Source organism: Campylobacter concisus, from assembly GCF_002165815.1.
Taxonomy (GTDB): Bacteria; Campylobacterota; Campylobacteria; order Campylobacterales; family Campylobacteraceae; genus Campylobacter_A; species Campylobacter_A concisus_BH.
In genome coordinates this window covers 1-56,615 of sequence record NZ_NDYN01000011.1, presented here as the reverse complement: position 1 = coordinate 56,615, position 56,615 = coordinate 1, and the positions used below count along the sequence as shown (strand labels likewise).

Here is a 56,615-nt window from a genome sequence, read left to right as displayed (position 1 = left end):
CTATAGGCTGGGCTTTGTTTGTCTTGTGATTTAGTAGATCAAAGAAAGATAGTAGGCCTGTTTTTAGTTTGAGGATGATTTTTAGGAGGTAAGACGACATTAGAAGTGAAACTATCACAGAGATAATGATCGCTGCTAAGATAACGCCGATAGCTGAGTAAAATAGCGTATGCAAATCTTTTAAAAGCACATCCTCGTCCATCTCGCCAAATAGGTACCAATCAAGGCTTGGGATATATTTTGAGCCAATTATCAAATTTCTCGTGCCGTTAAAGTGACGGATGACGCCGCCATTTTTATTCATTAAAACATCAAATTTCTCTTTGCCAAGGACATCTTTTACATTTACTTTGCCGACCCTGTCGCTCTTTTCTATCTTTACAATGCCACTTGAATCAACCATTAAAAATTTACTGCCCTCGCCCATGGTTTTTGAAGTGACTAAATTTACGATGTCATCAAGGTTCATGCCTATCGCGCTGACGCCATAAAATTTGCCGTCTTTTTCAACCTTGCTATTTACATAAAGTGTTAGCGAGCCAGTAGCTTCTGAGACTTGGATGTTTAGAGAATTTACCTCTTTGCCATTTTTAACGTCAAAGTACCAGCTATCGCGTGGATTATCCTTGCTAAGTTGCTTTAAAATTTTGTCGTTTGTGTAATAGTTTAGAGTTTTATCAGAGACAAACATCGCCGTTGAGAGGTTAAACGCCTTCATAAGGTCGGTGTTGTAGTTAAAAAGCGTTGCTAATCCGTCCTTTGGCTCCCCCTCGTCGATCCATTTGAGAAGATAGTCGTTTTTGGTCATCTGATAAGAGGTGTTGATGATCTTGTCTATGGCATAGCCGATCTCACCTGCAACGTTAGAGACAGCTAGTGGTAGCTCATCTTTCACAACTTTTTCTGTATATAGATTGCGAGCTATGTTGTAACTAATGAGGCTAACGCCGATTAGTAGCAGCACGATCACAGCTGTCAAAATAACAGAAATTTTAATCCTTAAAGACTTCATAAATCACTCCTTGATCAATATTTGCGTAATTATTCAACTTTTTATATAAAAGTAAAATTAATTTAAATAAATCTGAAATTTTGTTTTAACTATGTCACTTTGATGGGTTATAATGACACAAATTTAAATCACTCCTTGTCATAAAGTGCTAAAAATTTCTAAGCAATTTTTCAAACTGCACACCATATCTTGTGCGATTATCATCTTTTAGTGTGATCTTGATGCTCTCAAGCACAAAATTTGCTGCCTTTTTGATAGTATTTTGTATGCTTTCGCCATTTATGAGCGAGCCAAAAAGCACTGAAGCGAAGATATCTCCAGTGCCACTTGCATGAAATGGCAAATATTCGTGAAAGTACTCCACTTTTTCTTTCGTCTTTGCGTCATATGCTATGATGCCACACTCATTTTGCTTGTATCTAATGCCCTTTAAAACGATCTTTCGTGCACCAAAACTAGCCAAGCCATCAAGCAGCTCCAAAATGTAATCCTCGCCGTATCCCTTGCTTAAAAATGGCTTGCCGCACATAAAACTTGCCTCAGTTATGTTTGGCGTGATGACGTGAGCCTTTTTGCAAAGTTCCCTCATCTTTGCCACAAATTTCCCATCAAAGCCGTGATAAAGCTTACCATTATCACCCATGCAAGGATCCACAAGCCTTAGCAAAGAGCCGCTATCAAATTCAGCAAAGACCTTTTCTATAAGCTCAAGCTGCCTAAAACTACCTAAAAATCCAGTGTAAATTCCATCAAAACTGATGCCCTCTTTGTGCCAAACCTGCGTTATAGCGTCAAATTCATCAGTTAGATCACGAAAAGTGAAATTTTTAAAGCCAGTGTGAGTTGAGAGCAGTGCCGTTGGCAAGATGCACGCCTCGATGCCTTGGGCACTAATTATGGGAAGTGCGACAGTGAGCGAGCATTTACCCACGCACGAGATGTCTTGTATAGTTAAAATTCGCTTCATCTATCATCTTAATTTATAAAATTTAACGCCAGCAACGTCAGTTTGATAAACCGCGCCATCTTGTAAGAGCTTGTTTAAAATTTGCTTTGAGTGCTCTGAGAAATTTTCTTCTACATTTGCCGTAGTTTGCGGACGGCGCTCTAGCATGGCTAAAATTTCACTCTTGCTAAATTCATACTTTTGCTCTATCTTGTGAGCCCTAGCTATGGTAACTGGCACGCCGTTTATCTTGCTTGCTAGCTCTTCAAGCCTGCTAGCATCAACGCCTTTTACGTTGTAAGCTGGCGGGCGATCTATCGTGCCCACATCCACTCGGTGCGGAGCTATCTCGTTTATAGCCTTATTAAGCGCTATAAATTCCTCTTCTTTGTCGTTAAATCCAGCTACGACCAAAATTTCAAGCACAAGCTCACCCTTAAATTCCTTGCGAAATTTAGCCATTGCTTTTATAAGTTCATTTACTTCTATGCCACTTTTGTTGCGGTCTATCTTTTTAAATGTGCTTTGCACGGCGCTATCAAGGCTAAATTTCACTATATCAAGCCCTTGCAAGGCTTCACAAATTTTTTGATCACTCACACCTGAGCCATTGCTTAAGATAAGAGTTTTTGCCTCGCCCTTTAGCTCATTTACTTTTACTATCAGCTCTTTTAAGTGCGGATAAAGAGTTGGCTCGCCATTTGCTGTAAGCGTGATGACATCGATGTTTTGATGAACTTTTAAGGCTTCTTTTAAAGCGCTTATGATTTCATTAACACTTGGTGGATTTTCTATCTCTTCAACCGGCTTCGCGCCCTTTAACTCGCAATAAACGCAGTCAAAATTGCATGATTTTTGCTTTGGGCTTAGATCGATGCCAAGGCTCATGCCAAAACGGCGAGAATTTATCGGCCCAAAGACAACAGTGCTATCTTGCACTTTTTCTTTGAACCTCTTTTATGAAATATTTTGCGTTTTCAACTGGCACATCAGGCAAGATCCCATGACCAAGGTTAAAGATATGCGGTGCGCCTTTCATCGTGCTTAAAATTTTATCCACGCCCTCATCGATCGCCTTTTTGCTATATAGCCTTGTTGGCTCCATGTTGCCCTGAAGGACGTATCTTGGGCTAAGTTTTTCTTTTACTAGCTCGATCGGCGTGCTCCAATCAACTCCAAAAACGTCAAAATTTCCTGAAATTTTATCTAAATATCCGCTTATACCTTTTGGGAAAACTATGACTGGGATCTCTGGAAATTCGGCCTTTACGCTATCAACTATCTTATTTATATAGCTAAATCCAAACTCAAAATATGCCTGCTCCTCAAGCGCAGCCGCCCAGCTGTCAAAAATTTGCACCGCATTTACGCCAGCTTTTATCTGCTCTTTGACGTAAAGGATAAGCGCTTGCGTCACTTTTTCTAAAATTTGATGTAAAAATTCTGGATTTTCATAGAGCATCTTTTTGCAGATCGCATAGTTTTTGCTGCCACCACCCTCTATCATATATGTAGCTATCGTCCATGGCGCACCACAAAAGCCAATGAGCGCCTTATCTTTGGCTAAATTTTCTCTTGTAAGCTTGATCGTATCATAGACGTATGCTAAGCCTTTAACCGATCTTTCGATGCTAAGTGCATCAAGTGCGGCCTCATCACGCAAAGGCTTTGTAAAAACTGGCCCCTCGCCCTTTTCAAAGCGCAGATCCATGCCCATTTCAAGAGGTACGACAAGGATATCGCTAAACAAAATCGCCGCATCAACACCTAGGATTTCAACTGGCTGAAGCGTGACCTCGCTAGCCTTTTTATAGTCTTTGCAAAGTGACAAAAAATCCCCTGCTTTAGCTCTTACAGCCATATATTCTGGCAGATATCTACCAGCTTGGCGCATCATCCAAACAGGCGTATATGGGGTCGGTTTTTTAAGGCAAGCGTCTATGAAAATCATCAAATTTCCTTTAAATTTTTAAATGGATATTATCTAAAAATAGCTAAAGAAAAGATGTAGGAGAAATTTTAAGCGTAAAAACGCTTAAAATTTTAGTGATCTCCCTTGTGAAGGAAGTAAAGTCCAAGGCAAAGCGCTAGGATAGAAGCTGCAAGATAGGCCATCTCAAGCGGTGTTGTGAAGTTTGCATGAAGCACTCTTTGGAAGAAATTTACGATTAAGACCATGACGATCACTTTGCCAAGCTTGTCTTTTAACTCATCAAGCGAATGCACTTCAAGCACCTTGCTCTGCTTTGACTGCTTTAGCTGTGTGATCTCTGAGATGAAAAGCTCGTAAATTCCGAAGCTAAATATATAAAGAACAAGCGCCATCAAGTAAAGATCGATCGCTCCAACTATCTCGCCAACGACCTCTGAGTGGAAATTTTCAACGTGAAAATCTGCAGCGAAGAAATATTTATAAACCTCTAAAAGCACCTTGCCGACATCATAACTTGCGATGATGAAAAGCACGATCGCACCTAAAAGTCCAAAGACTACTGGAAAAAGCGTGAAACTGTTGCTTGCAAGCAAAATTCTCTCGAATATTTTACGCAATAAAAACCCTTTTTGTGAAATTTAAAAAGGGGGTATTTTATAGTTTTTTCCTTAAAATTTAGGTGCAAAATCGCAATTAATTTTAATGCAAACTACTCCTGCATCGTGATCCATTTTTGTGCGATCCTGACGGCATTTGTCGCAGCTCCCACGCGGATCTGATCGGCACTGCACCTTAATTACGGCTTATTTAAATTTTAGTAGCTAGCATGTAGAAATTTAGCGGCGAGATTTCATTGTGATTTTTGTTTATTTGGCTTTAAATTTAAGCTTGTCACAAGCAGGCATTTAAGTCTTTTGGGCTAGAAATTTAACCCAAAAGATAAATATCAACTAGCTAAAATGGATAAATTTAGCAGGCTAGAGCTCTAGCCTGCAATGGTTACTAAAACAAGCTATTTACGCTTTCGTTGTGATAAACACGGCGTATCACTTCGCCAAATAGTGAGGCTGTGCTTAGCACTTTTATACAAGGGAGTTCTTCTTTTAATGGGATCGTATCAGTCACCACTAGCTCGTCTAAAAAGCCAAGTTTTAGCCTATCATAGGCTGGTCCGCTAAGCACTGGGTGCGTACAAAACGCCATTACGCTCGTTGCGCCACGCTCTTTGAAAATTTCAGCCGCTTTTACGATTGTGCCAGCAGTGTCGATCATATCATCGACCAAGATCACATCTTTGCCTTTCACATCGCCGATCACGTTCATCACTTCGCTCTCGTTTGCTTTCTCGCGGCGTTTATCAACGATGACCATATCTAGCAAATTTAGATTTTTCGCCAAGGCTCTAGCACGAGCTACGCCGCCTACATCTGGGCTTGCGACGACTGGGTTTGGTAAATTTTTAGCTTTTACGTAGTCGTTAAAGACAATGCTACCATAAAGGTTATCTACCGGGATGTCAAAAAATCCTTGAATTTGTCCTGCGTGAAGGTCCATAGTAACGACTCTGTCGATGCCTGCCGTTTGCATCATATTTGCCACTAGTTTTGCAGTGATAGGCACTCTAGGAGCCGCTTTTCTATCTTGTCTAGCGTAGCCAAAATACGGTACGATCGCTGTTATAGAGCTTGCGCTACTGCGTTTTAAAGCGTCAGTTAAGATAAGAAGCTCCATTAAATTTATATTTGCTGGGGCGCATGTTGGCTGGATGACAAAAACATCTTTTCCACGCACGCTTTCGCCGATTTGCACGCTGATCTCACCATCGCTAAATCTTTTTATGCTAGCTTCACTGAGCGGAAGCGACAAATATTGCGAAATTTTCTTCGAAAGCTCGATGTTTGCGGTGCCTGAGAAAATTTTATAGCCTCTCATAATAGTAACCTTTTTTAGTGATTTTTATGTTGGGATTTTATCAAAATGAGCTTTAAATTTAAATTTATTTACCAACTAATTTTAGCCAAATTTTATACTCCAAAAGGCAAAATTTACACCAAATTTTTAAACCATTTTATATTTATAAATTTATGAGGACTAAGATAACAAACATGTTTAAGATATGTAGAATTTACGACTTTATTAAAAGCGACGACGAGAGTTTTAAAGGTGTCTTTATCGATAGACTATATCCTAGAGGCGTGAAAAAAGAGATCTTTTCTAGCTTCATCTGGCTAAAATCAGTCACTCCATCAAACGAGCTAAGGTCATGGTTTCATGAGGATAAGGAGGCTAGGTTTGATGAGTTTTGCAAAAGATTTAGGCAAGAGCTAAATGGCAAAGAGGAGCAAGAGGGGCTAAAAGAGCTTAAGAAGCTAGAAAAAGAGTATAAAAACGTGGCGCTTCTAACTGCTGTCAAAGAGCCAGAATTTAGCCACGTTAAGGTGATAAAAGAGGCGCTTAGTTCTTTATAAAGCCACTTGCGATGACACGATCACCATCATACATCACGCAAAGCTGACCTTGCGCTACGCCAAGTGCATTTTGATTTAGCGTTAGCTTTGCGGTTTTGCTAGCTTTATCAACCTCTACAAAAGCCTCAAGTTTAGGGCTTCTATACCTTATCTTGGTTTCGCACTCAAATTTATCTTTATCTATAAATAAATTTACGTTTTCAAGCTCTACCACCTTTTGAGCAAGGTCGTCCTTCGTGCCGACAACGATCTCGTTTTTATCAGCGTTTATCTTGATAACAAAGTGTGGCTCATGAGCGCCAAAAACCTCAAAGCCACGGCGTTTGCCGATAGTGTAGTGCATGTAGCCTTGATGGCGGCCGATGATATTGCCATCTTTATCGACCACGTTGCCTGGCAAATTTGTATTGTAGTGCTTGTTTAAAACCTCGATGTAGGTATTTTCAACAAAGCAAATTTCACTACTTTCTGCCTGAGTAGCGAACTCTTCAAGCACTTTTACGCCTCTTGCTAGCTCTTTGATATCTTTTTTAAATTTATCCCCAAGCGGGAAAATGACATCTTTTAGCACCTCTTTTGGCACCTGAGCTAAAAAGTAGCTTTGATCCTTGCTAGGATCTTTGGCGCAGGTTATAAAACCATTAACCACCTGCACGTAGTGCCCAGTAGCAAGCTTCTCGCAGCCATTTGCCTTTGCAAAGTCAAGTAGCGCACCAAGCTTTATAAATTTATTACACAAGGCGCAAGGATTGGGCGTTTTGCCCTCTTTATAAAGCCTGACAAATGGATCATAGACATATTCGTTAAATTTATCCTGCAGGTCAAGGATATGCACCTTGATGCCAAGATATTCGCCCACTTTTTTGACTTTTCTGATGTTTTCTTCGTGATATCCTGGCTTTTGATGAAGCATCATGTAGCAGCCTTGCACCTCATGTCCAGCCTCTTGCAGAAATTTAGCCGTCATCGTGCTATCTACGCCACCGCTCATTGCAACCATTATTTTCATATTTTTACCTTTTTTAAATTTAAAGGCGATATTTTATATCTTATTTTTAAATAGCCAAAATTTCACTTACGATAAGCTCTATATCATCGGTGATTTTATATAAATTTAGATCTTCTTCGTTTATCGTTTTTTGAGGGATCAGCGTCTTTCGTATAAACTCATCAAGCCCTTGCCAAAACTCGCATCCATAAAGAAAAATTTTCACTTTTTTGCTGCCAACATGAGCAAGTACCAAAATTTCAAATAGCTCATCAAGCGTGCCAAATCCACCAGGAAAGACGACAAATGCGATAGAGCTATCAGTTAGGGCAAATTTTCTTGGGCTTAAATTTGAAAAGAGATATTTTGCGGTGACATATGGATTTGTTTGCTGCTCAAATGGAAGCCTCACGTTTAGTGCAACACTAGGGGACTTTGCGCTGTCAAATGCACCCTTATTTGCTGCTCTCATTATGCCATCTCCCCCGCCAGTTAAGATAGCAAAACCTAGCTCATTTAGCTTGTAAGCTAGCTCGTATGCCTTTTTGCAGTAGAAATTTTCTTCATCAAATCTAGCCGAGCCAAAGAAGGTTACATTTTTGTTTTTATACTTTAAAACGCTTGGAAATTTTAAGAGGTCATTTACTAATTCATTCATTATTTTAACTGCTGAAGCCTCTCGCGTTTTGAGCCTATCTGAGTGATCTGGATGCCAAAGTTACCGTCTATGATGACAACTTCGCCAAGGGCTATCACCTTATCTCCTATCAAAATTTCAAGCGGGTCGTTTGCGAGTTGATTTAGCTCGATGACTGAGCCTATATCCATAGTGAGCACATCTTTTAAGAGCATCCTTTTTGAGCCGATACGAACGCGCATTGGTAGCCTTACGTCCATGATAAGGCCGATATTTCTCATCTCTTCTGCACTAAATTCGCCCTTTAATGCATGAGGAGCGGCTGCAGCTTTTGCAGCATCTGCTGGCTCACTTTTAGCTGGCTCAAAAAATCTCATAAGCGTGTGATCGCAGACAAAAGCCACGTGCTCATTTAGATCCTCGATCTTTATGTTAAACAAAAAAAGCTTTTCAAAAACACTAAAATCAAGCGATGAGTTTTCATCTAAGAAATTTACATTTATTACCTCAAAGCTGATCTTTGGCATGCCTTTTTGTGCTCCAAGAGAGGTGCTAAAAGCGCTAAAAAGGTTTGAAAATATCTCTTTTGCAGCGTCAAGCTCGTCGCTGCCTAGGTTTTCATTCTTTGAAATTTCTTCTTCGCCCATCATCCACTCACTAACTGCGCTTATGAGCACTGGCGTGCATGCGATCTCAGCTTTTGCATTGATGTCGCCACTTAATGTCACGCTAGCCATGACAACTGGCGGTTTTATGCCATTTTGCGCTGGCGCGTCAAATTCGTTTCTCTCGCCGATCTCTGGCGCTCTGCCAGTTAGCCCTTCAATGGTCGCTTTTAACTCATTTGAAAAGATGTTAAAAAATTCATTCGTCATTATCTTCGCTCTCTTCTTCGTTGTTGTGTTCGTTGGCCTCGTCGTATGCCATTAGTTTTGCTTTTCGCTCTTCTTCGTATTTTTCTAGGATGTGTTTGATCTCGTCTTTGTCAGAGCGGATTAGCTGCTCGATCTTGATAGACTTTCTAAATCTATGAAGTCCAACTTCAGCCAAAAATACCTCTTTTTTATCGATGCAAACGATCGCCTTATCATCAGCGCCTCTATCAAGCCTTAAGATATCGCCCTCTTTTAAATTTAAAAACTCATTTACGCTAACGATTGATTTACCAAGGATCGCCTCATAAAGCACCTCAGCACGGCCTATTAGAGTTTTTAGCTCTTTGTTTCTACTCTTTTTAGCGCTAGTTTCGCCAAGCATGATGTCCCTGTTTGCAAGGCGCGATAGGATCGGCTCTAGGTAGATGACTGGATAGCATAAATTTATCATGCCGCTTGAGCCACCAACGATGATCTCCATGACAACCATGATGACGATCTCGTTTTGAGAGACGATCTGCACGACGTTTGGACTACTCTCTTTTGCCTCGACATTTGGATACATATCAGTTATCATCGACCAGCTCTCTTTTAGGCGCTGCATGATCATCCTAAGCACCGCATCGAGTAAATTTACCTCGATGTCAGTTAACTCCCTGTTTGCCTCGAAATTTTCACCAGTTCCGCCAAGTAAGCGGTCTATCATAGGAAATGCTATGCTTGGATTTATCTCTAGGATGCAGTTTCCATCAAGTGGCTTAATAGAAAAGACGTTAAAGCTAGTTGGGCTTGGCAAGCTCATCAAAAACTCGCCATATGTCATCTGATCGACGCTGTGAAGCCTAAGTTCGACGATACTTCTCATGACACTTGAAATTTGACTAGCTAAATTTCTAGCAAGCTTGTCGTGGATGCCTTTTATCGCACGGAGCTGCTCTTTACTGACGCGGTTTGGGCGTTTGAAGTCATAGATAATGATCTGCTTTTGCTCGCCTTGTGGGCTCTCTTCTATCTCGATATTGCTCGTATCGCCGTCTTCATCGACGACTTCAAGTAGCGCATCTATCTCTTCTTGACTTAAAATATCAGCCATTAAACCCCCAAGCTGCGTCTGATGCGATCAAGCAAACGTTTATGAATTTGTGAAATTCTACTCTCGCTGATGTTCATTATCTCGCTGATCTCTTTTAAATTTAGCTCTTCGTAGTAGTAAAGCTGAACGATCATCTGATCACGCTCATCAAAGTCTTTTAGCGCACTTTCGATCTTTAAGATAAGATCCTCTTTTTCTACGCTTTTTTCAACATCGCTTTGACCGATTAGCTCCATTTGCTCGTCTATTGGCAAAATGGTGATGATGCCACTAACACCCCTTGCCTCTCTTATCTTTTCGATATCTTCATTTAGCTTTTCAGCCAGATACTCGTCGCTTGGCTCTTCTTCGTGTGTGTTAAAGTAGTTATCTATCTCGATATTTATGCTCTTTACTAGCTTTCTGTCGCTTCTACTAACGACATCAAGCGCTCTAAGGTAGTCAAGCATCGAGCCATAAATTCTCTTTTTACCATATCCCCAGAATGAGTCGTTTTGCTCTTTGTCATACTTCCTGCTAAGCTTTATCATCTCCTCAACGCCAACGCTTATAAGATCATTTACGTCGATGCTTGAAGGCAAGCGCTCCTTTAGTCTAAACGCCATTGCACGCAGAGCTGGCATGTATTTTAAGACGATCTCGTCTTGCTCTTTTTTAATGGTGCTTTTATAAGCGTTAAGCTGCTTTTGCTTTAGTTCGTACATTTTGCTTACCAGAGTCTAAATTTTCGGTGGTTACTTTTAGCATGATATTTTCCATCCGTTTTTCCCTAACGTTTAGCTCAGAGATGAGGTAGTCCGCGATCTCCTCATGTCTTTGCTTGTCAAAAAATTTCTTCAAAGTCCTTTTTACATCGACGTAGTTCATTATCACGATGTGAATTATAAGGTAAAAAAATAAAGTAATAACTAGCGTATAAACGAGCATTTCGATAGGCTCGCTCACCTTTAGCAAGGTAAAAACTATGCCTATGAAAAATCCACAAACCGTAAAAAATGCTATAAAATTTTCTGCACGCAAAGCTCAATCTCCATTAAAATTGTTCTATCAAACGCTTAAAGAAGCCCCCGAAGCTCCTGCTTTGCTCATCCTTAAGCACTTTTCGTTCCAACCTATAAAGCAAATTCGAAGCTATCTGCTTGATCTGCACGCTAGCAGAGCCGTAAGCTTCGTCATCTGTAAAGAGTGTCCTTTGCTTTATGCTCCTTGCCACGCTCTTATCAGAAGCCACGTAGCCAATTAGCTCTAAATTTAAGCTTGGTCCGATATTTGCATTTGCCACTCGCTTTACATTTTCATAAATTCTAGTAGCCTCAGCCTCGTTTTTTACCATATTTAAAAGTAAAAGCTCGTTATTTTTAAATCTTGAAACGATCTTTATGACCGCGTATGCATCGGTTATCGCCGCAGGGTCAGGCACAGTCACCACGACAACCTCATCAGCCGCCTCTAAAAAGAGCTGCGTACTGCCGCCTATGCCAGCACCAGTGTCGATGATCAAAAAGTCAAGCTGATCAAGCTCGCTCGCCTCATCTAAAAATCTCTCAAATAAAAATTGATTGTTAAATTTCAAAATTTCATCGCCGCTCTCGCCAGGGATGAGGATGAGATTTTTATTTATAGGTATCAAGATATCTTTTAGGCTGCACTCGCCTTTTAGCACGTGAAGCAGGTTTTTGCCCATTTTGACGTTTAAGATCACATCAAGATTTGCAAGGCCGATATCAGCGTCAAAAAGCCCTACTTTATAGCCATTTTGCGACAAGACATTTGCCAAATTTGCACTTATCGTGCTCTTGCCAACGCCGCCTTTGCCGCTTGTAATCGCTATAAAATGCGTATTTTTAGCCTTATTTTGAGACTGGACTAAATTTTGTAGTTTTTGCGCTTGGTTATTCATCGCTAGCCTTTTGCTTTGTAAAGCCGTCAAACACGCACTCTACTAAAAATTAGCTCTTTGCCTCCACAAGATCATCAGGCACCTCTTGACCCACGCTAAAGTAGCTAACTGGCGTGTTTGTCTCATATATCAGCGAAAAGACGTTGCCAAAAATTTTGGTCTCGTCAAATTTGGTGATTATAAGCGTGTCGATCTCCAAAAATGAAAATCCATTATAAATTTCTATTAGATCCTCAACCTTTGAGCCAGCTGAGAGGACTAAATTTACATCGATCTTTGCGCCGCTATGCTTTAAAAATTTATCAAGTCTTTCAAGCTTTTCTTTGTCATACTGCGAATTTCCAGTGGTGTCGATTAGTATCACGTCGCAGTAGCTAAGCTGCTTTATGGCATTTTGAAAGTCCTCGACCTCTATGACGTCAAGGATCGGTAGCTTCATCATCTTAGCGTACTGAAATAGCTGTTCGACCGCTCCGATACGGTACGTATCAAGCGTGATGATGCCCGTTTTATAGCGCTTTTCGTTGCCGTATGCAAAACGAGCCGCGAGCTTTGCAAGAGTCGTCGTCTTGCCAACTCCAGTTGGGCCAACTAGCATCATTATGCGCTGTTTTTTGTCACCGAGCTCTTTTCTGCATGGTAGCATATTTCTCAAAAGCGAGTAGAAGTATCTTTTTACCGCGGTTGGGTTGCTTTTCATAGAAACAGGCAAATTTTCAAGCGTCGTTTGCATGATCGCCTCTAGATGCTCCTCCTTCATGCCGCTTTGTTTTGCGAGCTTGTAGATAGTAGCAAACTCTGGCGGGATCGAAAGATTATTGCGATTTGGGGCTTTTTCGTCCCAGATCATGTCAGTTATCAGCCCTATTTTCTCGCTTAGCACGCTTACTTGCTTTGCTACGTCGTCTATTTTTTTATTCATGCCATTTGTATTTGGCTCTTTGATCTCGTTCATATCGACATTTGCGATCGCGCTTATCTCTTTTGCGACGTCTGAGATGTTTAAAAGCACGCTCTCATTTGGATCGTAAGGCTCAGGCGACGTCGTCTTTGCCTCAAATTTAGCAGGCTCCTCTTTTATCTCAAATTTTGGCTTTGGCGGCTCGTAGTTTTTGCTAAATTTAGAGTAGGCATTTTCATAATTTATTGCTTTTACATTTGGCTTTGGTGGCTGTTTTACCTCGTCCTCTTCGACGCTTACCAAAATTTCATAAAGCGGCTTTTTGTTTATCGTTTTGGCTTGAATTTGCTTTGTGGTAACGAGTATGGCCTTCTCGCCGCACGTTTCTTGAGCCTTTTTCAAAGCTTCGATAGTGCTCTCGCCTGTAAAAGTATGAAATTTTGTAGCCATTTATATCCTTTAACCTCTCATAAGCCCTAGTGGCACGATCACGCTAAGCCTCTTACTAGCCCCTGGGTGCGGGACGATAAGGCGTGGCGTCTTATAGACTTTTTTACTAAAATACAAAATATCCAGATCAAGCGTGCGTGGCGCATTTTTAAACGTCCTTACGCGCTTAAATTTACTCTCATAATGCCCCAAAATTTTTAGCAAATTTCTAGGGCTCACAGATGTTTGTAAATTTATAACAGCGTTACTAAAATCATCCTGCGCTTCGTAGCCAAACGCCGCATTTATAAGGATCGGCGAGACTTCAACCACGTGAAAACGCCTATCTTCACTAATCGCTCTTATAAATTTATCAAACCTCTTTGCGCTATCGCCGATGTTGCCACCCATACCAACTAGCGCCTCATACTTAAACTCATCTCTTTTTTGAAAAAAACTAGGGCAAAAACGGCTTTTTACGATCTTTCTTGCTCCAGCTAGCCTCATAAAATCTCACACCCACCTTCTCTTGCGACCACCACATCCTCGATGCGCACGCCAAATTCATTTTCTAGATAAATTCCAGGCTCTATACTAAAAACCATGCCCTCTTTTATGAGCGTTTCACTCCTTGCTGAGATGACTGGAAGCTCGTGTATATCGACTCCCACGCCATGTCCTGTCGAGTGAAAAAAGGCCTTTTCATATCCAGCCTTTGCTATCACGCTTCTTGCTGCAAGGTCTATCTCGCACGCCCTGACGCCAGCTCTTGCGACCTTTATCGCAGCAGCCTGAGCCTCTTTTACGATCTCGTAAATTTCTTGCATCTTAGCGTTTTTAAATTTTTGCTCCTTTGAGAAGTTAAAATTTTCATCAAAGCAAGCAGTTCTGGTGCGGTCAGAGCAGTAACGCTTAAATTTAACCCCAGCATCAAGTAGCAGCAAGTCACCCTTTTTTAAAATTTTATCCCCAGGCAGCGCATGCGCCTTTGCGGCATTTTCGTTTATCGCTACGATCGGATCAAAGCTAAGACCTAGCTCGTTTTTTTGTCTAAAGATGAGCGAGGCGTTAAAATGAAGCTCTTTTTCACTCATCCCCTCGCCATTTTCACGCACAAATTTGACAAATTCATCAAAGCATTTTGCTCCAAATTCGCTAGCCTTTTTTAAAATTTTTATCTCATCTTCGCTCTTGCAAATTCTCTTTAGCCTAGAGAAATTTGCCTTTGGCTTGAAATTTATTCTAAAGCCCTTGCTAAGCGCATTAAATTCGCTTAAGCTTAGCTCATCAGGGTTAAAAACAAGGCTATTTGGCTTCATCTTTCTTAAAAATGCCCTAACCTCGTTTATTAAATTTCTCTGCGCTAAAAGAACGATCACGCCTGCATTTACGCAGCTTTTTGCCTCAAAATAATACCTCGCATCCGTAAAAAAGTATTTCACGCCATCAACGCATAGCAAAAACTCATTGTCGCAGCTGTAACCGCACTCGTAAAATACGGCGTTTTCGTCCTTTAAGATGAAATTCATTGTGCTTTTTGATTTGCTCTTACTGCTTTGATTTGCTCAAAAATTTGAAGCATGCCTATCATCGCCAAATGATAACCAACTGGTCCAAAGCCCATGATCTGACCTGCTGCAACTGGTGCGATGAGGCTTTTGTGACGGAACTCTTCTCTTCTATAAACGTTGCTGATATGCACCTCGATAACTGGCAACGCAACCGCACTTAGCGCGTCACGGATAGCGATAGAGGTGTGAGTGTAAGCGGCTGGGTTTATGATGATGCCGTCAGCATCGCCCAAGCACTCTTGGATCTTATCGACTAGCTCGCCCTCAAGGTTGCTTTGAAAAAACTCGATCTCAACGTCATTTTGATCGGCAACGATCTTCATTTGAGAGTGGATATCCTCCATCTTCATAACGCCGTAAATTCCTGGCTCTCTAGCGCCAAGCATGTTGATATTTGGGCCTTGGATAACCATTATTTTTAGCTTCTTATCCATGTCACTCCTTTTTGATTAAATAGCCCAAATTATACATTTTCGTTCCTAAATTTTCGCTACAATAACAAAAATTTAAGGCTAGAAATGGAAATTTTAAAAGCAAAAAAGATCATCACTGGCGGAGAAAATCCAAAAATTTTAAGAAATTCTTGTCTAGTCATCGATGATGATAAAATTTTAGAAATTACAAGCGAAAAAGAGGCGCAAAAGAAATTTAAAGATGCGAAAATTTGCGACTTTGGTGAGAGCGTGATAGCCCCAGCGTTCGTAAATACACACGTTCATTTGGAATTTAGCTCAAACGTTAGCACACTAAAATATGGCGACTTTATAAAATGGCTTGGCTCTATCGTCGATAAAGGCGGCGAGCTAGCTAAAATGGACGCTAAAAAAGCGATGAATGAAGCCATAAATTCGTTGTTAAAAAGCGGAGTTTGTGCCATTGGCGAGATATCTAGCTTTGGCTCGGAGCTTGAAATTTTAGCCGCTAGCCCACTAAAAGTCGTGCTTTTTAGTGAAATTTTAGGATCAAATGAGCAGATGATCCACCAAAATTTACAAAATTTCTTAGCCAAATTTGAAAAAACAAAGGGCTATAAAAGCCAAAATTTCACCCCAGCCATCTCGCTGCACTCGCCCTACTCTGTGCATCCAAAGCTCGCCAAAGCCGCCATTGAGATAGCCAAAAAAGATGACTTGCTAGTTAGCACGCACTTTTTAGAGAGCAAGGCTGAAAAGCAGTGGCTAGAGCACGGCAGCGGTGGCTTTAAAAAGCATCTTTTAAGATTTAGTCAAGACCCAAGACCGATGTATGACGCGCAGGGCTATTTTGCGATGTTTCGTGAGATAAATACCCTCTTTACACACTGCGTTTATGTGAGCGATTTTACTAAATTTAAGCCTCATCACAGCGTGACGCACTGCGCCGTTTCAAATAGGCTACTTGGCAAAAAGGCGCTAAATTTAAAAGAAATTTTCAAAAATAACGTCAGTCTAAACATCGGCACAGACGGCCTTAGCTCAAATATCAGCCTAAATTTCTGGCATGAACTAAGAGCCACCCTATTTACCCACGCTAGCCTTGATCTAAACGAGCTTGCCACTAGGCTTTTTGTCGCTGCAACGCACGGGGGTGCAAAGGCGCTTAGGACAAATAACGGCGAGATAAAGGCAGGACGCGCGGCTGATATCGCAGTCTATAGCGACCTAGAGTGCGATGATAGCGAGCTAATACTTCAGCTCATACTTCATACAAATGAGGCTGAAAAACTATATATCGGAGGCAAAATTTGCAAATTTTAAGGCTTATTTTTAGAGGATTTTTGGGAATTTTTAAATTTATCAATAACTACTTTAAGGCGCTCATATTTTTACTCATCTTATTTTTTATATTCGCGCCAGATGGCAAGATGAAAGAGCCAAATTTAGCTCGCATAGACATCACCGGCACGATAATGGACACAAGTGAAATTTTAGATGCACTCGAAAAAGCAAGGCTTAATAACAACATCAAAGGCGTGCTGCTCTACATCGACAGCCCAGGCGGCGCGCTAAGTCCTAGCGTGGAGCTAGCCATGGCGGTCAAGAGGCTAAAAGAGAGCAAAAAAGTGCTCGCATACGCAGCTGGCAATATGGCGAGTGGTAGCTACTACGCTGGCGTAAATGCTGATACTATCGTCGCAAACCCAGGCGCTTTCATCGGCTCCATTGGCGTGATCATGCAAGGGGCAAATATCGAAAATTTAGCCAAAAATTTAGGCGTGAGCGAGCAGGTAGTGAAGGCTGGCGAGTTTAAAGAGGCTGGCACCTTTATGAGGAGCTGGAGCAAGCAAGAGCGTGAGAGCTTGCAAGGGCTCGTAAATGACGCTTACATGCTCTTTGTAAGCGACGTGGCGGCGGCTAGAAATTTAGACATCAACAAAAAAGACGAGTGGGCAAATGCAAGGGTCTTTTTGGCGCACAATGCCCTAAAAATGGGGCTAATAGACAGCCTTGGCAGCTACATAGACGCTCAAAACGAGCTAGCAAAAATGAGCCTCGTAGATGAGCCCGTCTGGCAAGAAAAACCACAGCTAGAAAAGATAATGGAGAAATTTACAAAGCAAGGCATAAACTCGCTTTTTAACGCATTTTTCGAGACAAAGCTTAGATAAAAAACCAGCCAAGTTAAATTTAACTGGCTGGCAAAGCTTTTTGTAGTTAGCTTATCTGAAATTCCCTTCGCTATCCACAAAGAGTTCTCGCTCTGCTATTTTTATCAAAAAAGTAGTTTCATTTATCCTTTGAAGCACCTCAAATTTACCATAAATGCTATTTTTGATAATGACATTAAAGTTTTCATCCAAAAGCCCAAATTTATCACCTAGCCGTGATAAATAGAAAGTATTATTTGACCTGTCTATAGCCTTATCAAACACCTCTATCTCATTTTTTGCTTTCGTCAAAAATAACAGAACATCCTTTGGTGTTTATATAATCCCATTTACCGTCTTTTTTAACTCTAGCAAAACCTTCGTTAAAATCATAAGCGTCATCAAATTTACACTCTACGATCTGCTCACCTTTGGTATTTATATATCCGCACTTGCCATCTTTTTGAACAGCAGCAAGACCTTCGTTAAAACTCCAAGCAAAATCAAATTTACACTCTATGATCTGTTCGCCTTTGGTGTTTATATAACCCCATTTGCCATCTTTTTCAACCCAAGCAAAACCTTCACTAAAACAATAAGCATCATCAAATTTACACTCTATGATCTGTTCGCCTTTGGTGTTTATATATCCCCATTTGCCGTCTTTTTTAACTCTAGCAAAACCTTCGTTAAAATAATAAGCGTCATCAAATTTACACTCTACGATCTGCTCACCTTTGGTGTTTATATATCCCCATTTGCCATCTTTTTGAACAGCAGCAAAGCCTTCGTTAAATTCACAAACACAATCAAATTCCCAAAACATATCCCTCTCCTTTGTTTATATGAGTTGTCTTATTTTAGTTTATATTATTTTAAAAGTGAGTAAAAATTAAGAGAATTTTAAAGTAAGGTGGTGGAAGCGAGGGGGATCGAACCCCTGTCCAAAAGCAAAATCCATACAGCCTCTACACGCTTAGCAAAAGTGAAAATTTCATCTAAAAAGGCTCACTTTCCAAAACCAAAATTTAGACTAAGACTTAAATTTCAGCTAGCAAACAGTCACTTTGCTGGCCTACTCTAGCTAAATTACTCGCTTACATCCTAGCTAGAATGAGACAAAGCGAGGCTCAACTGAACTTACGCAGCTTTAGCGTAAGCAGGAGCGAAATTAACGTTGTTTGCGTTTAAATTTAATTTGAGCTTTTTACGCTTTGCTCAAAGCGACGTGCCACCGTACACACTCTGCTCCTGTCGAAGCCAAGTCGCTCCCATAAAAAATGAAATGGTTTAGTTGGATTGTTTAGTCAAGCTTTGCAGGTACGTCAATGATCTTTGGCTCAAGGACGCTAAAATACTCTAAGTCTTTCTCGACGTCGCCTTTGTATTTATGAAACTGATCGCTAATAAGCAGCAACCAATCTATAAATTTATCATTTGCTGGACCTTTTAAGCTTCTAGCCTCTTGAGTGACCTCTTCAGCCAAAGTCGTTAGTTTCAAGATCGGGTCAAGATGCATAAAACCTGCTGCTGATTTGATATTGTGAAAGATCCTAGAAAGCTCTAAAATGCTCTCCTTATACTTGTCAGCTCTTCCTAAATTTATTATCAAAGGCTCTAGTAAATCGCACATCAAAGTGTAGTGGGAGAGAAACTCCTCAACTATATCATAAGAATAATCGACTTCAAGCCTTTTTAATATACCCATTTTCATGTCCTTAAGAAATTGGCGTAATTGTAGCAAAATTTTGATAAAATTGTTAGCATTATCAGAAAATTTACCGGACTTAGCCATGAAAGATGAAAAAATCGCAAAGAAAAAACTCACCATAAATGATATAAAAAATAAAAAAGGCGCCGAGCCTATCGTGATGATAACCGCCTACGATGCGCTTTTTGCGAAGATTTTTGATGATTATGCTGATGTGATCCTTGTTGGCGATAGCTTAAATATGAGCTTTAATATGAAAGAGAGCACGCTAAGTGCTGATATGAGCACCATGCTTTATCACACAAAGGCTGTTTGCGCCGGGGCTACAAAGACTTTTATCCTAGCTGATATGCCATTTGGCAGCTACACAAATGAAAAACAAGCGATCAAAAATGCTATGAAATTTTTCAAGCAAACAAATGCCGATGCGGTGAAGCTTGAAGTTGGCATGCATCAGGTAAATTTAGTAAAACGCCTCTGCGAAGAGGGCATAAACGTGATGGCTCACATCGGACTAAAGCCGCAGTTTTTTAAATTTGAGGGCGGATATAAGATAAAAGGTAGAAGCGAGCTTGAGGCAAAAAGGCTGGTTGAGGAGGCTTTGGCGTTTGAGCAAGCTGGCGCGTTTAGCATACTGCTTGAGGGCACACTTAGCAACGTAGCAAGCGAGATAACAAGGCAGGTTCGTGTGCCAGTTGTGGGCATAGGTTCTGGAGCAGATGTAGATGGTCAGGTGCTTGTCTGGTCTGATATGCTGGGATTTTTCGAGGACTTTAAGCCTAAATTTGTCAAGCGCTATCTTGATGGAGCCACTCTTGTGCGAAAAGGCGTGCAAAGCTACGCTAACGAAGTAAAAAACAAAATTTTCCCAAGCGAAGAGTTTTCATATAAGGGTTAAATTTATACTCCAAATTTATAAAGTAGCCACATAAAAACTCTGCAAAAAACACTAAGCAACACTAAAGCGCTAGAGCATACTTTTTTATTTTAAAAAAGCTCTTCTGATTCAAGATAATTTTGCGAGATGTTTCGCTCTTTTTCATCCGTATTTACGTGAAGGACATAGTAGCCTATCTGCGTGTTGCTAGCATCAAGTAACGGCACAACGCAAAAATAGTGCGTCTTATATACGTAAAATTCATACTTTTTAAGGTCGATATCACGCAAAATTCCAACTATATTTAAATTTGCACTGCTTAAATTTTCGATGTAATAATCACTTAAAATTTGATCACTTGGCGCGCTTTTATGTGCTGGCATCTTATCTTTTGACAAGAGCACAAAGAGGTCGATGCCTTGCGTTTTATAGAAATTTCCAAGTGAGTCGTAGTTTAGTAAAACCTCGATGCTACCGATGTTTTTACCCTCATGCATCACATTTGAAACAGCTCTTATATGCACTCCAGCATACCACGCCTCGATGCCAACCATGGGCCTATCTTGACGCCTTGACTCTTGAACTAAAAACCTACCACTAGCGATCATATCACCATATCTGTTTAGATCCCAGCTTCTTACGTAGCTTTTTAGATCTTTGTCGTAAAGATGAAGTTTGATGTTGTTATACATCGACGCTGCGCCAAGGGTTTTTGTCAAATTTTCGATATTTTTTACGCATTCGTCGCGGTTTTGACCTAGCAAGCACATCTGTATAGACTCATTTTGGGCAAGCAGGATCGAGATCGCCATTGATGAAAATTTCTCATCATCGATGCTTTTGTTTAGCTGCTTTACATGGTAGTCAAAAAAGATACGCATATTATTTTGCTTTTTTTCAGCCATGTATGAGCTATAAAGAAAGTAAAAAAGGCTACCAAGCACCGCAAAAACGACTAAAACGATATAGATATTAAAATATTTTTTGTATTTACTCAAAACTAAGCCTTAGTTTTTCTTCTAAAAATTTAGCAAATTCGTCAAATTTCGGCAGCTCAAGCTCACTTTTTCTCTTTGGCTTAGCCCAAACGCTATCTGGGAAAAATGCATCGTTTTCAAATCTCGCAATAACGTGAATATGCACGTGTGGTACGTAGTTTCCAAAGCTTGCGATGTTTATCTTAGTTGGTTTATAAAACTCAAGCATCGCCTTTTCAGCCACCAGCATAGCCTCAAAAAGTCTAGCCCTACTCGCCTCATCGCAGTCACTTAGCTCACGGTAGGGCTTAGCAGTAAAAATTTTCACCCACGGAAGCTCGTTCTTTTCGCGCTCAACTCTTATAAATTTATCTTCATATATCATATTTTGCCCCTATTTTATACGAAATTTCTCTCTCGCAAAAGCGTGTAAAGTTTGATGGTTGAGATAAAGAATGTCACGATCGCAGGGCCAAGTATGACGCCCCAGAAGCCAAATGTCGTGATGCCAGCGATCATCGCAAAAAAGATAAGTAGCTCGTTTATCTTTGTTGGTATCTTGACTAGTTTTGAGTTTATAAATTTAATGACAAGTGGCTTTAGCAAGGTATCAGCACCAAATGAGATCACGATGATGGTGTAAAGTGCGATCGTGATAGCGGCTGCTGTGTTACCATTTGCAAACTCATAAATACTAATAGGCGCCCACGCCAAAAAGCCGCCAACGACTGGGATGAGTGAAGCAAAACTAAAAAAGATGCCAGTTAGCACGCCGTCATAGCCGTAAAAACTGGTGATAATGGCAAACAAAAAGCCCTGAATGATCATATTTGCTATGGTCGAGTAAAAAACGACGCCCATCACGTTGCCAACCTCGCTAAGTATCGACTCAGTGTCCTCTTTTTTAAGCGGAAGCGCCTCTTTTAGGTAGTTTATAAGCTCGTTGCCGTAGAGGTTGCAAAAGAAGAAAAAGACTAGGATGATGATCATATCAACGCCAAATTTAAGGCTTAGCTTGCCTAAATTTGCAAGATTAGCAGCGACTTGCGAAAATAGCATCTTGATATCAAGCCCGCCTATAAATTCCTTAATCTTTGGCTCTAAGAAATTTATCGACTCTGGCAGGCTAAAGTCGTAGTTTTTGATAAATTCAATGGTCTTTGTGACGTTGTTTATATCAAAGCCAGCTGCGTATTTCGCGATCTCTACGACTGCGTAAAGAAGTGGCGCGATAAATAAACAAAGAAGCGCAAATGTCGTAAGACCTGACGAGAGCGTTTTGCGGTTTTTAGTAAGCGTTAAAAATGCGATCTGCACGTTTGCAACAGCCACCGCGAGCAGCGCTGCGATAAAAATGTCAAGTAAAAATGGTTTAAAAAGATAGACCACCAAAGCCAAAGCACAAAACGCAAAAATTCCAAAAAACAGCCTATTATTCATCTCGCTCCCTTAAAATGGGGTAATTATAGCAGATTTTATTTTACCTACTCGCTCAGTGAAAATTTAAAAATTTAGTATAGCACTACATCTCTAATTCAAATGTTTTCATATTCATATATACTTTATAACTATCTTTTTTTATATCTATATTATCTCTCAAGAGCTTCCCAGCATAAAAATACTCTTTATTATCGATAGTTGCACTTATAAATGCTTCATAAACAACACCTATCAATTTATTATCTTTACGATTTTGATATTTTGTATACCCACAGAAAAATTTACACTTACTGCTATCTTCAAATACATCATAAATTTTGTTTAAAATAAAAAAATTTTCAATCTTTTTTACAAGATTGTCATAATTATCTTTATGTTTCCGTATTGTTGCTTCTGAACGATTATTATTAATGGCCTTTTCATATTTTTCAAAATATTCATTCAGTTTTTTACTTTCTTGCTCGAGTACTTCAATCTCCTTTAAAAGCATATCTTTTAACTTTTGTCTTATGATTTTTGACTTGTTGTTAAAACAATCAACAATACCATCGGCATTAGAATATTTTAGTACTTTATCATCAAACCCACCTAAATAGATATTACATTTACTTTCTAAAATATCGCCAAAATTGCTATGTAAAAATATACGAAAATCATCTATAAATTTGTCTATATTTTCACCTTGATTTATTATTATACGCATTAAAACCCTTTTTTGTTTAAATTCTATAAATTTTCTCTTACGTGCACTGAAAATTTGCTCCAACAACCTCACACTCGTCACAAATTTGTATATAAATAGTGCCCTCGGCATCCGCCAAAGCACCAAAAGGAATTTGCGCTAGATATTTCATCGTTTTACCGCATTTTGGGCATGCTAGATGCTCGCTGTCTTGCAGCCACTGCGGATATCCGCCAAGTAAAATTTCACTATCTATCATATGTGAGTAGTGAGCGCAAACCTCGCTGGCTAGCTCGAAATTTTGCCCATCGAGCGTTGCCACAGCCTCTCTTACATAGTCTTCACTCTCGCCCTCTCCTACTACCTCAGTTTGCACGCTTTTTCCGTCATTTTGGCAAAAGTACTGCACAAAGCCAATGCATGTCGGACAAAATTTAAGCACAGCATCGTTTTTAAGCTCTAGCCCAAGTCGCTTTAGGCTCTCTTTTTTGATGATGAGTTCCAGCATCTCGCCGTTACAAAATTTACATTTTTCATCATTTGCGGCTTTAAATTTAACGCTTGCGTCCTCGTTTTTACTTGGCTGACAAGTAAAGCACCTATCAAAAACTAGGCTTCTTCTCTTGCCACTGCTATCAAAGCTCCAGCCAGCAACCTGCGCGTATCCATCCATATCAACGTGAAGCTTCGCCCTCCAAGGCTTTGGCGCTTTATAGAGCTTAAAAAATAGCTCCCTCACCACCTCATCGCCCTGCCACGCAAGCGCGCAAAGGATGTGATTTATTTTTACAGTGTTTTGGGCGCCATTTAGACTACTTATGAGCTCGTCTCTCACGTCACTTGGGGCGTTTTTGTAAATTTCAAATGGATAATACTCGCCCTGCTTGGTCACTTCTCTTATTATCTGCTCGTCGCAAATGCCGCGTAGGTAGAAAATGTAGACAAGATCGCTGTAAATTTCACCGTATTTGCCTATCTCATCTATGTGCGCTAGGACATTTTTTAGCTTTTGTTTGATCTCGTCTTCGCTTAAATTTTCATAAAACTCCAGCTTCTCTTTTTGTCTGCACCAGTAGCAGATCCCGTCAAAGTAAATCGTCCTTTGCTTGCACTTAGGACAAAGATGTGGCTCGCTCATTTTTGCTCCAAATTTAAATTTCGCTACTCAAAAAGCCCTTTTTCGATGTCGATCTTGACGTTAAAGGTTTCAAAACACTTCGCGCTAGCGATCCTGCCCTTTGCTGTGCGCTCGATAAAGCCATTTGCAAGTAGATATGGCTCGATGACGTCCTCAACCGTGCCCTCGTCCTCGCTAAGAGCTGCTGCGATCGTGCTAAGCCCCATAGGACGGCGCCTTGCTTGCATCAAAATTTCTAAATACCTAATATCCATTTCATCAAATCCAAGCGAATTTACACCAAGTGCGTTAAGCCCCTCTTTTGCGCGCTCGTGGCTGATGATTTGCTCGTCATTTACCTCAGCAAAGTCGCGAATTCGCTTTAATAGTCTAAGAGCGATCCTTGGCGTGGCACGTGAGCGTTTGGCGATCTCAAGTGAGGCGTTTTTGTCGCACTCTTTGCCAAGCTTGGCAGAGGCGATCTGCACGATACGGCTTAGCTCGCTGCTTGTATAAAACTGCAGCCTAAAGTCCATCCCAAAGCGGTCCCTTAAAGGCGCCGAGATCATGCCAGCACGCGTAGTTGCGCCAATAAGTGTAAATTTTGGCAGATCTATCTTGATGGTCTGGGCAGCTGGCCCTGAGCCTATGATGATATCTAGCCTAAAATCCTCCATCGCAGGATAAAGCACCTCCTCGATAGCTGGGCTTAGGCGGTGTATCTCGTCGATAAAAAGCATGTCGCCCTCTTGTAAATTTGTAAGGATCGCCGCAAGATCGCCACTCTTTTCTATCATCGGCGCTGCGGTCATTTTGATACTTACGCCCATTTCGTTTGCGATGATGTGAGCAAGGGTAGTTTTACCAAGTCCTGGAGGGCCGTAAAATAGCACGTGATCTAGGCACTCATTTCGCTTTTTGGCTGCTTTTATAAAGACGTCTAAATTTTGTTTTATCTTTTCTTGGCCGATGTAGTCTTCAAATTTTGTCGGTCTAAGTGAGACTTCAAAGTCATTTTCAAAGCTTACTTTTTCGATTTCAACGATTCTATCCAAAGTTTTTCCTTCTAAATTTAAGGCTTCATTTTACGCTTTTATGCTTAATCTAAGCTCGTTTAAATTTATAGTAAAAAGTGCTGCCCTCATTATAAACGCTATCAACGCCGTATAAAATGTCATGCTTTTGGCAAATTTCGCTGACGATATTTAGCCCAAGGCCAAAGCCGCCTTGGATTTCATCCTCTCTGACGTAGCGCTTCCAGACCCTTTTTACGTCCTTTATCCCCTTACCAAAGTCCTGCACGCTAAGATTTATGCGCTCATCTTCAAGCTCTAAATTTACTATTATCTCGCTCTCTTTTGGGCTGTATTTTATGGCGTTTGTGATGGTGTTATCGATGATGCGCTGAGCTTCGACCTTGCTTAGCATAGTAAATGCCTCACTTGCTAAATTTGTCTTTACTACGATTTGCTTGACATCAGCCACGCTTGAGAGAAATTTCACTCGCTCTTTAACGTATTCGCCTAAATTTAGCCTCTCAAGTGGAAATTTGATGTAGCCTCGTTTTATGAAGTATTCGACATCTTCGTAGGTTATTTGCATCTGTTTTAGGGCATTTTTGATGCGTGTTATATACTTGTTTTCAAGTCCAAGCATCTCAAGGTTCATACCAGCTACGCCAAGCGGCGTCTTTAGCTCGTGCATGGCGTCGTTAAAGAAGTTGTTCATATACTTTTGAAACTCTTTATAAGGCTTTACGCTGCTTAGATATAAAAAATAGACGATAAAAAGCACTGCCACAAGGATGACAAGCAGCATAAGAGCTGTTAAAAAGATGTTCTTTTTGTTATCAAGCTCCTTTTCTACGACGATGTAGTAAGGGGTCTTATCTTTTATAAAAAAGCTCTTGTAAAAGAGATATCCGCCCTCTTCTAGAGTTACAAATTTAAAGCTACTTGGCTCTTTGCTAAGGGTTGAGATGACTGGTTTAAAATTTACGTCGTAAATCGCAAATTTATACTTTAATGAGCTAGCTATATTTTCGTTTTTGAGAAATGAATTTTTGATGATGGTTTCATGCTTCATAGCGCCAAAGAGAGCCTTTGAGCTGCTATTTTTCTGACTTAAATTTAAGATCACAAAGCTTTGAAAGCAAAAGAGCGACATTATGACAAATGTCGCTATGATCTGGATCTTAAAGCTCTTGTGCATCTATCTTGTAGCCTATGCGCCTCTTTGAGATGATGAAGTTATTGTTTGTCTTGTTTCTTATCTTTAAAACGTGCATCCTTATATCAGCGCCCTCGATCTCTTTGTCGTTCCAGACAAGATCTCTAAGCTCCTCCATGCTGACGTAAGAATTTAGATGCGAGACCAAACACTCGACCAAAGCGACCTCTTTTGCGCTAAGATCAACCATCTTGCCATCTTTAAGTAGCACACGTTTATTTAGGTTAAAGCTAAACTCGTCATTTATCTTTACTATGTTTTTATCGTCAGTGCCATAGTATTTTCGCATAAGCTCAGCAACTCTAAATTTAAGCTCAGCTAGCTCAAATGGCTTTTTTAGATACTCATTACAGCCAAGTTCGTAGCCAATCGCCATATCGTCTATATCGACTAGAGATGTCGTTATCATGATAGGAGCGTTTGGATTTAGACTTCTTATATACTTGATGACTTCGTGACCATTTACTCCAGGCACTTTTATGTCAAGTATAAAAAGGTGATAGAAATTTTTCTCTATCAGATCGCAAGCCTCTTGACCGTCGCTCACCGCTGTAACTTCATAACCAAGCGTCTGCAAAAACTCACAGACGCTCTCTTGAAACCCCAAATCATCTTCTAAAAGCAAAATCTTCAAAATGCTCTCCTAAAAAACAAACTTTAATAAGAATTGTATCTATTGTAATACTTAATAGGTAAATTTCAAATTAAAATTCTTTTTTAAGTATTAAATAAAAATTTGTCCTGCATAGACTATGTAATATCTTAGCAAAAAGACACCACAAATGACTAAAATAGCGTTTAACACGGCAAATTCGCGTTTGAAATCATGCACCTTTAAAACGCTTAAGTCTAAAATGATAGGCACAGCCATACCAAGACCTATGACGCCGATATAAAACATCAGCCCAAGAGAATTTGCGCTAAGTGCGTTTGCTACGCTCTGCGCACCACTTGCACTTGCACCTTTTACGACCATAAAAAGAGCAACTATTAGCAAAAACTCGACTATTATCGCTAAAAAGTCAAATTTTAATAAAAAGTGTGCAGTTTGGTTTTGTGCTCTCTTTTCATCTTTTAGCACGCCAAGAAGCAATGTAAAAGCACCAGCACAGCTTAAGCCAGAAACTAAGAATAATAGTGGCAAAACTGGTGTGTTCCAAAGTGCGATCTTGTGAGCTGCGCTTAGTAAAAAGCCCGTATATGCGCCAACGCCGATGCCAAGGATGAAAAGTAAAACTCCAAGCAAACCTGAAAGCTTTCTAGCTAAATTTGCAAGCGCGTCAAAAAGTGAAATTTTAAGCATTGCTATCTCGTTTTTAAACGCACCAAGCGCGTATATAACGCTAAGAGGCGTATAAACTAGAAGAAGGGCAACGCCTATTGACATAACTGAGTCAAAGTTGTAAAGCAAGAGTATCCAGTAAAAGCTAAGCGGCTTACCAAGATCAAGCACCAAAAGAGCAAGTCCAAGGACGATCGCCACTGGAGCGATAAGAGCGGCTGCTTTAAAGTAGTAGTTATCCTTGCCAAATTTATTTGAGATGAGCACAGCAACGATGCTAGCACCTGCACTAAGTCCTGCTAAAAATAGATAAAAAGCTATCGGCCAGCCCCAGTAAATTTCTGTGTATTGAGCTAGGCTTCCTGACATGTTATTCATGGTGTGCTCCTTTTGTATTTGCGATCATCACAAGTGAAGGTTTTGTGTTTAACTCCGCTTTTGGCAAGTAGTATTTGCTCTCTTTTAGTTTCTTTGAAATTTTAGAGTTTTCATCATTTACGTCGCCAAAAGTTAGGGCATTTGTAGGGCAGACGCTAACACAAGCTGGATCTTTGCCCTCTTCTAGCCTGCTCTCATAGCAAAATGTGCATTTGCCTATCTCGCCATCTGGCAAGACGTAGCGAGCGTCGTATGGACAGGCTAGGATGCAGTACTTGCAACTAACGCAAATTCTGTGATCAAGCAGCGTCACGCCATCAGCTGTTTTAAAGCTAGCTCCAGTTGGGCAAACCTCAACACAAGGCGCATCTTCGCACATAACGCAGCTTTGACGTAAAAAATCAGTCTTTAAATTTGGAAATGTCCCACTCATCTTTGCATGCACCTGCAAGCGGTAAAGTCCCCTTGGCACGTTGTTTGCACTTCTGCAAGCTACCGAGCAGCCTTGGCAGCCGATGCATAAATTTTCATCATGTATCATCATATATTTTTTCATTTTCTATCCTTACGCTTTACTTATGCTAACGCCAACATTTGTAACCATAGTCGCAGCCACCGGACCCTCAGCTGGATCAAGAAGCACGCTTGTGTTAAGTCCTACGTGATCTATGCTCTTAAGACCTGGCGTGATGTGTCCAAAGCCGTGATAGATAAAGAGCGTATCTTCTCTAATGCCCTCAGTCACCATAAGCTTGCCCTTTTGTTCGCCAAATTTATTTTTGATCAAAACCATGTCGCCGTCACGTAAATTTTGCTTTTTGGCGGTGTTTGGATTGATCCAGATAGGGCTATCGCTCATGAGGTCATTTAAAAATGGCACTGTTTGGGTGTGGCCGTTAGTATGGACAGGCGTTTTGCCACAGGTTAAGCAAAGCTCGTGTCCGTCAAATGTGTCCATATCTTTGTCATTTAGCGCGCCATATCCTGCAAACTGCGCCTCAACGTCAGGTAAAAATAGCTCTATCTTGCCGCTTTTTGTTTTAAGTTTGGCCATATCGTCCATTAGCCCATTTTCTCCTACAAATTTAGAAGCTACTGGATATTTAGCGACAAATTTATCGATCATGCCTTTTTCTCTAAACAAAATTCCCGGCTCGTCCCACGTGATAAAGCCATCTTTTTCTAGTGCGGCAAGTAAATTTACATCTCCACCAGCTTGCTGCATCCTAAACTCACGTATGTCGTTCCAAGTATAAAGCTCATCTATCTTCATGCGGCGTGCTAGCTCTCTAAAGATAAACGCCCCGTCCTTCGTGTCGCCAACTGGATCGACGACTTTATTTCTTATCATATAAGCTGGTTTTAGACCTGACTTGTCCTCTATGCCCTCGTCGCGCTCTAGGTAGCTGCTCTCAGGCAAGATGACATCAGCAAAGGTCGCCATATCATTTAGATAGACATCGCTCACTACGATGAGCTCAAGCTTCTTCATCGCCTCTATGCTCTTCATCGTCTCAGCTACGTTTATGAGGTGGTTAAAGCGGATGTTAAACCAACCTTTTATGGCGTAAGGCTTCTCGTTTAAGATAGCGTTATCTATATCCATCAAAACGCCATGTTTTCTGCTTACAAATTTATGCGCTCCAGCCTCGCCAGCAAAGTCTAGTCTAGTGACTTTTGGCACTTTAAATTTATCATCTGGGTTTTTAAGAACTGGGAATTTATCCTCGCCAACTAGTTTGTTAAAGGTCTTTGCATTTTTGCCACCAAAAAGACCGCCCTTAACCTCCCAGTTGCCCATCATCGCATTTGCCACCATGATGGCTTTTGTCCTCATGTATTCAGCTCTTGTGGTGGTTGTCTTATGCCCAAAATCAAAAATAACTCTTGGAGCAGCTTTATAAATTTCATCAGCGATGCGTCTAACATCACTTGCTTTTATGCCAGTGATTGTCTCTTGCCACTCAGGTGTTTTGCCCTCGACGCTCTTTACGATCTCATCAAAGCCAGTTGTAAATTTCTCGATAAATTCTTTATCATAAGTGCCATTTTGTATCCAAGTGTTGATGAGTGCTAGAACAAATGCTAGATCAGTGCCAGGTTTGACTGGTAGCCACTCATCAGCCTTTGCAGCTACAACGCTAAATCTTGGCTCAAGCACGAGCAGCTTTGTGTCCTTGCTGGCTGCAAATTTAGCAAGCTTTTTGGCATCAGCTATGACGATACCCTCAAAGAGGTTGTGACCAAAATTTACAACGTATTTTGCATTTGCAAAGTCTCTTTTTAGCTTAGCGATGCCATACATCTGCTCGCAGACCATTTGGTAGGTGATCGGACAGCATGAAAAGTGCGAAAAGCAGTTTGGCGAGCCATAAGCTGAGGCAAAATTTACCATTAGCTTGTGTGTTTGCGAGCTTTTACAGGTAAATATAAAGCTTTCAGGGCCATACTTTTGCTTGATATCAAGCATCTTTGAAGCGACATAGTCAAGCGCCTCGTCCCAGCTAACCTCGCGCCATTTATTTTCGCCTCTCTCACCAGCTCTGATTAATGGCTTTTTGATCCTATTTTCATCATATAGCTGGCTAAGTCCTGAGCCTCCTCTTGCACAAAGAGAGGTTGCCGTGCCGCCAGCTTTTGGATTGCCACTTAAAAAGCGAACTTTGCCATCAACGACTTTTGCTTCGATAGGACACCTTGAAGAGCACATCTCACAAAAGCTATGAACGTGCTTTTCGCCTCCATTTGCAGCACCTTGCAAAGCACCACCTGATAGAGATGATGCCACTGCGCTAACTCCTGCACTGAATTTTAAAAATTCTCTTCTATTTAAGCTCATCTTTCTCCCTTTAAAAGAAATTTTACTTTTTGTTATTTTATTATTTAAAGTTGAAAGTCAAATTAAATTTTATTTAATAATTTTTTTTAGTTTTTATTTTTTATGATATGTGAGATTAGATATCAAAATAGAGCAAATTTTAAAAATGATAAATTAAGATGGATTAAATTTTAGCGCGATTTTTGTGTGATTTATAAAAATGAAAAATTTAAAATTTAAAAAGAGATATTATTTAAGAATTTGATATAAAAAATTGAAAATTTAAAGAAGAATAAAAAGCCGAGAGAGATCTCGGCTTAAGTTTTATATAAGAACTGGAGCTACTATAAATCCAAGGATAACTGATAATGCAACCATTATAGTTCCTGGGATGAAGAATGAGTGGTTAAATACAAATTTACCAACTCTTGTAGTTCCTGTATCGTCCATCGCTATCGCACCTAGTGTTGTAGGATATGTTGGCAATACAAATAGACCAGAAACTGCAGCAAATGAAGCTACAAGGATCCAAATTTGACCTGAATTTTCAGGGCTAGTCATACCAAGAGCAGCAGCAACAGCAGGCATCATAACCTTTGTTGTAGCAGCTTGTGAGTATAGCAAGCAGCTTAAGAAATAAAGCGCAACAGCTAGGATAAATGGATACTGAGTAACGAAGTCTTTTGCAACCTCTTTGATAGCATCAAGGTGTCCATTAACAAATGTTGTACCAAGCCATGCGATACCAACAACGCAGATGCACGCATTCATACCGCTTTGAAAAGTGCTAGTTGATAGAAGTTTGCCTGTCTCAACCTTGCAAGCTACTGCTATCGTAAAGCCGATAGTTAGCATGAAGCTAATGATAGCTGCATCTCTTGAAAGGATAGGTTTTTCTACAAGACCTAAGCTCTTTGAGATACATAGCGCATAGCAAACAACGATCAAAACGCCAACTGCAAAGATAGCAACTGATCTTTTTGCGTATGGTTTTGGCTCGTGATACTCTACAGCCTTAACTTCTTCAACCAAACCTTTTGCAAGTCTATCTTGATAGATAGGATCTTTTGAAAGGTCAAGATCGTAAAATTTATTGATAATAAACGCAGTGATAATCATCGCTACAAATGTAGTTGATATACAAATAAATAACAACACTGGATAGCTAACACCCAGCTTCTCACATAGACCACTCATAGCAACAAAAGCAGCTGAGATAGGGCTTGCAGTGATCGCTACTTGAGAAGAGACAACCGAAAGCGCAAGTGGAGCTGAAGGTTTGATGTTTTGTGTTTTTGCAACCTCAACGATAACAGGGATCATAGAAAACGCAGTGTGTCCAGTTCCTGCAAGGATAGTTAAAAAGTAAGTAACTATCGGAGCAAGAAAGTTGATTTGTTTTGGATTCTTGCGTAAAATTTTTGTTGCTACTTGAACTAAATAGTCAAGTCCGCCAGCAACTTGCAAAGCTGTGATCGCTGAGATAACTGAAGCGATGATCAAGATAACATCCATAGGGATATCTTTCATATCGACTTTCATACCAAGTAAAGCGAGTATCACAACGCCTAGACCACCTGCGTAGCCAACGCCCATACCACCTAGTTTGACACCAAGATAGATGCCGCCAAATAGGACTATAATCTGTAAGATCAGCATTATATCCATCGAAAACTCCTTTATTAAATTTTATTACTAAAATCACCACTTAAGCGTGTCAGAATTTTGGCACGCTTTTAATAATACTTTGCTTAAAATTTTACTTAACCATGCTCGGATTTAGCATATTTTTAGGCTCTAAAATCTTATCGATCTCTTCTTTGCTTAGATAGCCTCTCTCTAGGCAGATATCGCCAACTGCTTTGCCTGTTTGAAGGGCTTCTTTAGCGATACTTGCTGATTTTTCGTAACCGATATATGGGTTAAACGCTGTTACGATACCAACTGAGCCAAGAACTGATTTTAGGCAAGCCTCAGGGTTTGCTGTAAGTTTTTTGATAGCTTTTTGGGCTAGTGTTTTCATAGCGTTTTCAAGGATAAATATAGAGTTAAATAGCGCATAAGCGATGCCTGGTTCAAATGCATTTAGCTCAAATTCGCCTCTTTCAGAGCAAAGCATGATAGTTACGTCATTGCCGATAACTTCGTAGCACGCTTCACCTACAACCTCAGCGATAACTGGATTTACCTTACCTGGCATGATTGAGCTGCCTGGTTGCATTTGAGGTAAATTTATCTCGCCAAGGCCACATCTTGGACCTGAGTTCATTAGTCTTAAGTCATTTGCGATTTTTGAAAGTCTAACAGCAGCAGTTTTAAGCGCGCCACTTACATGGACAAAGTCTGCAGTATCTTGTGTAGCAGCGATGAAGTCATCAGCCTTTTTAAAATCAACTCCAGTGATCTCTTTTAGTTTTTTAACAACTACATTTTTATACTCTGGGTGGCAGTTGATGCCTGTGCCTATCGCAGTTGCGCCCATGTTTAGATGCGTCATTGACTCACGAGCAGCTGTGATCTTTTCGATGTCACTTTTGATGTAGCTTGCAAATGCGTTAAAAGTGTTGCCAAGTGTTGTAGGGACGGCATCTTCAAGCTCTGTTCTACCCATTTTGATGATATCTTTAAATTCTTTTGCTTTTTTCTCAAGCTCATCTTTTAGTAAATTCATAGCAGCAAGCAAGTCAGTAAGTTTTGCATAAGTTGCTACTTTAATAGAGCTTGGATAAGTATCATTTGTGCTTTGTCCAAGGTTTGTATGATCGTTTGGATGGATGTATTGATACTCACCTTTTTTATGGCCAAGGCTCTCAAGTGCGATATTTGTGATGACCTCGTTTGAGTTCATATTTGTACTTGTTCCTGCTCCACCTTGAACCATATCAACGACAAATTGATCTAAAAATTCACCAGCTATTACTCTATCAGCAGCTTTTGCCAAAGCATCAGCTATCTTTGGATCTAAAACGCCAACCTCTTTATTTGCAAGCGCAGCAGCTTTTTTGATCTGTGCAAATGCCTTTACAAAGTATGGATACTCTTTTAATGTTCTGCCACTCATGTGGAAGTTTTCAGTAGCCCTAAATGTTTGGATGCCATAGTAAAAATTGTCAGAAATTTCCAACTCGCCAATAAAATCATGTTCTCTTCTGGTTGCCATAACAGCTTCTCCTTAGTAAAAAATTGTTACCGAGTGAAATTATATAGGTATTTGAGATTTTAAATATTAATGACTACTTATTTTTTTTAAGCTTTAAGTTTTTGACTTGATATGGCGCTCTTTGAAAGAAAATTATATTTCATATTTAAGCTAATTTTTAGGAATTTGCTCATCTAAATTGTTATATTACTAATAATATCACTTTTTTATTATATAAAAAGGGTCAAATTAACTCAGATTTGTCCTACACTTTAAGTTTAAAAGCCATTTTTGAGAAAATTTAATATAAAATAAATACAAATTTACAAAATTTATAACAGCCAAGCTAAAATTTCATAGTTAAAAAAATTTTATAATAATATTTTGTTTAGCAGTAAGTAAGGCAAAAAATTAAATTTTATTAAATTTGCTATCGTCTTTAAAAAAATCACACCTAAAAAGCAACAACAAATAAGGACAATTAATTAAAAAATTTATCACTTGCCCTTATTTATTTTAAATATAACTTAAATTAAGTTTTATTAATATATAAAAACCTTTATTTTATACATTAATATATCTTGCAAAAAATAAGTCAAAAAAAGCTAAAACTATCTTAACGTAAATGCTATAGGAAAGCGAAGATAGCGAGCTTCTTTTGGCTTTGGAAACTCAGAGCTTGCTTTTTTGACATTTTCTAAAGCACCATTATCAAGCGACTCAAAGCCTGAACTCTTAGTAACCTTCAGCTCATCTATGCTGCCATCCGTTTTAAGCAAAAATCTAACTTCAACAACGCCTTGATGCTTCATCCTTCTAGCGTTGTTTGGGTAGCTTTTATGCTTTTTCACAGCTGCTATGACCTTGCTAAAGTCCTCATCGCTTTGCGCGTTTGATAAATTTAGCTCTTGGGCTACTTTCTGAGCTGGAGCTGAAGCGATTGATTTGTTATTTGCTGGTAAATTTGAATTTACAGCAGGTGCTGGGGTCGCGACAGGAGCTGGTGCAGTGATAGCAGGCGTTGGCTCTGGTTTTGGCTCAGGGCGAGGCTCAGGCTTTGGTAGTGGCTTTTTCTCCACCTTTTTTGGCTCAGGCTTAGGCTTTTCTATCTTTTTTGGCTCAGGCTTTGGTAGTGGCTTTGGCTCGACCTTTGGTTCAGGCTTGGGCTCAGGCTTTGGTGGCTCTGGCGGTGGCGGAGGAGCTGGGGGTGTTGGCTCTGGGATCATTACTTGTTCGCTTATCTGCGGAGCCGTAGTTTGCGGCACCGGAGTGAATGAATTTAGAGCTATTTTTATAGGTTTTTGCTCGCCTATCTTTATCTCACTAAAATTATGTGAAAGCAAGAAATAAGCCGCTGCCATGTGCACTATTGCTGAAACCGCAAGGCCGCTATAGTTTGAAATTTTACTCAGAGATTGTTTGGATTGCAAAGTTTTCGTGACCTTTTTCTTTTAAGATATCAATTACTTTGACAAAGCTGTCAAATTTAGCGTTTTTGTCGCTTTTTAGCTCGATTAAGGTTTTTATATCCACAGCATTTAGCTTATCTTTCAGTTCATCTTCTGAAATTTCCACATCGTCTATGAAAAATTTATTATCTTTATCGATAACAACGCTCACTTTTTTCTCATCCTCTTTATCTTGCTGTGCGCTTTTGGCACTTGGTAGATCAACTGCGATCTTGCCTTGGGCGATAAAGGTCGAGATGCTTAGCACGATGGCTAGCAAAACGAGCATGATATCGATAAATGGGACGATATTTAGCCCATCTTTTTTATTTAGACGCATTTTCGGCCTTGTATCTGTTTATCATGACATCGACTTTTCTAACAAAGCCATTGTAGATCATGAGCGTTGGGATCGCCACAAGTAGGCCAAATGCGGTCGCTTTTAGTGCTAAAGATAGACCGATCATGATACTTTTTGTATCGATGCCACCAGCCATACCCATGTCATAAAATGTGATCATGATGCCAGCAACCGTGCCAAGAAGTCCGATATATGGGGCGTTTGAGTAGATGATATAAAGTGTGGTTAAATTTTTTGTCAGCGCCTCATCGAGCTCTTCGATGTTTTTGTAGCTATTTATATCGACGCGTGAGTAAAAAATGATACGCTCTATCGTATACCAAAGCACAAAAAAGCTCATAACGCCCAAAATGCCGATGATTATATAGTCAATGTTATGTTTTAAAAGTTCCATAATACCTCTTATTTTTAAAATTTGAGCGTGATTATAACTATATTGATAGTTAATGTCAAATATATTGTAAAAATGTAATCTAAAAATATTTTATAAGAAGAGAAATTTAAAGAGAATAGATCTGAAAATTAGCGCAAATCTGCGTTATTAATTATATAAATACGATAGATAAGCGCTAAATTTTACAACTTGATAATTGTTTTTAATGTAAATATGTGGCTAAATTTCTAGCTCTTTTGCCACGCGTGCATTTAGTGCCATTTGCATGTGGTGCAAAAATACATTTTGATAAAAATCTCCACTATGCCCTGGTGCGTCGTAGGTTTGCACTAAATTTGCAGGCACGATGATCTCTCTTTTTAAATTTTGCTCATTTGCGCTAAGTCTTAGGTGAGAAACAAGCTGATAGATGCACATATCGGTGCAGTCGCCCATAATGACAAAGCTATCAAATTTACTTATAAATTTATTAAACTCCTGCGAATAAGCGATGCTAAGTGAGTTTTTATAAAAAATTTTCATCTCACCAAAAAAGTCTAAATTTCTTAGCTCATCAACTGCCTGTGCTTCATTTTGCCCTTTTAAAGCATGAGCTGGAAAGCTCGCAAACTCAGCTGAATTTGGCTCATGAGCATCTTGAATGAGGATGTAGTTTTTAAGGTTAAATTTATCCCTTGCTAGCTTAAAAGTATCTGCTATAAGGCTTGCTAGCTCGCCCACACGCTTGCTAGCTAGTGCGCCTTCAGAGCAAAAGCCATTTATCATATCAACGCTTATAAAGACCACTTTTTCGCTGCCATTTTTAAAAATTTCACTAAATTTAAGCGCCTTTAGGCCATTTTGCCACGCATTTAGCTCATCTAAAATTTCACTCATCACTTCTCCTTTATAGGTAAATTTATACAAAATGTCTTTGGCTCAAGGGTTATCTCTATGCTACCCTTGTGCGCCTCGATGATCTGCAGACAAAGGTGCAGCCCTAGGCCATTGCCCTTTAGTTTGCTCGTCTTAAACGGCTCAAAGACGATGTTTTCATTTTTTATAGAGACACCGCTGTCATAGACTATAAATTTATGTTCATTTGGCGTCTTTTCGTAGCTTAGTCTCACCACACCTTCATCGTTTTCGTCCTCTTCGATAGCGTCTATGGCGTTAAATAAAATATTTTGAAAGACCATCGCGATGAGGTCAAAGTCGCCACTATAAAGGGCGTCAGGGAAATTTAGCTCAAAAGTTATATCTTTTGAATACTCATAAAATTTAAGCGCCTCCTCGCACTCGCTTTTGATATCTAAAAAGTTAAATTCCCTTGGCGTGATACTAAGCCCTTTTGTAAAAAGAAGTGTGGCTTTGATGATGCGCTCAACACGCCAGATCCCCTTTTGTATCTGCTCGACGATAGGCAAAATTTTTGGCTCGGCTCTTTTTAAAAGGGTGGAATTTAAAAGCGAGATAGAGCCTATGGGGTTTCTTATCTCGTGAGCTAGGTGCGCTGCTACTTGACCCATCGAGGCTAGGCGCTCGGTGCGTTTTTCCTGCGTTATGTCAGTAGCTGAGATGATCTTTTTATCATCTTTGACCACCTTTTTTACTAGATAAATTTGTGAGCCAAAATTTAGCTCGCCCTCATCTTTTGGGATGAAATTTAGCGCTTTGCCAAGCTTTTGCGCCTCTGAGTTTTGCAAGAAAATTTCATCATTTTGATCAAGCACCCAAATGGCATTTGGCAAAATTTCCACGATATCTTTTATAAAACCTTGCAGGCCCATATAAGAAGCGGTCAAATTTTTATACTCACGCTCTATCAGATAGGTCTGCTCTATCAGGCTTTTTAGGCCATTTTGTATATCGATATCACTCACAGCAACTCCTCATAATCTTTTATCTCATAAAGCCTAAGTCGCTCATCTTTTAAGCCCAAAAGCTCGTTGCTAAAGCCACTTTTTGAAAAAAGCGCGATGATATCTGGTTTTATGCCAAGCCTTTCGCACTTGTGAAGGACTAAATTTAAGACATTTTTGCAAATTTTTCGTTCTTTATACTTTGCTTCGCCGACTATTATCTTGCCATTTATGCTAAAAAGCATGTCTAGCTCTATATTTTTGCTCCAAAATGAGCTTAGCAAAATGCCATCAAACCCAAGCTTTTTAGCCATTAGCTCGCCGCTTAAAAGCTCAAAACCAAGGCTCGCGTACTCGTCAAATTCTCTTCTTATAAGCTCTAAAATTTCTTCACTCCTGCCCTCTTTTAAAAGGCTTAAATTTGGCTCGATAAATCTAAACCAAAACCTTGAAAAATGGCTGTTAAAGTGAATTTTATCCTCTATCTTATAAGCTCGCTCGCTCTTTTTTAAAATTTGGCGTTTATTTTTTACTCGTGGCTTTTCTTGGCTCTTTTCAAGCACTAAAAAATCCTTGCTAAAAAGCTTTGCATAGACCCTATTTGTCATGCTTTGAGGCAAAATTTTATTTACACTAAATTTCTTCCTGTCGCTTCTAGCTAGCTTAATGAGAGCCATTTTGATGGCCTCATCGCTGTCCTCGTCAAAGTAAAACCTAGCCATCAAATTTTTATAATCATCTAAAATTTCAGCCCTGATCGCCTCAAAAACATCGTAGTATGAGCCCTTTAATAAAAAGTCATCAAAAACAAGATGAAATTTTATAACTTCAGCAATACCAAGGTGCTTCATTCGCTCAAATGTCGATTTTATGGCTAAAATTTTGTATCCTTTGTGTGGCGGATTGTAGCATATTTTTAGAAAATTTTAATTATAATCACGCAAAAACTAAAAGGCTAAAGTTGGTAAATTTAGAGCACATTAGAAGAGATATTATTTTAAAAAAAGGGATACATTACTTCGACTACACCGCCTCTGGGCTTGCGTATAAGCCTATCGAGAACGAGGTCGCTGATATCTTAAAAACCTACGCCAACACCCACTCGCTAACATCCTCAAATGCCTATAAAACGCAGCTTTTGTATGATAGCGCTAGAAGCGAGCTAAAGCGATTTTTAGGGCTTGATGATAGCTTTTATCTCATAGCCACAGGATACGGTGCCACTGGTGCGATCAAGAAATTTCAAGAGCTTTTGGGGCTTTATGTGCCTCCAGCTGCTAAAAGAAGATATAACCTAAAGGTTGATGATAGCTCGCCACTAGTCGTGCTTGGCCCTTATGAGCACCACTCAAATGAGATCAGCTTTAAAGAGGCGCTTTGCGAGGTTGAGCGCATAAGGCTTGCAAAAGACGGCAGCATCGACCTATCTCACTTGGAGCAAATTTTAAAGATAAATGTAGGGCGCGAGATCATCGCTAGCTTTAGCGCAGCCTCAAACGTCACAGGCGTCATAAGCGACTACAAGCAAATTTACACGCTTGTTAAGAAATTTGGCGGCATCGTGGCATTTGACGTAGCGAGCCTTAGTGCCTATGCAAATTTAGACTGCGACTACTTTGACGCTCTTTTTATCTCGCCGCACAAGCTTCTTGGCGGAGTTGGCAGTTGTGGGCTACTAGCTATCAAAAAAGTGCTAGCAAATGACGATGTGCCAAGCTTTGCAGGTGGTGGCACGGTAAGCTATGTGAGCAAAAACTACCATATATTTTTAAAGGATCAAGAGGCACTTGAGGAGGCTGGCACACCGCCTATTTTAGGGCTTATACGTGCAAATTTAGCTTACAAGCTAAGAGAAGAGATAGGACTTGCTACCATTTACGAAAACGAGAGCGAGCTTAGCGAATACTTTTGCCAAAGGTTAAGAGAAATCCCAGAGCTAGTTAGCTACTGCCCGGCAAATTTAAAGCGCCTTGCGATATTTTCATTTAATGTAAAAAACGTAGCTCCATACGAGCTTTCAAAAATTTTAAGCAAAGAGTATGGCATACAAACACGTGCTGGTTGCTCGTGCGCAGGCTCATACGGACACGACCTTTTGGGGCTAAAAGAGGATCCAAATTTCACCCACAAGCCTGGCTGGGTGAGGGTTAGCCTGCACTATACGCATACCTTTGAAGATGTTGATTATTTGGTGAGTGCGATAAAAAAAAGTATCGAGAAATACGCACTTTCATGGCAGGTCAAAGACCCTTTTGACGTAAAAGAGATAAGTGGGTGTGTGGGTGAATAAAAAAAATGTTTTGATAGTTGCTGGAAGCGACAGCGTCGGCGGTGCAGGCGTTCAGGCGGATATAAAAAGTTGCGAGGCATTTGGCTGCTTTAGCGCAAGCGTCATCACGGCCGTGACCGCGCAAAATACAAATGGCGTTAGCAGCGTGCTTGCGATGCCAGCAAGTATGGTGAAAGCGCAGTTTGAGATGGTGCTAGCCGAGCTTGATATAGACGCTGTGAAGGTTGGCATGCTCTTTAACGAGGAGATAATAGCCGTTGTAAGCGCGTTTTTAAAAGAATTTAGGGCTAAAAATGTGCCAGTTGTTATAGACCCAGTTTGTGTGGCAAAGTCAGGGGCAAAACTGCTTGAAGATGGGGCGATCGAAGCGCTAAAAGAGCTTTTAAACCTTGCGAGTGTTGCCACGCCAAATGTAGATGAGGCTAGGATTTTGGGTATTAATTTTACAAATTTACCTTGCGATATGGTGCTAAAGCGAACGAAGGTCGATGAAATTTGCGAGGATACGCTCTATCTAAAAAATGGTGACGCTATGAAATTTAGCGAGGAGCTTTTTGAACCAAAGGTGATGCACGGGGCTGGTTGTAGCTTCTCAAGCTCGCTAGCGGCCATTTTAGCGCAGCAAAGTGATCTAGTAAGCGCCATAAAAATGGCTAAAAAATTTGTGGCAAATGGGATAAAAAATGCTCATAAAAGTAAATTTGGCGCAAGACTTATAGATCATAAAGCAGGGCTTAATGGCTGAAATTTACGCTATTAGCGATGATATTTTAATGCCTGAAAATTTGGCTTTGGAGTATGCAAGAGAGATTTTGGAGTGTGGGGTTAAGTTTTTTCAGTTTAGGTCAAAAAAAGCGGTCAAAAATGAGAAGCTCGCAAGTGAAATTTTAAATTTATGCGAGAAATTTGGCGCGAAATTTATCGTAAATGACGATGTCAAATTTGCTAAAAAGATAGGCGCAAAAGCCGTTCATCTAGGTAAAGACGATGAGGGCATAAAAGAGGCGTTTGAGATTTTAGGCAAAGACGCATACGTGGGCGTTAGCTGCTATAACGATATAAGCTTAGCCATAAATGCCGCTAAAAATGGTGCTAGCTACGTTGCTTTTGGCTCCGTTTTTACAAGCCCCACAAAGCCAAATGCTCCAAAATGTGAGTTTGAAATAGTCAAAGAGGCAAAGCAAATTTTAAACCTACCTGTTTGCGTGATCGGTGGCATAAATGAGACAAATATTGGCTCTCTCTCTCATGCCAAACCCGATCTCATCGCCGTCATCTCAGCGATATACAAAGATGGCAACGTCAAAGAAAACATCAAAAATTTACAAAATATAATCGAGCTAAATTTCTAAGCCTAAGCTAGTTTTAGCAAAAATTTGTTTTGAATCATGATAAATAAATTTACAAATTCAGTAAATTTTTTTGCATATTTTAAAATTTCACTCGCAAGAATTGACTGCTAATTTTTTTCATTTATAAAATTCAAATTTTCTAAACTATTTTAATAAATTATATTTATGTAATTTATTTTAATAAAATCATAATAATTTAAACTTTAGTTTGGTACTATTTTGTCAAATTTACAAAAAGGTAAAATGATGAAAAAGGCTCTATTTCTAGGATTTAGCGCACTTTTATTATTAGTGGGCTGCAAGGAAAGCAACATAGGCATTGTTAAAAACTACATTTTAAAAGGTAACAAATCAATAACAATAGGCTCAGCGATAGATAGCTTTAAAGGATGTATAAGCACTCAGTGGCAAGACATCAGTAGCGACGATAAAAAAGTGGTTAAAGTTAGCTGCGTGGTTAGCAAAAATGTGCTTGAAGATGAGTTTGAAAGAAAAAATAGCGGCTACATAAAAGCCCTAAATAGCGCCAAAACTGCTCAGCAAAAAAGAGTTGATAACAGCTTAGAGCTTGCATTTGATAGCGCAAATAGCATATTAAAAAGTGGTAAAAGCATAGACAAAGAGACCATTTTATCCATCGCGAACAAGCACTGCAAATTTGATCCAGCAAAAGAAAGTGCTGGCTATCTAACCTCTGTTAGTTGTGACCTTGAGTTTAAAAATGAGCTTGCTCAAATTTTAGATATCAAACAAAAATGGGTCTTTGACAACGTCGTAGCCCAAAGCAAATACGCCGTCTACTACTCACAAAAAGAGCCAGAAGTGATCTATTTTGGCGAAAACACTAGAAAGGTAAATGAGAGAGTTATTGAGCTCACTTTCACGATAAATAGCGATAAAAGTGTGAGCATCTCAAAGGTTACAAAGATAGATGATGGCGATACGAAAGATATAAACCGCGGTTTGGTTGCGATGTTTTATGCAAGATAAATTTTGCTACTAAAATAAATATCTTTAAGTTTAAAAGTATTACATTTTAAAAGCATGCTCTAGTTCATTCAAATAAGAGCAAATTCGTTATTTTACAACCAAAACTCACTACTTCTTTTTGACTACTTTTTTAGTTGTATGAAGCTCTTTTTGATGCAGCACATATTGCCAAAATAAGATGTCTCTTAACCTGTGGTGGGTATAGAGCATTTAAGCGGTGTCCTAAAACCATTTGCATTAAAACTTTTGCCTACTATTTAAATGGTCTTTTTAAATATTCTTTGCAACTTTGATTGATAGCTTCATAAGTAAAAATTTAATAAAATCCCAAAATATCAATAAAAAGAGTCTTTATGGATGAGTTTTTAAAACAGGCTTGGCATGCAAATAAAATTTATACAAATGCTGCTGCTAACGTGCCATTTTACCCAGATCTGCTAGCCCTTCTTCTAGTTTGCGACGAGAGAAATTTAGATCAGTTTATGGCGCTTGATGAGTTTAGAGCGGTGCTAAAAAGGCTTAAAGTTGAGCTGGATATATTTAGCATACAAAGTGCGCAGCTTGCGACTCTTAAAGCGCTAAATGAGGCTAAAATTTCAAGCGACGAGATAGTAAAATACCTAAAAATATTGCGCGATGAAAAGATCATAGATGATGAGAAAATCGGCTTCTTAGAAAAGATCATAAGCAAAAACAAAGGCGCTAATGAGGCTAAAATTTCTCATACCAAGCCAAAAGATCACTTTCATAAAAACCTAGACTTTTTAAATGAGATAAACGAAAAAGCAAGCTTGCTTGATAGCGATAAAACATTTTTAGAGGCACTTGCGGCTGCCAAAAAAAGATCAAACGAAACGCTTTTTAACATAGCCGCAAGTGGCGTCATAAACTCTGGCAAATCAACCCTTCTAAACGCCCTTTTAAACAAACCCGTCCTTGGCGCTTCAAACGTGCCAGAAACTATAAATTTAACTATTTTAAAATACTCCAAAGATAGCTTTGCAAGGGTAAATTTTTACAGCATTGATGAGCTTTTAGCGCTTGGCGTACCAAGCGAAAATTTACCAAGCAAAAGCGTAGATATCGGCATAGACGAGATAAAAAACTACACCTCTTCAAGCTCAAAAACAGCAAATCTCGTAAAAAGCGTCGAGCTTTATGACGACTTGGAGCTTTTAAAGGACAACGTCTGCATCATAGACACGCCAGGCATCGATGATGCGGTGGTTTTAAGAGAGCAGATCACTACAAATTTTATGAGAGAGTGCGACCTTTTAGCCCACCTCATGAACGCCTCACAAAGTGCCACGCAAAAGGACGCTCTATTTTTAAAAAAATGCCTTGAAAACTCGCACATCGTAAGGCTCGCCGTGGTGCTAACTCACGCTGATGAGCTAAGCGCTAAAGAGCTAAATGAGACGCTAAACTACACTAAAAAAGCGATTGGTGAGCAGATAAATGGCGTTGAGATTGATTATTTTGCGCTTAGTGCAAAAAGCTTCTTAGAAGGCGCTGCAAATAGCGGTGTAGAGGAGTTTAAGGACTATCTTTACGAGGTGCTCTTTGGCAAAAACTCTAAAAAATCAGCCCTTATCTTAAGCTCGTATCAAAAGGAGTTAAAAAATATCCTAAATAGCAAGCTTGAGGCCACTAAGGCTGAAATTTTGTCGCTCAAAGCTTATGAAGTTGAGCTTAAAAAGCTTCAAAATGAGCAGGCAAGCGTCAAAAACGCACTTAGTGAAAATTTCTCCAAACTTGAAAACCTAACCAAAAACGAGCTTGCAAAGCTTGAAAGCAGCAACACTAAAAATATCTATAAAATGGGGCTTGAGACGCTTTTGCAAAACCTAAACGATAAGGTAAAAAGCGAGATAGCCTACTGTAAAAGCAAAAAGCAAAGCTTAAATTTAGATCGCCTAGAGCAAATCGCAAAAACGACACTTCAAGACGGTGTGATGGCGCTTATGAGAGAGGCTAGAAACGAAACTTTGGTGCAAACAAGATCGTGCGAGCAAAATATCGCTTTAAATTTTGATGATTACGCTATGAGTAAAGATGAGATTTTTAACATAAATGACTTTTTAGAGCAAATGGGCGTAAAGCTTGAATTTGAGGAGCTTTTAGCTGCATTTAGAGCGAAAATTTCAAGTGACGCAAGCGAAGCACTTTTAGGCTTAAAAGAGGGCTTGCTAAAAGATAAAAATATCTCTCAATTTTGTGAAATTTTAACTGATCATGAAAAAAACCGCCTTTTAAACCTCATAAAAACCTATGAAAGCGCTCAAAAAGCCACGCTTGATAAGAGGCTAAAAGAGCTAGATCGTGAGCTAGAAAAGCTTAGCTCGCAAAATCAAAACTCACTTTTAAAACTAAAAGAGCAAAACGCCTTGCAAGATGAAATTTGCTCGCTTTTAGGGGAGCTAGAAAATGTTTAATGAGTTCATAAATGCCTATAAGGCGAGATATTTTAAGGTTTTTACAAACGACTTTAAGGGCGAGCTAGCAAGGCTAGTAAATGAGCTAAATGATCCAAGTCTGCACGCGAGCGATGAGATAAAAGAGAGCCTAAATTTACTAATCGACACTCTAAATGAGCCGCCTCTTATCGCTGTTATAGGGCAGTTTTCAAGTGGCAAATCAACATTTTTAAATGCTTTGCTTAGACAAAACATCTTGCCATCAGGTCTAACGCCTGTCACGGCAAAGGCTGTGCGGCTAAAATTTGCAAAGATGCCGCTTCTTAGCGTGAAATTTACAAATGACAGCGAGAGCTTGCTAGCTAGCAGCGAGCTTGCAGAGCTAAACGCCATGAGCGAGCAGATAAAAAGCATGACACTTTATGCGCCAAGTGAAATTTTAAAAGAGGTAAATTTCATCGACACGCCAGGTCTAAACTCGCTACGAGATGCCGACACAAAAGAGACCAAAAACACGCTAAAAAAGGTCTGTGGCGCGATCTGGCTAAGCCTCGCAAACAACGCTGCAAAGGCTAGTGAGCTTGAAAGCGTAGAAGAAATTTTAAGGACAAACGATCTAAAGGCGCTTTGCTTCATCAACCAAAAGGATAAGCTAAGCGAGGACGAGCTTGAAAGCTTGCTAAAGCACGCTAGGCAAACTTATGGCAAGCTTTTTGACGATATCATCGCCATCTCATCAAAGCAAGCACTCAATGGCATCACAAATGAAAACAAGAGCGAGCTAGAAAGCTCAAATTTTGCTAAAGCACTAAGTGCGGTAAAAGAGACGTTTTTAAACGCGAGCTTTAAAGAAAATTTCATAAAAACAAGGGCGAAAAAGATAGTAAATTTTTTGATTAGCGAGCAAGAAAACCGCCTTAAAGTTTATAGCGCAGCTGATGAAATTTTGGATAAATTTAATGCCACGCTTGAAGAAAAACTAGAAGTGATAAAAGAGGAGTTTAAGCCTAAAATTGCCCTGCGATACAGCGATATGAGCGAGGCCATAAAGCTTGCAAGTGATGAAGTTTTTAAGCTGCTTAAGCCATTTTCTAGGACAAAATTTAACCCAGCAAAGACGCTTTTAAACAAAGAAATTTATAAGCGCGAAAATTTTGAAATGATAAGCCTTGACACGGACGAGGTCTTTTCAAAGCTCATCTATGAAGACGTCGTCTTTTCTAAATTTTTTAAACGCTACAAAAGAGATCTAAAAGAGCTTGAAAATGAGATCATATCGGCTTTTGATGAGCTTTATAAAAGCTTAGAAGATGAGCTTTTCGTTTATAAATCTCGCTACGAGAGCTTTAATCCATTTGATGAGTTTGCCTCAAACTACGAGACAAAATCGATAAATACCTACGCTGGCAGGACCTATGAGAATTTCTTAAGAGAGTATGAAAATGCCAAATTTAAGGCGACGCAAAAGATTTCGCTCTTTTTTGAAAAGCTTGACGTAAAGGTTGCGTCAAACTACGAAAATGCGCTTAAGCTTGCGGTTTATTTTCTAAAGCAAAAGATCGAAAACTCGCTAAATTCGCACCTGCAAATGGGCACTCCACTCTACATCCCAAGCGCAAAAGAGGTTTATGAGCGTATGCTAAATGCCTTTAGCCTTTATGAATTTGACGATCTTATGTGCTCAAATAACTCTTTTTTAAATAAAACTTTGCTTGACATAAAGATCGAATTTAATGAAATTTACGCCCAAAAAATAGCGATGCTTGAGCGCCTAAAGGCAAAGCCAAATGAGCAAATTTTAAAGCTAGAAAAACTGCAAGAGAGTTCGGTGATATTAAATTAACCGCGCGAAGTGACTGTCTATCAAATTTTAAAATTTCATGAGCGAGTAATTTCGGCTCTAAAATTTGAGCTAAGCTGTAAGCGAAGCCAAATTTTAGTAGTCAATTCTTGCGAGTGAATGAAGTTTTAAAATTTGCCCAAAAGCATAAATTTACTACGATCCATACAGTGTTTTAAATTTGTTTAATACAGGTTTTATCTGCCAAATCCCTACTCTATCCTGCCTCTTGCTAAAACCGGTACCTTTTCGCAGACCTCATCGCCACTTACGAGATAGGCGTAGTCATACAAATTTACCACTGGACAGATGTGATTTGGATAGATGCGAACAAGATCGCCCACGCGCACACTTTTTGCAAATTTCTCGTTTAAGATGATCGCATGCTCGTCAAATAGGCTGTCTATCCACACTTCATGCTCCGCGATGAGCCCCATGCCAGGCGTCGTGCAAAAGCCCTCACTACGCCTCTCTTTGGTCAGCGCCTTTGCCCCAGCATCAAGGATCGTGCGGATCGCGGTCGGCCTTGAGATCACGACACTAAGCACGCTAGCAGCGTTCATATCAAAGCTACCATAAGCATTTGCCTGCGACGCATCCATAAATATATATGTGCCAGGGCGAAGCTCCGTAACGCCTTTTGGTATCTCAAAATCATTTATCAGCGAGGGCGTCGAGCCGATGCTAACGGTGAAATTTTCATACCCAAACTCAAGCGCGATATCAGCAAATTTTAGCGTTCTCATGGTTGCCTCTTTAAAAATTTGCTCGCACTCGCGCTTATCTTTTGCCTTGTATGAGTGGCCATCATGCGAGAAAACGCCGCAAAATTTCACGTTTTTGCACTCTTTAAAAGCGCTCATCAAAGCTCTAAAATCGCCCTCTTCTATGACGCCCGAGCGGTTTTCGCCAACTTCTATCTCGACAAGTAGCCTAGCTATCTCGCCAGCCTCGCCAAATAACTCATCAATTAGCCTCAAAACGCCCACGCTATCGACGCCAAAGCTCACTTTAATGCCAGTTCTTACAAGGGCTATGATGCGAGCAAATTTCTGCCTTGTGACGATCTCATTTGCGATGAAAATGTCGCTTAACCCCTCTTTTGCCATCACTTCAGCCTCGCCCACCTTTGCCACCGTGATGCCCTTTGCGCCGCACTCTACTTGCAGTTTTGCAAAGTATGGCATCTTGTGCGTTTTGGTGTGTGGTCTTAAGCTTACATTAAATTTATCAGCATATTTTTGCATTTTGTCTAAGTTTTTTAGCACTATCTCTTTGTCTATGAGCAGCGCTGGAGTGTCTATTTCGGCTATTTTCATGAGCTATCCTTTCTTTTTTCTTAGATTTTAACTCTAATTATTTAAAAAAGGATAGCTTTTAGCACTTTAAATTTTCAAAGTGTTACTTTTAGGCCTTTCTTGCGCCGATTTTTGGTGCGTCAAACGCCCTGACACGCTTTGGCGTACCCTTAAATTTCTCGACCTCGACAAGGCTCGTGTGGGCGGTGTTGCTCTGGCTCATCTTGCTTGATGGCACGTCTTTTGTGAGCACGTTTAAATTTCCGTGCAAGCAAAGGCTCTTCTCGCCTGGCACATCTGGGTCGTACCAAGCGCCCTCGCTCACGATGACGACGTTTTGTGGCACATCCTCGGTTACAAAGGCACCGCACAAAATTTCGCCCCTATCGTTGTAAATTTTCACCACGTCGCCCATTTTTATCCCTCTAGCCTCGGCTGTTTTTGGGTTTATGAGCACTGGCTCGCGCTCTGCGATCTCGTTAAAATGGCTAAGCACAGAGTTATTTAGCTGCGAGTGAAGTCTAAATTTAGAGTGCGCGCCACTTATGGCGATAGGGTATTTTTTATTTTTTGCGCCCAGCCACTCAAACGGCTCAAGCCACGTCGCATGCGGTGGGCAGTCATCATAGCCAAAGCCAGCGACCGTTTCAGAGTAAATTTCTATCTTGCCAGATGGCGTTTTTAGCGGATTTGTCACTGGGTCATCGCGGAATTTCTTATAGTTTGTAAAGTAGCGTTTTTTCTCATCGACCTTGTCAAATCTAAAATATCCCTTCTGCCAAAACTCATCAAAGCTTGGCATGCTCTCATACCCAAGCCCAGCAGCCTTTTTAACGGCATCTTCGTAAATTTCTTTGACCCACTCTAGCTCGCTTTTGCCCTCGCTAAATGCCTCTTCTCTGCCCCACTCTTTTGCGATGAGCCTTGCGATCTCGAAGTCGCTCTTGCTCTCGCCAAATGGCTTAACAAGCGGCTTAATGGCAAAGAGATACTCGTTAGTTGAGTTTGCCATCTCGATGTCCGTTCGCTCGCACTCAAGCGCAGCTGGCAGGACGATGTCGCTAAATTTAGCTGTGCTCGTCCAAAATGGCTCGCAAGTGATGATCGCTTGCACTTTTTGCATAGCTTTTATCGCTCTGTTGGTCTCTGGATGCCTTGTAAATGTCGAGCCGTTGGCGTTAAACATCACTCTGATCTTTGGTAGCTTGTAGCTCTTGCCATTTCTAGTTATCTCTTTGCCAGGACTTAAAAGTGCGTCTATGAGCCTTGAGTTTGGCAGCTCGTAGCCCTTAGTCTTTGGCACCAGCCCGCTATCAATGAATTTTTGTGGCACCTTCGTCTCAAAAGCCGCTAGTTTAGGCGCTATGAAGCTTTCATCGGCGTTTTGTGCATGCCGTCATTTGTGACAAAGCCACAACCCTCTTTGCCGATGTGTCCAAGCATCGCATTTAGCGTCACTAGCGCCCAGTACGCCATCTCGCCGTGATCTTGCCTTTGTATGGCGTAGCCACTAACTATGACTGAGTCGTTTTTGGCTAGATCCTCGCTAAATTTAGCAAGATCTTGCTCGCTCACGCCACAAATTTTACTTGCCCAAGCTAGGTTTTTATTGACCCCGTCTTTTGTGCCAAGCATATACTCTTTAAATTTATCAAAGCCAACGGTGTATTTTTCTATAAATTCTTTGCTATAAAGCCCCTTTTCAAAAAGGTAGTTGCACATACCTATCATCATCGCCGTATCGGTGCAAGGCACGACTTCAAGGTACTTTGCGCCAAAATATCTTGCGCTTTCGTTGTGATAAACATCGACGCTATAAATTTTCATCTCGCCGCTCTCGCCCTTTTTTCTGATCTCATCGTAGTATTTATATGAGTTGTGAAGCGGCACGCCAATGGCGATCTTGTTTGAAACGACTGGGTTTGTGCCCCAAAATACGATCATTTTGGCATTTTTTAAGATAGCCTCCCACTTTGTTGGCGCGAGCGTTGGATCGATCGAGCCTGTGATGTGCGGCAAGATGACGGTCGCTGCGCCGTATGAGTAGCCACCAAGCTCATTTACATAGCCGCCAAGCACGTTAAGCAGCCTCTTTGCGGTCTTTTGGCTGTGACCAACTTTGCCAAGGCTACCCCACTGATAAACCTGTCCGTAGATAGCTTCAGCGCCGTATTTATCAAAATTTTCTTTTAAAATTTTCGCACTTAGTTTTATCACCTCATCCCAGCTAACGCGCACAAATTCCTCTTTGCCACGAAGCTCTGGCTTTGGGTTGTTTGGGTCAGCCAAAAAGCTCTTTCTAACAAATGGATATTTTACACGGCTTTCGTTTTGGATATGATCAAGAAGTGCGTTGTTTAGCTCATTTGGGCACGCATCGCCCTCAAATGGCTCAGTCTCTACAACGCGCCCTGCGATAGTTTTTACATAAAATGGGCCAAATTTGTTCGCACTTAGCCCGCTTTGCTTGTCAAAAAGCGCCTGAGCTGCTCCGTCAAGCTCTTTTGCTTGAAGGCTTGCTGCGCTTAAGGCACCAAGCTTTAAAAAGTCTCGTCTTTTCATTTTTTCTCCGATTTTGGTTAAATTTACTGTTTTTGGTTGGTTTTATGAGTTATAAATTTAGTATTTTGTATCATCTAGTCATGAAAAGGCCTTGTAATGTAATACGCAAACTTACGTCTAAATTGCGTTATTTTAGCCAAAAAATATTAAAGGATAGACAAATGGTAGGATTTTATGTAAATGTAAAGTTAAAAGCTGGATGTGAGGCGAAATTTGAAGAAATTCTAAAAGAGATCGTGCCAGCTTCAAGAAAAGACAAAGGCTGCATAAGCTACGAGTGTGGCGTAGTTGCAGGCACTAAAAACGAATACTGCTTTATGGAGAGCTGGGAAAATTTAGAGAGCCAAAAAGAGCACATGAAGAGCGCTCACATGGTGAAAAATGTGGCTGCACTGGAGGCTTGCAAAGAGAGCCAAGAGGTGAAAATAATAAATTTTGTAAGCGTAAAGGAATAATATTTGCTAAAAAAAGGGCAAATTTTAAAAAAATGAGCGAAGAAAAGATGCTTGAGATGATAAACGCGACTGCCGATATTATGTTTATGGCTATACTTAGAGGACGTGTGAGCCTTGAAGCCTGCAAAAAGGACAAGGAATTTATAGACGCCCTAAGAGAAGAGCTGCTTAGCAAAAACCCAAACAAGCTCAAAGTCGCGCAAGACTCGCACCAGATGATCGCCATTTTCGAAAAATACCGCAATAAAAAATAATCCATTTAAAATTTAAATCCATTTGCCGATATAGTGTTAAAGGATTTGACATGATAAACGCACTAAATGGATTTAATCAAAGCTTTAACTATCAAGACACTTTTAATAAGCAGCCAACGACTATCGCAAATTTAGGCAAGGTAAAAATTTCTCCCAATGCCCTAGACATCAAGCATCTATCACTCTCTGGCTACTCGTCAAATTATAAAATTTCTATCTGGGGCAAGATAAATGGCATAGATAGTTCTATGAGTAAAGACGAGGTTGCTAGCCTTAAAAATTTCGTTGATAGCACGAAGCTTTGGAGGTTAAATTCCATCCTTACTAGCGAGAAAAACGGATTTAGTGTAGATGAGTTTAACAAAACCTATCACATATCCGCTAATGCCACCAAAGCTCTTGGCGCTCTAATCAATCACGACATTGGCGTACTTCATCTAAGTCGTGAGGCTAGAAATTTGCTAGATTCTGATCTAAGTGTCGATAAATTTAAAGACAAATGGCTGGAATTTACCGCCGAAAAGATACTTGGCGAGCATGCAAATGTGAAAATTTCTTTCAAAGACGGGGCTCTCTCTTACGAGCAAACATCGGCTAAGAAGCGCATAGAAATCCTAGGTCAAGCGATGCCACAGCGTGTAAGCTACGCTGATAAAAACAGCAAAGATGAGTTTTTGAAATTTCTAAAAACAAGCTATGAAAAGGGTGAAAATATCGCTGATGTGCTGCAAAATATCGCTCTTACGCCAGTTAGAGAAGATGGCGGTGAAGAGATAGAAGAAGAGAAATTTAAGCCTATGCAAGTTACCAAAAAGAGCGTGACCTACACGGACAAGGATATAAAACGCGAATTTTTCGAGGAGTTTATCAGGCGTGAGGTCGAAAATGGTGCGAGCTTTGATGATCTAGTGCAAAAGCTAAACAAGCTAAAGCCAAAGGATATACTGGCTTAGCTTTAGGGTTTAAATTTTGGGGCTGGCTTGGCGCGCTAAATTTATTTTACTTAAATTTCTGGAGGCTAGTTTCACTTCTCAAATTTCTGCTCAGACTTAAATTTAAAAAGCTAGCCAGCTTAACCTACTAATTTTCTGCTTAGTCTTAAATTTAAAGAACCAGCCAGCCCAGCCCCAAAAAATTTCTACTTTGGATTATTTATACTTATCACCATATTTTTCTCATCAAGATATAGCCTAGCAGCCTCTTTGATATCGTCATTTGTAACCGCTTTGACCGCATCTATATACTCATCAGCCGTGTAAAGTGGCGTGTTAAAAATTTTATTTGAGATGATGAGATTTTGCCAAAACTCAGGCTTTTCATAGTCTTTTTTTATAGAGATTTCACTCTGCGCCTTAAAATCCTCCAAATGTTTTGGCAAGAGCGCGCCACTGCGCTTGATGCTAGCTATTATCTCCTTTATCTCGGCGATGATCTTATCCGTGTTTGCAGGGTCGCAAGTAAAGCCGATCACCACCTTTGAGTGCTCATACGCATAGCGTGAGAGCTTGGCGTTTAGGCTAAAGCCGTATGTTTGCCCCTTGTCCTCTCTGATCTTTTCACGAAGCGCCGTTTTTAAGACCGAGTTTAGCGCCCTTAGCTTGACCACCTCTTTAAAGCTATATTTTGTATCTAAATTTATTATATCCACGCTCACATCGCTTCTTTTTGTGCTTTGATACTCTCTTTTAAAAGTGTGCTGCCCCCTGATACTTCGCACGCCGTCATCTTTAAAATTTTCAGCCTCACCAAGCTTTGGCAAGGTGGCGATATACTTTTTAACAAGTGGCAAAAGCCTCTCCTCGTCGGTGTCGCCGATGATTACGAAGGTGTATGAGGCTGCGTTTGTAAATTTATCTTTGATGATCTTTTTTAGCTCATTTAGCTTTAGCGCATCAATCTGCGCCATCTCAATGGGCGCTACACGCTTGTTGTTTTCGTAAAAAAATTTGCTAAATTCGGTGCTAAATTTATATTCAGGTAAATTTTGCTCTTTAGCTAGCTCATCTTTTGCTCTTTGTTTTATCCTCTCAAGCACGTTTGCATCGGCTCTTGGAGAGCTAAACTCTAAATTTATAACAGCTAGCAGCGAACTAAGATCGCCACTGCTTGAAGAGCCGTAAAAGCCCTGCGTAAGCGCCTCTATGCTCTTTTCGTAGCTTACTATCTTGTCGTTTAGCACCTTTGAAAGCTCGTAGTTGTTAAATTTGCCAACGCCACTTTCATTTGTGAGCGCAACCGCAAAACCGCCAAGCTTAGGATCAGCTAGATCTGAAGTGCCACCCTTGCTAATGGCTGCAAACAAGATGCTATCTTTTTTGGTAGCTAGTGGCTTAAAGATGACTTGCGAGCCATTTGGCAGCTTATAAGTGTAGATGCCATGCTTTTGGTCAAATTCACTAGAAAGGGTATCTTTTGGCTCTAAATTTTCATTGCCAAGGCTCTTATTTAGGCTCTGGTTAGCCAAATTTGTATCGTAAGGTTTTGCCTCATCTTTTAGCTTCAAAAAGACATCTTTGCTAAGCTTAAAGCCATCTTTACTAAAGACCCTCACGCGCTCATCAGGTATGGCTAAAATTTGCCTAAATCTAGCATTTACCTCTTCAAGCGTGATCTCGTTTAAGAGCTTTAGGCTAAGGTTTTTGCTATCTTCATCGCTTAGCACAAAGCCTCCATTTTCGATCATGTTTAAAATTTCACTTGCATAAACGCTTGATTTTTTAGTTTTTGAGCGTTTAAATTTAGCCTCTACGTTTGCCACAAATGCCTTTTTCACATCGCTAAAGTCGCCTTTATTAAAGCCAAATTTCTCGATACCTTTTAAAACGCTTAACATATCTTTAAGGCTAGCGTTAAAATCATCTCCGATCACATTTGCCTCAAAACTATAAATTTTTTGCTTTGCTTGAAGCGTTTGCACCATAAAATCAACGCTTAAATTTGATGAATTATTTGCATTTTTTTGCTCATAAAGCATATTTATAAGGCTAGCTATTAGCGCATCTTTTAAATTTCTCTTCACATCAGCCTCATCCAAGACTGGCTTAAATTTATCAAAAAAGCTAAGTCTTACAAACTGAGCTGCCGTCTCGTTTGCGTCGTAGTTAAAGACGTTTAGCCCATCTTTAAAAGCGATGCTTTTATCTGGGTGAGCGTAAGAGTTGCTGTTTTTTGCTGCGCTAAAGTTTTTCTCTATCAGAGCTTTTATCTCGTTTTTATCAAAGTCGCCAACTGCCACAAAGCTCATAAATCTTGGCTGATAAAGCCTCTCATAAAACTCTTGCATGTGCTTAGCATCCACGCTTTTTATCACGTTCATGTCGCCTATAGGCACTCGTTTTTGATAGATGCTACCTGCAAAGATGTCCTCACTCTGGGCAAGATAGAGCCTATAAGCTGGCGTGTTTCGCTGGCGCTCCTCTTCCATTATGACGCCACGCTCCTTATCAAGCTCGCCTGCATCGATCTTTACGCCATCGATCCAGTTTGAAAAGACCTTGAAAACGTCTTTTAAATTTTTCTCATTTACATTTATGCTTAGCGTGTAGCTCGTCTGATCGTAGCTGGTTTGCGCGTTTAGATCAGCGCCAAATTTAACCCCAAGGCTCTCAAGCTGTTTAATGAGCTCATTTTTGCTAAAGTCACGGCTACCATTAAACGCCATGTGCTCCAAAAAGTGCGCAAGCCCCTGCTCGCCGTCTTTCTCATCAGTAGAGCCTGAGTTTACGACTAGGTAAAAGATAGCTGTATTTTGCGGGAGTTTATTCTCTTTTATATAGTATTTAAGCCCGTTTTTTAGCTCGCCACTTAGCATATCTTTGTCATTTTGCAAGGCAAAGAGACTAAGCGCTAAGCACAAAAGTAGCAGAATTTTTCTCATAATCCGTCCTTTAAATTTCTATGTAAAAGCGGATTTTAGTATAAATTTTAAAATGCAAGATAAAGCTAGCCTGCTAAATTTGCAGGCTAGTTGGGAGGTGTTATTTTAGTTCGTATTTTTTAAGCAGTGCGTCGTAGCTGCCGTCTTTTTTCATCTCGTCTAAAATTTGATTTATCTTAGCGATAAGCTCGCTCTCTTTGTTTTTGTCAAAAGCGATTGAAAAGCCCTCGCTACCATCAACCTCTTTGAAAAATGCCTCTATTTCAGGGTTTTTCTTGATAAAGCCATAGCCTATCGAGCTATCAAGGATAACCGCGTCAAATTTGCCAACTTTTAGCCCCATTATAAGTGGCACAGTATCTTCTGAAGGCACTACTTTTGCGCCATTTATCGCATTTGCAGCTAGCTCTTGGATGGTGCCTTGTTGCACGCCTACTTTTTTGCCAGCTAGCTCCTCTTTAGCCTTTAAAGCGTCGTTGCCTTTTTTCTTTAGGTAGATGTTTTCAGTTAGATAGTATGGCTTTGTAAAATCAATCGACTTTAGTCTATCAGGAGTCGCGCTCATCGCACTTATGATGCCATTTATCTTGCCAGCTTTAAGCGCTGGAATGAGGCCATCAAAGCTCATATTTATGATCTTATATGAAAAGCCAGCACGCTTTGAAATTTCGTCTATCAAATCGATGTCAAAGCCTGTTATTTTGTTGTTTTCATCGATGTATTCAAATGGCGGGTAGTTTGCCGCTGTACCAAATTTTAGCTCGTTTGCACAAAGAGCAACAAAAGCTGTCAGTAAAAGAGCAAAGATCTTTTTCATGTCTATCCTTTAAGGTGATTTAAAGCCCTAATTATCGGCATTTATCTATTAAAATTTGTTTAAATTTAGCGCAATGACAGAAATTTCATAAGCTTGTAAAGTGTATAGGTACGTGCTCTAGAAAGATTTTGATCAAATTTTAAAATTTCATGAACGAGCGTATCTAAAATTTATCAGAGCTTTTGAAACGCATGCAGTGCGTTAGCACTATTGCATGCACCTTGAACGTGCGAGGGGATTGGGGTATCTAAATGGAGATAAGGGGACGGCTTCGTAATTTAAGTCCCCTTGTCTCCCTTTAGAATAAAAAGAAATTTACAAATTTAACAAAGCTGTCTTTGCAAATTTTAAAATTCCATTCACTCGCAAGAATTGACTACTAAAATTTGGCTTCGCTTATCGCTTAGCTCAAATTTTAGAGCCGAAATTACTCGTTCATGAAATTTTAAA

The 56,615-nt window shown here is 40.0% G+C and carries 55 protein-coding genes, 1 other RNA gene and 2 pseudogenes; 13 read left to right on the top strand and 45 right to left on the bottom strand.

What is annotated here, in order from left to right; genetic code table 11:
• From B9N65_RS10320 to B9N65_RS10295, 7 genes and pseudogenes are all read right to left on the bottom strand, one after another.
• Positions 1 to 1,012 (bottom strand): cache domain-containing protein (locus B9N65_RS10320; protein ID WP_141083848.1); only part of this gene is annotated, 1,012 nt, incomplete at its 3' end.
• 148 nt (positions 1,013 to 1,160) lie between these two features.
• Entirely contained in the window at positions 1,161 to 1,979 is an 819-nt protein-coding gene (locus B9N65_RS10315; protein WP_087583764.1) for a pyridoxamine kinase, read from the bottom strand.
• A 3-nt stretch (positions 1,980 to 1,982) separates the two neighbouring features.
• Entirely contained in the window at positions 1,983 to 2,897 is a 915-nt protein-coding gene (locus B9N65_RS10310) for a radical SAM protein (protein ID WP_087583763.1), read from the bottom strand.
• Positions 2,887 to 3,909 (bottom strand): uroporphyrinogen decarboxylase, encoded by a 1,023-nt coding sequence (hemE, locus tag B9N65_RS10305; protein WP_087583762.1) that lies wholly within the window; start codon positions 3,907 to 3,909, stop codon positions 2,887 to 2,889. Before hemE ends, B9N65_RS10310 begins: the two co-directional genes overlap by 11 nt.
• 92 nt (positions 3,910 to 4,001) lie before the next feature.
• Positions 4,002 to 4,508, bottom strand: coding sequence for a YqhA family protein (locus B9N65_RS10300; RefSeq protein WP_021087398.1), 507 nt, complete (start codon positions 4,506 to 4,508; stop codon positions 4,002 to 4,004).
• Between the two features lie 92 nt (positions 4,509 to 4,600).
• Positions 4,601 to 4,687 (bottom strand): annotated as a pseudogene (locus B9N65_RS11325) (hypothetical protein); the annotation flags it as partial.
• Positions 4,688 to 4,893: 206 nt separating this feature from the next.
• Positions 4,894 to 5,823, bottom strand: a complete 930-nt coding sequence (locus tag B9N65_RS10295; protein WP_021084389.1) for a ribose-phosphate pyrophosphokinase — start codon at positions 5,821 to 5,823, stop codon at positions 4,894 to 4,896.
• A 173-nt stretch (positions 5,824 to 5,996) separates the two neighbouring features.
• Here B9N65_RS10295 and B9N65_RS10290 point away from each other — a divergent pair, with 173 nt between their 5' ends.
• Positions 5,997 to 6,359, top strand: coding sequence for a DUF488 domain-containing protein (locus B9N65_RS10290; protein WP_009294214.1), 363 nt, complete (start codon positions 5,997 to 5,999; stop codon positions 6,357 to 6,359).
• Here the strand turns inward: B9N65_RS10290 and mnmA are convergent.
• Genes mnmA through aroQ form a run of 11 tightly spaced genes read right to left on the bottom strand, consistent with a single transcriptional unit; the run spans position 6,346 to position 15,187 of the window.
• Positions 6,346 to 7,398: a tRNA 2-thiouridine(34) synthase MnmA gene (gene mnmA, locus B9N65_RS10285; protein WP_257640056.1), complete on the bottom strand. Its 1,053-nt coding sequence runs from the start codon at positions 7,396 to 7,398 to the stop codon at positions 6,346 to 6,348. The genes B9N65_RS10290 and mnmA overlap by 14 nt on opposite strands.
• A 16-nt stretch (positions 7,399 to 7,414) precedes the next feature.
• On the bottom strand, positions 7,415 to 8,005 hold the full coding sequence (locus tag B9N65_RS10280; RefSeq protein ID WP_087583760.1) for a TIGR00730 family Rossman fold protein: 591 nt from the start codon (positions 8,003 to 8,005) through the stop codon (positions 7,415 to 7,417).
• Complete coding sequence (gene fliY, locus B9N65_RS10275) at positions 8,005 to 8,859, bottom strand: flagellar motor switch protein FliY (RefSeq protein WP_021090090.1); 855 nt, start codon at positions 8,857 to 8,859, stop codon at positions 8,005 to 8,007. The genes B9N65_RS10280 and fliY overlap by 1 nt, the downstream gene beginning before the upstream one ends.
• Positions 8,849 to 9,952 carry a flagellar motor switch protein FliM gene (gene fliM / locus B9N65_RS10270; protein ID WP_012140115.1) on the bottom strand — a complete coding sequence of 368 codons (1,104 nt, stop codon included), beginning with the start codon at positions 9,950 to 9,952 and terminating at the stop codon, positions 8,849 to 8,851. The genes fliY and fliM overlap by 11 nt, the downstream gene beginning before the upstream one ends.
• The gene (locus B9N65_RS10265) at positions 9,952 to 10,656 is read right to left on the bottom strand and encodes an RNA polymerase sigma factor FliA (protein ID WP_087583759.1); all 705 of its coding nucleotides are present in this window, start codon (positions 10,654 to 10,656) and stop codon (positions 9,952 to 9,954) included. The genes fliM and B9N65_RS10265 overlap by 1 nt, the downstream gene beginning before the upstream one ends.
• A complete protein-coding gene (locus B9N65_RS10260; protein ID WP_012140116.1) occupies positions 10,628 to 10,972 on the bottom strand; it encodes a hypothetical protein in 345 nt (114 codons plus the stop codon). Before B9N65_RS10260 ends, B9N65_RS10265 begins: the two co-directional genes overlap by 29 nt.
• A gap of 13 nt (positions 10,973 to 10,985) precedes the next feature.
• Positions 10,986 to 11,852: a P-loop NTPase gene (locus B9N65_RS10255; protein WP_087583758.1), complete on the bottom strand. Its 867-nt coding sequence runs from the start codon at positions 11,850 to 11,852 to the stop codon at positions 10,986 to 10,988.
• 49 nt (positions 11,853 to 11,901) lie between these two features.
• Positions 11,902 to 13,203 (bottom strand): flagellar biosynthesis protein FlhF, encoded by a 1,302-nt coding sequence (flhF, locus tag B9N65_RS10250; protein ID WP_087583757.1) that lies wholly within the window; start codon positions 13,201 to 13,203, stop codon positions 11,902 to 11,904.
• Positions 13,204 to 13,212: 9 nt separating this feature from the next.
• A complete protein-coding gene (gene folK, locus B9N65_RS10245) occupies positions 13,213 to 13,689 on the bottom strand; it encodes a 2-amino-4-hydroxy-6-hydroxymethyldihydropteridine diphosphokinase (RefSeq protein ID WP_087583756.1) in 477 nt (158 codons plus the stop codon).
• Positions 13,686 to 14,711: a M24 family metallopeptidase gene (locus B9N65_RS10240; protein ID WP_087583755.1), complete on the bottom strand. Its 1,026-nt coding sequence runs from the start codon at positions 14,709 to 14,711 to the stop codon at positions 13,686 to 13,688. The genes folK and B9N65_RS10240 overlap by 4 nt, the downstream gene beginning before the upstream one ends.
• Positions 14,708 to 15,187 (bottom strand): type II 3-dehydroquinate dehydratase, encoded by a 480-nt coding sequence (gene aroQ / locus B9N65_RS10235; RefSeq protein ID WP_087583754.1) that lies wholly within the window; start codon positions 15,185 to 15,187, stop codon positions 14,708 to 14,710. The genes B9N65_RS10240 and aroQ overlap by 4 nt, the downstream gene beginning before the upstream one ends.
• A gap of 84 nt (positions 15,188 to 15,271) precedes the next feature.
• On the opposite strand from aroQ, the gene mqnF reads away from it, so the two are divergent.
• Complete coding sequence (gene mqnF, locus B9N65_RS10230; protein WP_087583753.1) at positions 15,272 to 16,489, top strand: aminofutalosine deaminase family hydrolase; 1,218 nt, start codon at positions 15,272 to 15,274, stop codon at positions 16,487 to 16,489.
• Positions 16,477 to 17,340 carry a signal peptide peptidase SppA gene (gene sppA / locus B9N65_RS10225; RefSeq protein ID WP_087583752.1) on the top strand — a complete coding sequence of 288 codons (864 nt, stop codon included), beginning with the start codon at positions 16,477 to 16,479 and terminating at the stop codon, positions 17,338 to 17,340. The genes mqnF and sppA overlap by 13 nt, the downstream gene beginning before the upstream one ends.
• Positions 17,341 to 17,391: 51 nt before the next feature.
• On the opposite strand, the gene B9N65_RS10220 is transcribed toward sppA, so the two are convergent.
• From B9N65_RS10220 to B9N65_RS10205, 4 genes are all read right to left on the bottom strand, one after another.
• Positions 17,392 to 17,631: a ribonuclease gene (locus B9N65_RS10220; RefSeq protein ID WP_087583751.1), complete on the bottom strand. Its 240-nt coding sequence runs from the start codon at positions 17,629 to 17,631 to the stop codon at positions 17,392 to 17,394.
• A complete protein-coding gene (locus B9N65_RS10215; protein WP_087583750.1) occupies positions 17,612 to 18,145 on the bottom strand; it encodes a WG repeat-containing protein in 534 nt (177 codons plus the stop codon). The genes B9N65_RS10220 and B9N65_RS10215 overlap by 20 nt, the downstream gene beginning before the upstream one ends.
• A gap of 88 nt (positions 18,146 to 18,233) precedes the next feature.
• Positions 18,234 to 18,592, bottom strand: a transfer-messenger RNA (tmRNA) gene (gene ssrA, locus B9N65_RS10210).
• 30 nt (positions 18,593 to 18,622) lie between these two features.
• A complete protein-coding gene (locus tag B9N65_RS10205; protein WP_004317574.1) occupies positions 18,623 to 19,027 on the bottom strand; it encodes a hypothetical protein in 405 nt (134 codons plus the stop codon).
• Positions 19,028 to 19,112: 85 nt separating this feature from the next.
• Here B9N65_RS10205 and panB point away from each other — a divergent pair, with 85 nt between their 5' ends.
• Positions 19,113 to 19,928, top strand: a complete 816-nt coding sequence (gene panB, locus B9N65_RS10200; protein ID WP_087583749.1) for a 3-methyl-2-oxobutanoate hydroxymethyltransferase — start codon at positions 19,113 to 19,115, stop codon at positions 19,926 to 19,928.
• Between the two features lie 89 nt (positions 19,929 to 20,017).
• On the opposite strand, the gene B9N65_RS10195 is transcribed toward panB, so the two are convergent.
• The 19 genes from B9N65_RS10195 to B9N65_RS10105 form a co-directional block, all read right to left on the bottom strand.
• The gene (locus tag B9N65_RS10195; protein WP_087583748.1) at positions 20,018 to 20,905 is read right to left on the bottom strand and encodes a cache domain-containing protein; all 888 of its coding nucleotides are present in this window, start codon (positions 20,903 to 20,905) and stop codon (positions 20,018 to 20,020) included.
• Positions 20,898 to 21,269 carry an HIT family protein gene (locus B9N65_RS10190; RefSeq protein WP_087583747.1) on the bottom strand — a complete coding sequence of 124 codons (372 nt, stop codon included), beginning with the start codon at positions 21,267 to 21,269 and terminating at the stop codon, positions 20,898 to 20,900. Before B9N65_RS10190 ends, B9N65_RS10195 begins: the two co-directional genes overlap by 8 nt.
• Before the next feature lie 14 nt (positions 21,270 to 21,283).
• Positions 21,284 to 22,324: an AI-2E family transporter gene (locus B9N65_RS10185; RefSeq protein WP_087583746.1), complete on the bottom strand. Its 1,041-nt coding sequence runs from the start codon at positions 22,322 to 22,324 to the stop codon at positions 21,284 to 21,286.
• An 82-nt stretch (positions 22,325 to 22,406) separates the two neighbouring features.
• Positions 22,407 to 23,027, bottom strand: coding sequence for a hypothetical protein (locus B9N65_RS10180; protein ID WP_087583745.1), 621 nt, complete (start codon positions 23,025 to 23,027; stop codon positions 22,407 to 22,409).
• 37 nt (positions 23,028 to 23,064) lie between these two features.
• On the bottom strand, positions 23,065 to 24,144 hold the full coding sequence (locus B9N65_RS10175) for a cytochrome C (RefSeq protein WP_087583744.1): 1,080 nt from the start codon (positions 24,142 to 24,144) through the stop codon (positions 23,065 to 23,067).
• A gap of 23 nt (positions 24,145 to 24,167) precedes the next feature.
• Positions 24,168 to 25,178 (bottom strand): Holliday junction branch migration DNA helicase RuvB, encoded by a 1,011-nt coding sequence (gene ruvB / locus B9N65_RS10170; protein WP_087583743.1) that lies wholly within the window; start codon positions 25,176 to 25,178, stop codon positions 24,168 to 24,170.
• A 49-nt stretch (positions 25,179 to 25,227) separates the two neighbouring features.
• Positions 25,228 to 26,334, bottom strand: a complete 1,107-nt coding sequence (locus tag B9N65_RS10165; protein ID WP_087583742.1) for a sensor histidine kinase — start codon at positions 26,332 to 26,334, stop codon at positions 25,228 to 25,230.
• Positions 26,318 to 26,986, bottom strand: coding sequence for a response regulator transcription factor (locus B9N65_RS10160; RefSeq protein ID WP_009294240.1), 669 nt, complete (start codon positions 26,984 to 26,986; stop codon positions 26,318 to 26,320). Before B9N65_RS10160 ends, B9N65_RS10165 begins: the two co-directional genes overlap by 17 nt.
• A 90-nt stretch (positions 26,987 to 27,076) precedes the next feature.
• The gene (gene nrfD / locus B9N65_RS10155; protein WP_087583741.1) at positions 27,077 to 28,012 is read right to left on the bottom strand and encodes an NrfD/PsrC family molybdoenzyme membrane anchor subunit; all 936 of its coding nucleotides are present in this window, start codon (positions 28,010 to 28,012) and stop codon (positions 27,077 to 27,079) included.
• On the bottom strand, positions 28,005 to 28,568 hold the full coding sequence (locus B9N65_RS10150; protein ID WP_087583740.1) for a 4Fe-4S dicluster domain-containing protein: 564 nt from the start codon (positions 28,566 to 28,568) through the stop codon (positions 28,005 to 28,007). The genes nrfD and B9N65_RS10150 overlap by 8 nt, the downstream gene beginning before the upstream one ends.
• Positions 28,569 to 28,577: 9 nt before the next feature.
• Positions 28,578 to 30,851, bottom strand: coding sequence for a thiosulfate reductase PhsA (phsA, locus tag B9N65_RS10145; protein WP_087583739.1), 2,274 nt, complete (start codon positions 30,849 to 30,851; stop codon positions 28,578 to 28,580).
• A gap of 303 nt (positions 30,852 to 31,154) precedes the next feature.
• Positions 31,155 to 32,498 carry an anaerobic C4-dicarboxylate transporter gene (locus tag B9N65_RS10140; RefSeq protein WP_087583738.1) on the bottom strand — a complete coding sequence of 448 codons (1,344 nt, stop codon included), beginning with the start codon at positions 32,496 to 32,498 and terminating at the stop codon, positions 31,155 to 31,157.
• Positions 32,499 to 32,589: 91 nt separating this feature from the next.
• The gene (locus tag B9N65_RS10135) at positions 32,590 to 33,990 is read right to left on the bottom strand and encodes an aspartate ammonia-lyase (RefSeq protein WP_021086578.1); all 1,401 of its coding nucleotides are present in this window, start codon (positions 33,988 to 33,990) and stop codon (positions 32,590 to 32,592) included.
• Between the two features lie 590 nt (positions 33,991 to 34,580).
• Positions 34,581 to 35,336 carry an energy transducer TonB gene (locus B9N65_RS10130; protein ID WP_180385148.1) on the bottom strand — a complete coding sequence of 252 codons (756 nt, stop codon included), beginning with the start codon at positions 35,334 to 35,336 and terminating at the stop codon, positions 34,581 to 34,583.
• 37 nt (positions 35,337 to 35,373) lie between these two features.
• Positions 35,374 to 35,757, bottom strand: a complete 384-nt coding sequence (gene exbD / locus B9N65_RS10125) for a TonB system transport protein ExbD (protein ID WP_087583736.1) — start codon at positions 35,755 to 35,757, stop codon at positions 35,374 to 35,376.
• Positions 35,744 to 36,172: a TonB-system energizer ExbB gene (gene exbB / locus B9N65_RS10120; protein ID WP_012140138.1), complete on the bottom strand. Its 429-nt coding sequence runs from the start codon at positions 36,170 to 36,172 to the stop codon at positions 35,744 to 35,746. The genes exbD and exbB overlap by 14 nt, the downstream gene beginning before the upstream one ends.
• Before the next feature lie 219 nt (positions 36,173 to 36,391).
• Positions 36,392 to 37,048, bottom strand: coding sequence for a cysteine hydrolase family protein (locus B9N65_RS10115; RefSeq protein ID WP_012140139.1), 657 nt, complete (start codon positions 37,046 to 37,048; stop codon positions 36,392 to 36,394).
• Positions 37,048 to 38,034, bottom strand: coding sequence for a sensor histidine kinase (locus tag B9N65_RS10110; protein ID WP_087583735.1), 987 nt, complete (start codon positions 38,032 to 38,034; stop codon positions 37,048 to 37,050). The genes B9N65_RS10115 and B9N65_RS10110 overlap by 1 nt, the downstream gene beginning before the upstream one ends.
• Positions 38,031 to 38,864, bottom strand: a complete 834-nt coding sequence (locus B9N65_RS10105) for a DUF234 domain-containing protein (protein WP_087583734.1) — start codon at positions 38,862 to 38,864, stop codon at positions 38,031 to 38,033. Before B9N65_RS10105 ends, B9N65_RS10110 begins: the two co-directional genes overlap by 4 nt.
• 110 nt (positions 38,865 to 38,974) lie before the next feature.
• Here B9N65_RS10105 and B9N65_RS10100 point away from each other — a divergent pair, with 110 nt between their 5' ends.
• The 6 genes from B9N65_RS10100 (at position 38,975) to B9N65_RS10075 (ending at position 46,905) form a co-directional block, all read left to right on the top strand.
• Positions 38,975 to 40,303, top strand: a complete 1,329-nt coding sequence (locus tag B9N65_RS10100) for an aminotransferase class V-fold PLP-dependent enzyme (RefSeq protein ID WP_087583765.1) — start codon at positions 38,975 to 38,977, stop codon at positions 40,301 to 40,303.
• Positions 40,296 to 41,048 carry a bifunctional hydroxymethylpyrimidine kinase/phosphomethylpyrimidine kinase gene (gene thiD / locus B9N65_RS10095; protein WP_374220080.1) on the top strand — a complete coding sequence of 251 codons (753 nt, stop codon included), beginning with the start codon at positions 40,296 to 40,298 and terminating at the stop codon, positions 41,046 to 41,048. The genes B9N65_RS10100 and thiD overlap by 8 nt, the downstream gene beginning before the upstream one ends.
• Positions 41,041 to 41,655, top strand: coding sequence for a thiamine phosphate synthase (thiE, locus tag B9N65_RS10090; RefSeq protein ID WP_087583733.1), 615 nt, complete (start codon positions 41,041 to 41,043; stop codon positions 41,653 to 41,655). The genes thiD and thiE overlap by 8 nt, the downstream gene beginning before the upstream one ends.
• 246 nt (positions 41,656 to 41,901) lie before the next feature.
• Positions 41,902 to 42,645, top strand: a complete 744-nt coding sequence (locus B9N65_RS10085; RefSeq protein ID WP_087583732.1) for a hypothetical protein — start codon at positions 41,902 to 41,904, stop codon at positions 42,643 to 42,645.
• A gap of 353 nt (positions 42,646 to 42,998) precedes the next feature.
• Positions 42,999 to 45,080 carry a dynamin family protein gene (locus tag B9N65_RS10080; protein ID WP_087583731.1) on the top strand — a complete coding sequence of 694 codons (2,082 nt, stop codon included), beginning with the start codon at positions 42,999 to 43,001 and terminating at the stop codon, positions 45,078 to 45,080.
• Positions 45,073 to 46,905, top strand: a complete 1,833-nt coding sequence (locus B9N65_RS10075; protein WP_087583730.1) for a dynamin family protein — start codon at positions 45,073 to 45,075, stop codon at positions 46,903 to 46,905. The genes B9N65_RS10080 and B9N65_RS10075 overlap by 8 nt, the downstream gene beginning before the upstream one ends.
• Positions 46,906 to 47,114: 209 nt before the next feature.
• On the opposite strand, the gene B9N65_RS10070 is transcribed toward B9N65_RS10075, so the two are convergent.
• Complete coding sequence (locus B9N65_RS10070) at positions 47,115 to 48,221, bottom strand: D-TA family PLP-dependent enzyme (protein ID WP_087583729.1); 1,107 nt, start codon at positions 48,219 to 48,221, stop codon at positions 47,115 to 47,117.
• An 88-nt stretch (positions 48,222 to 48,309) separates the two neighbouring features.
• Positions 48,310 to 50,762 (bottom strand): annotated as a pseudogene (locus tag B9N65_RS10065) (molybdopterin-dependent oxidoreductase).
• A 161-nt stretch (positions 50,763 to 50,923) separates the two neighbouring features.
• Here B9N65_RS10065 and B9N65_RS10060 point away from each other — a divergent pair.
• Genes B9N65_RS10060 through B9N65_RS10050 form a run of 3 tightly spaced genes read left to right on the top strand, consistent with a single transcriptional unit; the run spans position 50,924 to position 52,424 of the window.
• On the top strand, positions 50,924 to 51,217 hold the full coding sequence (locus B9N65_RS10060; RefSeq protein ID WP_087583728.1) for a putative quinol monooxygenase: 294 nt from the start codon (positions 50,924 to 50,926) through the stop codon (positions 51,215 to 51,217).
• 32 nt (positions 51,218 to 51,249) lie between these two features.
• Positions 51,250 to 51,471 (top strand): hypothetical protein, encoded by a 222-nt coding sequence (locus tag B9N65_RS10055; protein WP_002941152.1) that lies wholly within the window; start codon positions 51,250 to 51,252, stop codon positions 51,469 to 51,471.
• 50 nt (positions 51,472 to 51,521) lie between these two features.
• On the top strand, positions 51,522 to 52,424 hold the full coding sequence (locus tag B9N65_RS10050; protein ID WP_087583727.1) for a hypothetical protein: 903 nt from the start codon (positions 51,522 to 51,524) through the stop codon (positions 52,422 to 52,424).
• A 185-nt stretch (positions 52,425 to 52,609) separates the two neighbouring features.
• Here B9N65_RS10050 and B9N65_RS10045 read toward each other — a convergent pair whose 3' ends face one another.
• Together B9N65_RS10045 and B9N65_RS10040 are read right to left on the bottom strand one after the other, a co-directional pair.
• Positions 52,610 to 55,348, bottom strand: coding sequence for a M16 family metallopeptidase (locus B9N65_RS10045; RefSeq protein WP_087583726.1), 2,739 nt, complete (start codon positions 55,346 to 55,348; stop codon positions 52,610 to 52,612).
• 100 nt (positions 55,349 to 55,448) lie between these two features.
• Positions 55,449 to 56,165: a basic amino acid ABC transporter substrate-binding protein gene (locus B9N65_RS10040; RefSeq protein WP_087583725.1), complete on the bottom strand. Its 717-nt coding sequence runs from the start codon at positions 56,163 to 56,165 to the stop codon at positions 55,449 to 55,451.
• Positions 56,166 to 56,615: the final 450 nt, after the last annotated feature.

What these genes read in the sequence shown, in the direction of transcription:
- B9N65_RS10295 (WP_021084389.1), bottom strand. Translation starts at nt 5,823, where the DNA reads ATGAGAGGCTATAAAATTTTCTCAGGCACCGCAAACATCGAGCTTTCG.
- B9N65_RS10055 (WP_002941152.1), top strand. Translation starts at nt 51,250, where the DNA reads ATGAGCGAAGAAAAGATGCTTGAGATGATAAACGCGACTGCCGATATT.
- B9N65_RS10105 (WP_087583734.1), bottom strand. Translation starts at nt 38,864, where the DNA reads ATGAAGCACCTTGGTATTGCTGAAGTTATAAAATTTCATCTTGTTTTT.
- B9N65_RS10085 (WP_087583732.1), top strand. Translation starts at nt 41,902, where the DNA reads ATGAAAAAGGCTCTATTTCTAGGATTTAGCGCACTTTTATTATTAGTG.
- B9N65_RS10045 (WP_087583726.1), bottom strand. Translation starts at nt 55,348, where the DNA reads ATGAGAAAAATTCTGCTACTTTTGTGCTTAGCGCTTAGTCTCTTTGCC.
- B9N65_RS10175 (WP_087583744.1), bottom strand. Translation starts at nt 24,144, where the DNA reads ATGAGCGAGCCACATCTTTGTCCTAAGTGCAAGCAAAGGACGATTTAC.
- aroQ (WP_087583754.1), bottom strand. Translation starts at nt 15,187, where the DNA reads ATGGATAAGAAGCTAAAAATAATGGTTATCCAAGGCCCAAATATCAAC.
- B9N65_RS10140 (WP_087583738.1), bottom strand. Translation starts at nt 32,498, where the DNA reads ATGGATATAATGCTGATCTTACAGATTATAGTCCTATTTGGCGGCATC.
- thiE (WP_087583733.1), top strand. Translation starts at nt 41,041, where the DNA reads ATGGCTGAAATTTACGCTATTAGCGATGATATTTTAATGCCTGAAAAT.
- B9N65_RS10205 (WP_004317574.1), bottom strand. Translation starts at nt 19,027, where the DNA reads ATGGGTATATTAAAAAGGCTTGAAGTCGATTATTCTTATGATATAGTT.
- B9N65_RS10050 (WP_087583727.1), top strand. Translation starts at nt 51,522, where the DNA reads ATGATAAACGCACTAAATGGATTTAATCAAAGCTTTAACTATCAAGAC.
- fliM (WP_012140115.1), bottom strand. Translation starts at nt 9,952, where the DNA reads ATGGCTGATATTTTAAGTCAAGAAGAGATAGATGCGCTACTTGAAGTC.
- exbB (WP_012140138.1), bottom strand. Translation starts at nt 36,172, where the DNA reads ATGGAACTTTTAAAACATAACATTGACTATATAATCATCGGCATTTTG.
- B9N65_RS10315 (WP_087583764.1), bottom strand. Translation starts at nt 1,979, where the DNA reads ATGAAGCGAATTTTAACTATACAAGACATCTCGTGCGTGGGTAAATGC.
- B9N65_RS10240 (WP_087583755.1), bottom strand. Translation starts at nt 14,711, where the DNA reads ATGAATTTCATCTTAAAGGACGAAAACGCCGTATTTTACGAGTGCGGT.
- B9N65_RS10265 (WP_087583759.1), bottom strand. Translation starts at nt 10,656, where the DNA reads ATGTACGAACTAAAGCAAAAGCAGCTTAACGCTTATAAAAGCACCATT.
- B9N65_RS10185 (WP_087583746.1), bottom strand. Translation starts at nt 22,324, where the DNA reads ATGAATAATAGGCTGTTTTTTGGAATTTTTGCGTTTTGTGCTTTGGCT.
- hemE (WP_087583762.1), bottom strand. Translation starts at nt 3,909, where the DNA reads ATGATTTTCATAGACGCTTGCCTTAAAAAACCGACCCCATATACGCCT.
- B9N65_RS10070 (WP_087583729.1), bottom strand. Translation starts at nt 48,221, where the DNA reads ATGAAAATAGCCGAAATAGACACTCCAGCGCTGCTCATAGACAAAGAG.
- B9N65_RS10180 (WP_087583745.1), bottom strand. Translation starts at nt 23,027, where the DNA reads ATGCGTATAATAATAAATCAAGGTGAAAATATAGACAAATTTATAGAT.
- mqnF (WP_087583753.1), top strand. Translation starts at nt 15,272, where the DNA reads ATGGAAATTTTAAAAGCAAAAAAGATCATCACTGGCGGAGAAAATCCA.
- panB (WP_087583749.1), top strand. Translation starts at nt 19,113, where the DNA reads ATGAAAGATGAAAAAATCGCAAAGAAAAAACTCACCATAAATGATATA.
- B9N65_RS10165 (WP_087583742.1), bottom strand. Translation starts at nt 26,334, where the DNA reads ATGCACAAGAGCTTTAAGATCCAGATCATAGCGACATTTGTCATAATG.
- B9N65_RS10280 (WP_087583760.1), bottom strand. Translation starts at nt 8,005, where the DNA reads ATGAATGAATTAGTAAATGACCTCTTAAAATTTCCAAGCGTTTTAAAG.
- folK (WP_087583756.1), bottom strand. Translation starts at nt 13,689, where the DNA reads ATGAGGCTAGCTGGAGCAAGAAAGATCGTAAAAAGCCGTTTTTGCCCT.
- nrfD (WP_087583741.1), bottom strand. Translation starts at nt 28,012, where the DNA reads ATGAATAACATGTCAGGAAGCCTAGCTCAATACACAGAAATTTACTGG.
- B9N65_RS10080 (WP_087583731.1), top strand. Translation starts at nt 42,999, where the DNA reads ATGGATGAGTTTTTAAAACAGGCTTGGCATGCAAATAAAATTTATACA.
- B9N65_RS10060 (WP_087583728.1), top strand. Translation starts at nt 50,924, where the DNA reads ATGGTAGGATTTTATGTAAATGTAAAGTTAAAAGCTGGATGTGAGGCG.
- B9N65_RS10150 (WP_087583740.1), bottom strand. Translation starts at nt 28,568, where the DNA reads ATGAAAAAATATATGATGATACATGATGAAAATTTATGCATCGGCTGC.
- B9N65_RS10075 (WP_087583730.1), top strand. Translation starts at nt 45,073, where the DNA reads ATGTTTAATGAGTTCATAAATGCCTATAAGGCGAGATATTTTAAGGTT.
- B9N65_RS10135 (WP_021086578.1), bottom strand. Translation starts at nt 33,990, where the DNA reads ATGGCAACCAGAAGAGAACATGATTTTATTGGCGAGTTGGAAATTTCT.
- flhF (WP_087583757.1), bottom strand. Translation starts at nt 13,203, where the DNA reads ATGGCTACAAAATTTCATACTTTTACAGGCGAGAGCACTATCGAAGCT.
- B9N65_RS10290 (WP_009294214.1), top strand. Translation starts at nt 5,997, where the DNA reads ATGTTTAAGATATGTAGAATTTACGACTTTATTAAAAGCGACGACGAG.
- fliY (WP_021090090.1), bottom strand. Translation starts at nt 8,859, where the DNA reads ATGACGAATGAATTTTTTAACATCTTTTCAAATGAGTTAAAAGCGACC.
- B9N65_RS10040 (WP_087583725.1), bottom strand. Translation starts at nt 56,165, where the DNA reads ATGAAAAAGATCTTTGCTCTTTTACTGACAGCTTTTGTTGCTCTTTGT.
- B9N65_RS10215 (WP_087583750.1), bottom strand. Translation starts at nt 18,145, where the DNA reads ATGTTTTGGGAATTTGATTGTGTTTGTGAATTTAACGAAGGCTTTGCT.
- B9N65_RS10190 (WP_087583747.1), bottom strand. Translation starts at nt 21,269, where the DNA reads ATGATATATGAAGATAAATTTATAAGAGTTGAGCGCGAAAAGAACGAG.
- B9N65_RS10115 (WP_012140139.1), bottom strand. Translation starts at nt 37,048, where the DNA reads ATGAGTGAAATTTTAGATGAGCTAAATGCGTGGCAAAATGGCCTAAAG.
- B9N65_RS10255 (WP_087583758.1), bottom strand. Translation starts at nt 11,852, where the DNA reads ATGAATAACCAAGCGCAAAAACTACAAAATTTAGTCCAGTCTCAAAAT.
- exbD (WP_087583736.1), bottom strand. Translation starts at nt 35,757, where the DNA reads ATGCGTCTAAATAAAAAAGATGGGCTAAATATCGTCCCATTTATCGAT.
- phsA (WP_087583739.1), bottom strand. Translation starts at nt 30,851, where the DNA reads ATGAGCTTAAATAGAAGAGAATTTTTAAAATTCAGTGCAGGAGTTAGC.